The sequence below is a fragment of the Phocaeicola vulgatus ATCC 8482 genome, assembly GCF_000012825.1.
In the GTDB taxonomy this organism is placed as follows: Bacteria; Bacteroidota; Bacteroidia; order Bacteroidales; family Bacteroidaceae; genus Phocaeicola; species Phocaeicola vulgatus.
The window spans coordinates 692,057-749,727 of sequence record NC_009614.1; the positions used below are offsets into that span (position 1 = coordinate 692,057).

Genomic DNA, 57,671 nt, shown 5'->3' on the forward strand with positions numbered 1-57,671 from the left:
CAGTGTAAGTTCCTGTTCTCCACCACGGCGATCCAGACGCCCCAACAGTTTCCCGTCGGCAAAAACCTGTGTCCAGTCATGCTGTTCGGTGATTTTCAGAACGGTTCCCGCTTTCACATCTTCCGGCAAATGGGTACGGTACAGGATACTTCCCCAGCCTTGGTCAAATTTCTCCATCGGCTGGATTTCCTCTGTCTGCTTCGGTTCGGACAGATTGTCAACCAACGGAGCTATTTGAGTGAATTTAATGGCAGGGATTTCCATAACCGGTAAAGCTTCAGGAACTTTAGGCAATGTCTGTCCTTCGTCCAAGTAGTCCTTCAACATATCACGTAAAGCAAAATACTTGTCGGTGGTCCAGCCTGCTTCGCTGATAGGAGCGTCATAGTCATAGCTGCTGCACATAGCCGAGTAAGCCGGATTATTGGCACCACCCCACCAGCCAAAGGTCGTTCCTCCGTGGGTCATGTACAAACTGAAAGAAATACCTTTGTCCATCATCTCTTTCAGGCCATCCACCATGATTTGTCCGTCACGGGTTTCGTGCTTGCGCCCCCAGTGATCAAACCATCCGCTCCAGAACTCGCTGCACATCAACGGAGCGTCGGGACGTACTTCTTTCAGTTTGGCAAACTGCTTGTCGATATCAGCTCCCGTACCAAAATTTATAGTCCAAAGCAAATCATCCAAACCATTATTCAGGAAATTAGAACTCCAGTCACATTGGAACAAAGGCACTTCAGTAAAGCCTGCGGCACGTACCGTATCACGGATGGCAGACACATAGGGCTTGTCCGTGCCATACGAACCATATTCGTTTTCCACCTGCACCATGATGATGTTACCACCACGGGTAATCTGCAAATCCTGCAACTGCTTGCCCACTTCATGCATAAAGGCTCCCACGTGCTGCATATAGAAAGGATCGAGAGTACGAAGCTGCACGCTGTCGTTCTTCAGCAGCCACCAAGGCAGCCCACCCATTTCCCATTCCGCACATACATACGGACCGGGACGCACAATGACGTACATACCATGCTTCTGAGCCAATTTACAGAAAGCTGCAATATCTTTATTACCTGTAAAATCATACTTACCGGGAGTTTCCTCATGCAAATTCCAAAAGACATACAGACAAAGCGTATTCATGCCCAATGCTTTACACATTTCAATACGATGTTCCCAGTATTCACGGGGAATACGCGGATAATGCACCTCTGCCGCTTTGACCACGAACGGTTTCCCATTCAGCAGAAAGGTATTCTTACCCGCTTCGAATGTCCCGGGCTTATTGCCGGCACATCCTGCCAGCAGCAGGACCGCCAGCAACAAAGTCAGTAATTTCTTCATGTTTATTTATCTATTGTTATTTTTCATTCTTGTTTATCCGGATTACCGTAAATGAATAAGCCGGCAATTCATACCCGAATTTCTCGCTTACCTCCATTGTACCGGATACAGGACGAACCTGTTGGTCTGTCGGTTTTCCTGCCAAAACCGTCTTTACGGCAGTGGTGTTCATTCCTTCCAAAGACGGGAGCTCCACTTGCGCATTCACCGCTACCGGCAGCAGATTCACCAGTTTCACGATCATATCTCCTGTCTTTCCGTCGCGGACTACCGACACACCTATCCGTTTCTTCACCGCATCTTGTACATTATCCAAAGTCACGGAAGAAGCGATGTATTCACTGCCCGCATTTTGTCCGTACATCTGCTGCGCATAGTAACCTACGGTGGGTTTTACCTCCGTATTATTGAAATAAATCAAATCCGGATTCCACTGGGTATGTCCCTCCTTAGCCAGTAACGGAGCGTAAGAAGTCATGGTCACCACATCGGCATTACGCTCCACGGAAGTCAGGTACAAGGCCTCGGCCAAAGCTGTTTCTATATTGTTGGGACGTCCCGGCAAATGAGCCGCATACTCTCCCAAATACACTTTCGCCTTGTTACGGTCATAACGGTCATAGAAATCCTGATTGTTGATAAACCATCCCGGGGTGTTATAATAATGTTCATCCACCATCGGAATACCCATCTTAGTGGCGAATTTCCAGCCTTCCTCATAATCACTGCCCTCATAGAACGGGCCTACCGTTCCGATAACGGTCACTTCGGGATATTTCTCCTTCACCGCATTGAAAATCATGGTGAAACGTTCTTCAAAGATATCGGTAATCAAATCCTCGTTACCAATACCGATGTACTTCAGATTGAAAGGTTTGGGATGTCCGGCTTGCGCACGCTTCTTTCCCCACACGGTCTTCTTCGCATCTCCATTCGCATATTCTATCAAATCCAGTACATCCTGCACGTACTGCGGCATTTCCTCCATCGGGATTCCGCCTTGCTGACCGCCGCAACCCAGTTCGCCTACCGAGTGATGACTGCAAGTACCCGAATTCTGACAAGGCACTCCGGCTGCCACTACAGGAACAGGTTCGGCCCCCATATCCTCGCAGAACAAAAAATATTCATGATATCCCAGACCGCGGGTCTGATGATACCCCCACAAATTGCGCAGAGGCTTGCGTTCCTCCAACGCTCCTATAGAGCCTTTCCAATCATAAATATTGTCCACACCATCTCCGTGAGCCACACATCCGCCGGGGAAACGGACAAAACGGGGATGAAGGTCCGCCAAAGTCTGTGTCAAATCGGCGCGCAGCCCGTTCTTCCTGCCTTTAAATGTATTCTGTGGGAAAAGAGAAACCATATCCAAGGCATACTTCCCAGCCATCTGCGGACAAACGGACAACACGGCATCCGCAGCATCCGCCGTTGCCGTCAGTACAGCCTTTTGTTTTTTCCACTCTGTAGATGAAACCCGAATAGCAGCCTGCGCAATTTCCTTGCCATCTTTGGTAGTCAGCCTCACAAGCACTTTTCCACCTTTCGTATCATCCAGCACTTTGGAAAACACAGAGAAGTCATACTTCTCACCTTTTTTCACGGCAATACCGTCAAAACCGTTATTCACCAAGGCAGCACCCGGGCGGTGTACCTCTAACACTGCATAGTGAGCATTGTTAGCATGGATGGGACTGTCCTCACTGACAGACAGTTCCGCATCAGTACCCTGTATACTCCACGCATACGTGCTGTTCCAGTTCTTATCTCTTGCACCGTCTTTGGCAGAATATTCAAAATCACGGTTCTGAACCAGCTCCGCATAAAGTCCACCATCGGCTCCATAATTGATATCCTCAAAGAAAATACCTATCAGATGCTCGCTAATGGGCTTCACCCGTCCGGTATCCACCCGGATGGTGGCAGCGACCGGTTTCAGTCCGGCAAAGCGGACGGCATCCTGTTCGGTACGCTCATTATTCTGTATATCGCGGAATTTCTTATGCTCAGCAAAACGAATCAACTGTTCTATATCCGCATAAGGTACTTTCTGCATATAACCGTTCAAGGTATCTTTATCAAGGACAATCTGCCGGGCAGTGACCAGTCGGGGCACGGCAGGCTTCTCCGCATTGACATATTGTTGGGGAGCCCACTTCAACAAGTCGGAAGAATGGGAAGTACCCCATACTTTTCCGCTGGGGGTAAGCTGCCACCGGCAATACCAACGTCCATCTTCCGCTTTTTCCAGAAGAGGTTTAATCATTCTCTTTTCCGCCCCCCAACGCCCGAAATCACATTTCAGATAGGCAAAGCCGTCGGATACACTCAGCCACTTGTCGCCATCGGGGCTCCATGCGAATTTCAGTCCGCTGCGTCCCTCGTCTTCCGGATGGGCGTAAGAGAAGATGTAGACCGAATCGGGCTCATTATATACTTTTTCCACGGCAGCACAGACGGATTGGCCTGCTGCCAATGAGGCGATTGCCAGAGATAATAAGGTCTTTTTCATGGTATATGCTTTATTGTCATGTTTCTTTTATAACGTGGGAACAACCTTCCTGATGGTTCCGTCCGGATTAAATTCCATACGGTCTATACATACTTCACGATGCACGCCAGGACCCTTCTCACGATCTATAAAGTTCTTATTAATACGATGATATACAATGTACCACTCATCCGTACCCGGAATTTGTAGGACTGCATTGTGCGCAGGTCCATAGATTTCCTTTGCAGGATCCTGAATCAGTACCACCGGTTTCTTAGCAACCTTTATAGGACCTAGCGGAGATTTCGACGTACCGTATGCCACATGATAGTTGGGCGAACCGGTATCATCCACCGACCACATAAAGTAGTAAAGACCATTACGATAGAACACATATGCCGCTTCACGGAAAGCGTAATCTTTCAGACTTCCTCCTTTCGGTGTCAATACGGTCAAGGTATTCTTTTTGATGGAAACCATATCCTCATTCAGTTCGGCGCCCGCCATATAACCATTGCCCCAGTACAGATAGGATTTTCCCGAAACCGGATCGGTAAACACATCCACATCAATCTGCTGTCCGTGGCCCACGGGAGATTCAGTAATAATGGGATGTCCCAAGTCTTTGAACGGACCAATGGGTGAATCGGCTACCGCCACCCCAATCTGCTTGCCGCCTCCGGCTACAGGATTACCACTGAAATAGAAGAAATATTTATACTTTCCATCCACCATTTTCTCTTCAATGCACGGAGCCCATGCGTTTCCATCCGCCCATGCCACCTGATCGGATTTCAAATCAAGCATCACCCCTTCATCTTTCCAGTCCTTCAGATTATCCGAAGAGAAGACACTGAAATACCATCCGCCCCATCCGGGCTGTCCGTCGGTGGTGGAATAGATATAATATTTTTTAGTCTGATGAGAATACAATATCTCGGGGTCAGCATGGAAACCTTGCAGCACGGGATTGTTGGGAATCGTCATATTGCCCATTTCCTTTGAAGGCCATTTGTCGGTGATGCGCTTCAACTCGGCACGGGTAATGGGGATGATAGTTCCGTGACGCGGATGAAAATTCATCTTCACCTCACTGTCTATCACTTTAAAGTTTTTCAAATCGGTCGTTTCAGTAAACTGGTATTTACCTTTCATATAGACATCATACATCAAGATGTATTTATTCTGACCTATCAGTTTGAAAGTTCCCGCACCTTCCACCGCTTCCGGGGTCTGCTGCTTGTAGTCGGGTTCTTCCTCCCATTGTCCCGAAGTCAGTGAACGGGTAGTTGCTACCCGGATGCCGTTTCCATGTCCTTCAGTTTTATAAAACAGGTGGTAGATTCCATCTTTATATACGATATCACCGTCTATGCAAGATTTCTTGTTTTCAGAGATGAAAAGCGGTTTCGGTTCACCTTCCAGGTCGGTAAATTCTTTATTGGCATAAGCATAATAAATCACATCTGCCCCATCACCATATTTCATTGACCAATAGACCAAGTATTTTCCGGCTTCCGCATCGAAGATAGTCTGAGGAGCCCATACCCGTTTCAGTTTTTCCTGTCCGGCATAACGTTTCTGCATATTGATGACAGAATGGTTCCAGTTCACCAAGTCTGTAGATTTCAGCAACACCATGGCACGATTGGAATCCCATCCATTGTCAGAAACCATATCGGTAACCACCATATAGAATGTCTTTCCGTCTTCGCAACGCAGGATATGCGGATCGCGCACACCACCGGTAGAACTGATGATTTTGGAATCAATGACAGGTTTGTTGTCATTCAGTGCCCAATAGGTATATCCGTCCGTACTTACCGCATAGCATACGGCTTCCTCGCTGATGTGGTTACCTGTAAAATAGGTAAAGAGATAAGCTATGTAATCTTTTTCGGCTACATTGTTTTGACTATTGGCAGATTGCTGTGCTCCTGCCAGCCAGGGCACAAGACAAGCCAAAAAGAAAGTAAGGATTTTGTGTTTCATAATAATTAGTTCAAAAATTGTTTGATGCAAAGATAGAAAATACAATCCTAACGATGGGTATATAAATCTTTCAAAAGAGGGACTTTATTCGGTCAAATGGGGGAAAATAGAAGTTTTACATCTTTTTTATCCATTGTAAGAATCCACCGATCCCTACAATGGATATCAATTTAACGAGGATTATTCCTTGTGATCATTTTGTATAAAATGTATTTAGAGAATGGGGCTGCAACGTCACCTCCAAATATTTTCCCGCCAGTTTTACACTCAAATTCTGTTGTTTGCCATTAAAATTCCCCGCCACTACCAAATACTGATTCTCAGGAGTCAGGAATATAATGACTGGTTGGTTATCCTCCCCCTTTGCCTTGTATTGTAAGATTTTTGATCCTGGAGCCACCATTTTGCTATAATGCTTTACTGCATAATACTCCGGGGTATAAACAAACGTACGCTTTTCCGAATCCACACGAATCAACGCATTCTGTTTCCATCCCCACGGACTTTCACCTTTATCGGTCAAAATACAATTCCAAAAATTATATTCACAACATCCATTCCCTAAATAATGATTTATCAACTCAAATGTATGTTCTGCTGCCTTCCAATCAAAACTACCCCAACCGCATTCGCTTTCCGAACAGATATATTCCCATTCGGGATGCTGTTTTCTTATGGAAGGAAGTATTTCACGTCCTTCCCATTGAAATCCCATACCACGAATACAATTACATAAAGCCGTATCAGCAAGAATTGTTTCTACATGATCTTGGCGATTCGTATTAAAAGTACCTAAATAAAGCTTCACCTCAGGATGCATTTGCCTCAAAGTAGGAGCTAAATATTCTTTATTGAAACGAATCGTACCGGTGGCAGTCCAGGCACAACCAGGATAAGGAGTGTAACTGTACGCTTCATTCTGATACATTACCATATCAATGGGAATTCCTTGTTCTTTATAGGCATCTATAAACCGACAAAAATAATCTGCATAAGTCTGCAAATAACGTGGATCTTGAATCATAAAGTCAGTTGTCGCAAGTTGGCGAGGAAAAACTCCATCACGGGCACCGGTCAACTTCATTTCATTCTCATCAACCTGACCGCCTGTAGCACCATATAATAAATAATTCTGTTTCTCTGACAAACTATTAAACGGACTACTTAAAACCGGATAATCTCCATTTATTTTCATCCAGCTTGGAGGACACCAAGGTGATATCCAAAATGTAAGATTCGGATTATATTTTTGTGCAGCACGTATGAAAGGAATAATAGTCTGTTTATCACGATTAATATTAAAATATCTCAATTCAAAGTCACCCTCCACTTCGTCACAACTATACCAAGAACGAGCGTAATCATTGGCTCCCATCGAAATTCGTCCACGCGTAATCCGTAAATCACCTTGCGGAGAAAATATATTATACAATATTTCATCTTGTTCAGTACGAGTTAATAACCCAAGAGCATCCCAACAAAGTTCATTGAAAGTAGTTCCCCAATTCTTGAAAGCAACACCGTTCTCTGTTCCATCTACCTGTAAAACAGGATTTTGTTCTGATTTTGACTGCAACTTCACTTTTGATTTTTGCCATACATTGCCTTCGGTACTACTAATCCAAGTCACAGACTGTGCATTTACAATCGTCGCAACAGTCAGTAACAGACCGATACAAAATAAGAATTTATTTTTTTTCATACTATTAATGTTCTAATTATTTAAATACAAAAATTATTCAACAATTCGACAACAAGATGTAGATATACATACAAGTTATCGGATAAAAATGAGATTATCAATTTTTTAATTAACAGATGGATAACCTGGATTCTGCTTCAAGTTTGGATTCGTATTCAATGTAGTACGTGAAAGAGGTATCCACATCGTATGATTATCTGGATCCGGTTCTTTATCCCACCAAGTTCCCGAATTAAAAATCCCGAACCTGCATAAAGTCTGTCTACGTAAACCTTCTCCTAAAAATTCCCGTCCCCATTCATCCAATAATTCCTGTTCTGTCAATGCACTCCCATTCTCAGGATACAAACTAGAAGAACCTGCTGGATAATAACGCTTCCGTACATAATTCAGTAATTTTTCCGCTTCTGCCTTTCTACCCTGATAAAAACGAATTTCTGCCAAATAATAATAAATTTCCGCTAAACGGATCAAAGCATAATCCGATTCTATTTTACCTGCATCATCCGAACGATAAATAGGATATTTTATCAAACACCAACCTGAATTCTGATCTCCGTAAGCCATAGCCGATTTTGGAGTTTGGGTTCCACTAGAAGGATTGGGAGAGAAACTAGCAGGATCTGTATCGCGGAAAATACCTACTTGATCACGAATGTAAAGTTTGTAAGCTCCATTGTCCGAAGTAACATATTCCGTTCCATTTGCCGTTTCATAAGGTAGGTCGCCATACAAAAACATTCCTTCGCGTTTGCTATTTCCTAAATTTTTATACTTTTTCAGACGCACATCATCAGGATATTTCATAAACTTACGGACCGGTTTTCCATTTTCAAAGGAATATTCATTTCCATTTAAATCTAATCCTGGCTGTAATGCATATTTGGGGTTACAATTCCCCCAATCTGTAAAACCGAAATATTTCGAAGAGAGGAACGGAGCAACCTGCCAAAACATTTCATAATCATAAAGCCAATGCATACCACCAAACGAGGATGGATAACCAAACAATAATTCATTAGACTTATCGTTATCCCAATCAAACGGCGCATCCCACCTATTATCTATATCATAGAAACCGTATTCACCATCTATAATTTTTTCACAGTATTTTTCAGCTTCGACCGTCTTGTCCTCATCAATCCACCAACTGGCGTTCATATACAACCTTACCAATAAGGCAGCACAAGCTCCCAGGGTCCATTGACCCTGCTTTAAGCCATTTCCATTATTACTTTCTTTTTTTTGTAACGCAGGCAATGATTCCAACAGCTCTTGTTCAATAAAAGCAAAAGTTTCTTTTGGCTCTGATTGTGCCGGCAACTCTGTAGTTGGATAATCCGTAACAATTGGTATATTATGTACTAAATCGAATATAGACATATACATCCACGCACGTAAAACACGTGTTTGAGAAATAAAATCATCAAACTCTTGCTGTGAAAAGCCAAACTTTGCAGGATTCAGCTTACTTATATCAGAAATACTGGCATTACACTGAATGATCCCTCTGTAAGTATCTTCCCAAATTGCATTAACATACCAATCATCAACAGTCCAAGTATGATAATGATAACGGAAATATTCACCGCCATTATACCAATGTTCCTCTCTTTGCACAGTCATATAATGGTCGGCAGAAAGTTCGCCAAACCAATACATCGCCCTACAACACAACCAATATCCGTGTCCGAAAGGACGTACAAACGCCTGAAGAACATTCTCCTTGGTTTGATAGAATCCATCCTGAGGTACAATATCATAAGTAGTTTCCGACAAATCCGTACATCCCACTGATGCCAACATTCCTAATCCCAGAAATATATTTTTTAATTTAAACGTTTTCATAAAGTAATAAATTTAGAAGTTAAGTTGAATACCAAACAAGAATTGACGTGAAGACGGATAATATCCATTCTTACTGTAAGGTAGACCGGGTTCCATACCATTTACACAATATGCATCCTTATCTAGTCCTCTGTGATATCCGCTAATAGTGAACAAATTACGTCCTGTAATATAGAAACGTGCCTTTTCAACCCACTTATTATTTATATTCCAAGTATACCCCAATGTAGCGACATCCAACTTCATAAAATCACCATTATGTACAAAATAACTGCTATGCACATTTTTTCCTGTAGTAATTTTCCTATTTTCCTTGTAAGCGGACTCCAGCACATTCGTATTCGGAGCTGCATCCTGCAAGCCATAATACAAATCATGGACATCATAGATCTGATAACCCAAATTACCTCGGAAATACAAATTCAAATCTAAATTTTTGCATCGGAAAGTATGAGTCACAGACATTGTAAACTTAGGCAATCCATTACCTACCACCCGTTTATCCTCATCCGTACCTTTATCTATAGGAATCACTTCACCATCTTTAGAGTAAATCAACCAACCTCCGTTATCATCCAAACCCGCATACTGGAATGTGTAAAAATTACCAATGCGTTCTCCTTCTTCAATACGTTGCAATACCCCTGGATTTCCTGGGTACAAGGGAAAATTACTCATCCAATAATACTTAGGACCTTCATAAAACTGATTTGAGAATGAAACAAACTTATTATTTGAAGTAGAGCCCACAAAACTAATTGTATAATTAAAATTTTTGCTCTTTACCGCATTCCAATCTAATTCGATTTCAACACCTGTATTTTTCATTGTACCTACATTAACAAATGATTGCGAAGCACCATTAGGTGGCAATGCAACATCATAAACTCCCAATAGATCCTGTTGTTTCCGACTATAATAATTTACACTACCATTCAAACGATAATTAAACAGACTGAAGTCTATTCCTACATTCCAATTTTTACCTTTTTCCCATTTCAAATTAGGATTAGCATTGGAACTGAATCCCCAACCCTTAATATATGTTCCATTATAATAAATCAAATCATACGCCTGCATCAGGGCCAATGACTTATAACTATCAAATTCCTGATTACCTGTCACTCCGAAATCACCTCTCAATTTCAAATCACTAATCCATTGGATATTTTTTATAAAATCCTCCTCACTGATTCTCCAACCAGCAGAAACGGCTGGAAACGATCCCCATTTGTTACTAACACCAAATTTGGAAGAGCCTTCATGACGAAGAGAAAATGTAGCAAAATATTTATCTCTAAAATTATAACTCAGACGACCAAAGAAAGCAATTAATTTGGAATCATTCCTGTAAGACCCCATACCTAGGCGTCCCTCCACTTCACTATTGTAAGTTCCAGCACCCAAGTTGTCAGGTCCTAACAAATCTGAAGCAAAGTTCTTATTCTCAGCATTCAATCCGTCATTTACAAAGTATTGATAAGAATATCCTCCCATAAACTTTACATGATGGTTACCAGTGTCATAACCGTAATTTACCAACCATTCCAAAGATTCTTGTTTATTCTTGTCATATTTACGGCTAGCTTCTCCCTGAAATCCACTTTTGTCTTCTATGGTAGAAATCGAAGGACGAAACCAACTGTAATCGGTTTCTATAATCTGCTGAGCCAATGTAATTTGTGTACTTAAATAATGATTCTTATCTCTACACAACAGCGGAAACAAATTCAACTTAAACGTACCATCCCAACTTAAGATAGTACGCTCACCACCACTTTTCTCCAACTTCAAGATTTCAACCGGATTATTGGTGGAATAAGTAGTTATCTGAGTATATTTACCCGGTTGCTCCGGGTCCATCACTGGAATAGTGGGATTTATCAACAATGCAGAACGAAAAGTATCATAATCTGCATCCTGATACTTCACTGTGCGCGGAGCCACATTCAGAATGACATTGTACAAGTCACTTTTTCCTGTATGATTTAATGACAAACGGGCCCCTACCTGCTGCCTTTCCGAACGCAAGTCTATACCATCTGTATTTTTATAATCCACTGTTGCTTTATAATTAGTCTTAGTATTACCACCCATAACCTGCAAAGTATGACTATGAGATACAGCCACTTTAGTCAGTTCATCAAACCAATCAGTATCAGCGCCATAATCATCTCCCCGTTTCTGTTCTCTAAAATCTGTAGCCGACAATACATTCAACTCTCTGACAGGTGTAGTTATATTCACAAATCCCGAATACGAAGTATGAATTTTTCCATCCATAGTACCTTTTTTGGTAGTAACTACAATCACCCCATTCGATCCACGGGTTCCATAAATGGCCGAAGCTGCCCCATCTTTCAAGACATCAATAGATCCAATATCATTTTCATTCAAATTATCAAGACTACCGCCTGGTATACCGTCAATTACAATCAGCGGACCCAATCCGGCTGAACGCGAGGATACTCCACGTACCTGAATACTGGGTGAAGAATTAGGATCAGAAGGAGTAGAATTCTCTACTGCAAGACCTGAGACCTTTCCCTGAATCTGCATGGCAGGATTACCACTCCCAATCTGCAACATATCCTTACCTGATATGTGGGAAACTGCACTAGTCAGTTCCTTCTTTGAAATGGAACCATAACCTATTACTACCACTTCATCCAACAGCTCCACATCTTCTTTCATCATAATACGAAGTAACTTTGTATCCTTCAATCTTATCTCCTGTGAAGCATAGCCTATATAGCTTACTACTATTACATCTCCTTGCTCAGCGGACAGCGAGAATCTTCCGTTTATATCTGTCACCGTGCCTTGCATATCTCCTTTCAGCATCACAGTAACACCAATCAGCGGTTCGCCCAAAACATCGGTCACTACTCCCGTTACCCCCTGTTGCTGCGCTGCCAATGCAACATCACGAGTAAGGATGATATGATTTCCCTCCATTTTATAACCGATGGAAGAGCCGGTCAGCAATATAGGCAGCACCTCGGACACAGGTTTACCATTCACCTGTATGGTTTTACGCATCTTCACGTTCACATCTTCCTTATATATAAAAAGATAGTCCGTTTGAGACTCTATCTCATTCAATATAGATTCCAACGGGGCATCGCTTCTATTGATAGTTACCCTCGCATTCTGTGAGTGACTATTTTCGGCCATCAGGCTGAACAGGCAGAAGAACAATAAGAATATTGATATTCGCATAATTCTAAATAATTGTTTTAAATCCGGATTTTCAAGATAATAAAGATCCGGCAAAGGAATGTTTTTCATATCTTTGCAAATGGTTATTAATACGATTTATTAAAAATAATTGTGTTAGTCGGGTCGGTGGGTGGTGCAAACACCCATCGGCTCTTTAGTTGTTTTTCATTAGGATTGCTTCATAGGCTGATTTTCCATTTTAGAAGGTTAATACATTTCTTACTTTATATGAATGACGTCATTATCCCGATTTCTTTGATAAGTAAAGGCTACATCGTTTTGCAGAACACGCAGCGCATAGTCCAATCCATCAGAAATCCTGAATTTTCCAGTTAATGCAACCTTTGCTATTTCCTTTTTATCCATCTGTATGCTCAGATCATAATATTTCTCCAAATCTTTTATAATATCAGCAAAAGGTTTATTTCTAAAACAATATAACCCCTCTTTCCAACGATATACATTATAATCATCAATTTTACTCACCACCAATCGGCCGTCTATCAAAGTCGTTTTCTGATTGGGTACCAAGACGACGGAATTTTTGTCATCGTGAGGTAATTTTACCTTTACTTTGCCCTCCATCAAAGACGTTTCGAATATTTTTCGTGCTGAATAAGCTTCCACATTAAATTTTGTTCCCAATACTTCTACATCCAATGTACTTGTATGTACCACAAACGGACTCTTTTCATTATGAACCACCTCAAAGTAAGCCTCTCCATCTAATATCACCTCCCGTTTGCCTGTCATAAAAGAAACAGGATATTGCATTTTAGTTCCGGCATTCAGCCAAACGTTTGAACCATCAGGCAAATCGAGGTTCACACGCTGACCGGCCGGCACGGTAATGGTCTGCATCGCTAAATACATATCTTCATTATCTTTACCTATTGAAAATAATACAGCCGTCACACTCACCGTTATCACTATTACAGAAGCTATTTTCAGGAATTCCCTAATAAAATAGTTCCTCCTGTTCCTCATTCTCTGTATATCAGTCCGTCGGGAATGACCTGCAAGAATCATGGCATTAAACAGTTTGCGTTCCCTACGCAACAGCCCGGCATTCTCCTCAGAAGCATCAGCCCATTCTTTAACCACTTTCATATCTTCTAAAGAAGCATGACCTTCAAAAAAACGGTATAACAAATCCTTATCCATAAATACTTTTGTTTTACGTATTTATAGTAATAGCGGATGGGAAAGAACATTCCCTAGTGAAAAACTGTTTTTTTTAATGCAAATAGAAAAAAAGTAAGGATACCGGCAGATAATCCTTCAATGCAAGACGTAACGTCCTGGTAGCTTTCGATATATGAAATTCCACTCCCTTAGTTGTAATATCCAATAGTTCTGCTATTTCTTTATGGGATTTATTTTCATTACGACTCATCACAAAGATTTTCCGAGTCTGTTCGGGCAAAGCATCCAGTATCCTATCAACAATCTCCTGTATTTCCTTTGTAAAAACCTCATAGGGCTCGAAATCTTCCAAAGTCATGATTCTGCCCGACAATTCCCATGCATAGATTCGGGCTATTTCGTCAGAAGCATCCTGATAAACTTGTTGATGGCGCAAATAGTCAATACACTTATGCTTTATCGTGGTCAAGACATAAGCCGGAATATTAGTATCAGCAGACAAACGATCTTTGTTCTCCCAATAGTACATCATTGATTCCACAACAAAATCTTCGGCAACAGCTTCATCATGCACATAAGTACAGGCAAAGTGGACAAAACGTTGCTGGTAGTCTATAAAGAATTTATTAAATGCATTCAAATCAATGCTCATTGCCTATCAAACCGTATTAAATAAAAGGAGAATAATGGTACAAATATACACTTTTACTTTTAAAAGCAAATGAAAGCTACCTCAAATTTTATGCCTCCAACAACGATAGTAATCCACCAAACAAAGAAAATATTCCTCCAAAGTTTCCCCGCCTTAAATAAAAGCAGTAACTTTATCCAATAATATACTAACATTAGGAAATAATGAACAACCCAGAACTACAGCGTGCCTGGCAAATAATAGAGAATACTGGCACCCATCTCTTCCTCACCGGAAAAGCAGGAACCGGAAAAACAACCTTCCTACACAATCTGAAGAAAGAATCTCCCAAACGCACAGTCATAGTCGCCCCCACCGGAATAGCTGCCATCAATGCGGGAGGCGTTACCATCCACTCCTTTTTCCAACTGCCATTTGCACCTTTCATCCCCGATACCACGTTCAATACCGAACAAAAACATTTCCGGTTCAGCAAAGAAAAAATTAACATCATCCGAAGCATGGATCTGCTGATCATTGATGAAATAAGTATGGTGAGGGCAGATCTGCTGGATGCCATCGACTCCGTACTCCGCCGGTATCGGGACCGATACAAACCCTTTGGAGGCGTACAATTGCTGATGATTGGTGACCTGCAACAGCTTGCCCCCGTAGTGAAAGAAACGGAATGGAATATGCTGAGTCACTATTATGATACCTCCTATTTCTTCGGAAGCCGCGCCTTGAAAGAAACCACCTACGCCACCATCGAACTGAAACAAGTCTACCGCCAGAACGACCCCTATTTCCTTTCCTTGCTGAACAAAGTCCGGGAGAATAAAGCCGACGAACAGACACTCGCAGAATTGAACCAAAGATATATTCCCAATTTCCATCCTGTCAAAGAAAAAGGATATATCCAACTCACCACTCACAATTACCAAGCACAACAGATTAATGATCACGAGCTTTCACTCATCAAAGAACCGGTTTTCAGTTACAAGGCAGAAGTCACCGGAATTTTTCCTGAATATTCTTATCCTACAGATGAAACATTGATGCTGAAAAAAGGAGCGCAAATCATGTTCGTCAAAAATGACCCTTCCCCGGAAAAACGTTATTACAATGGTATGATTGGCGAAATCACTTCTATAGATGAGGATGGATTTACCGTCCGCACCAAAGAAAAGAATGAAAAAATCATTGTCCAACCCGAGGAATGGACAAACAGCAAATATGTGCTAAATGAAGAAACAAAGGAAATAACCGAGGAACAAGAAGGAGTCTTCAAGCAATACCCTGTAAAACTGGCATGGGGCATCACTATTCATAAAAGCCAAGGACTGACTTTTGAACACGCCATTATTGACGCCCGCTCCGCTTTCGCCCACGGACAGGCATACGTTGCCCTGAGCCGATGCAAAACATTGGAAGGGATGGTTCTCAGTTCCCCACTTTCCGTCAACGCCATTATCAACGATACAATAATCGATGACTATAATCAGTATATAGAAACACATACCCCCAATGAAGAATTACTCCATGCCATGCAACAAACTTATTTTCTCAATCTCGTTAGCGAGCTATTCGATTTCTCACCGATAGCCCGTTCATTCAATGAGCAAGCCCGACTGATTGACGAACATTTCTACAAGCTCTTCCCTCAGTTACTGGCAGAATATAAAAAGCAGATACAAATATTTACTACTGAGATAGTGGATGTATCCTATCGTTTTCACAAACAATATGAACGTCTGGTAACACAATCTACTGATTATAATACGAATAACGACCTACAAATACGCATCATAAAAGGAGCCGCCTATTTTGAACAAAAACTACGCCCTTTCCATAAACTGGCTGAAGCGACCAATCTTCCCACGGACAATAAAGAACTAAGAAAGAAAACGAACAACACCTTGGAAGAGTTCTTAAACACTTTGACACAGAAACTTTCCTTGCTACAATATGTAGAAGATAATGGTTTTCACGCCAGTGACTATCTACGTAAAAAAGCGTATATCCTTTTAAGCGAAACCGATAATAAAAACTCCTCAGGTACAACGGCACACGACAGAAAAGAGCGCACCCCCAGAGAACGCGTATCCAGAGAACGGAAGAGAATTGAAGTTCCCAACGACATACTCCATCCAGAACTTTATCGGAAAATCACCGAATGGCGTGGAACTAAAGCAAAAGAAACCGGTATGCCGGCCTATGTCATTATCCAGCAAAAAGCTCTGTTGGGAATGGTCAATCTATTGCCTAATGATGCAGAATCATTGGAAGCTGTCCCTTATTTCGGACGTAAGGGGGTAGAGAATTATGGTTTGGAACTTCTGGGAATTATCCGGAATTATATGAAAGAACAAAATCTGCAACGCCCTGAAATAAGAACCGTATTTGTTCCCCGGGAAAATAAAAAAAAATAAAGAAGACACCAAAAAGGTCAGTTTCAGATTATTTAAAGAAGGGATGAAGGTAAAGGAAATCGCTGAATTCCGGGAATTGACTACCGGTACCATCAGCAACCACCTTTTACACTATGTCCGGACCGGAGATATCAAACTACAAGAATTAGTCGACCAAGAAAAAATAAATTATATTACAGCTCATCTCCAGAAATTCTCCTCTCTGCCACAAGGAGTGAAGGAAATAAAAGAAAAGTTAGGCGAATATACTTCTTACGATGAAATACGTTTTGTCTTTGAAGCATATAAAAAACATATACCGGCATAAATTTCACTCATATTGAAGTTGCAAAAAGTAAGTGCACTTCATGAAACAAGTAAGTATACTTAAAATGACGAAGTAAGTACACTTACTTGTTTTGCTACATAAAAGTGACTATCCGGATGAGAAAGATGATAAGGAGATTTGTGAATAGATGAAATAATAGTGAATGGTTAACAAGAAAAAGGAGGGGAAAGGAAGAGTCTTTCATAAACCGATTAGGAAAAATGATCCTTGAAACTGATATTTAACATCTTTATCTCATTGAATCATGTTATTTGTTTTTTTGAGCAATATGCGATATTCCATTTATAAGGAACGTACAAAATAACATGCATTCTCTCTTAAAATCGCCACCATGAGTGTTTCATAGCCTGTAATTTATTAAGAATAACAAAAAAAAATAAAAGAAAAGATAGCGTTATATTCTTATAAAATAATACATTTGCAGCAACTGAAATAGAAAGGGAATAAGATCCCTAAACCAAACTATTTACTAATTTAACCTTATTAATCTATGCAATTCTACCAGAAAAGAAGGGAAAATTGTGTAAAGACACACGTAATTTTGAAAAAAGCCTCTTTTTATGCGTGTCTTACACTATTTGCCGGAATGGCTTTCCCAATGCCTTTGTGGGCTTCGCAGTCAACTGCCATCGTGCAACAGCATGTCAAACAAATTACGGGTATCGTAAATGATACAAGCGGAGCTCCTGTAATCGGTGCCAATGTAGTAGAAGTGGGAAGCACCAACGGTACTATTACAGATGTGGATGGCAAATTCACATTAAATGTATCCGTAGGGGCTAAACTGAAAGTTTCGTATATCGGTTACAACGACCAACAAATTACCGTAGGCAACAGCAACAGTTACACCATTATCTTGAAAGAAGATACAGAATCTTTAGATGAAGTGGTAGTAGTAGGATACGGTACTCAAAAAAAAGTAAATCTGACAGGTTCTGTGGCAACCATCTCATCCGATAAGCTAGTCAACCGCACCAGTGCCAATGTCACCAACATGCTGGCAGGACAAATGCCAGGTGTCACCATTATCCAAAATACCGGCCAGCCGGGAGCTGATGCCGGAGTACTGCGTGTGCGTGGTCTAGGAACTATGGGAGATGCCAGTGCCATGGTTGTGGTGGATGGTGTAGAATCTACCATGAGCAGCGTGGACCCCAACGATATTGAAAACATCTCTATATTAAAAGATGCAGCCGCCTCAGCCATTTATGGTGTACGTGCTGCCAATGGCGTTATCCTTATCACAACCAAAAAGGGAACCAAAGGACGTACCATTGTATCATACGATGGATATGTAGGCTGGCAAAGTGCCTCACGTATGCCCAAATTTTTGGATTCTTACAATTATGCAGTGCTGATGAATGAAGCTTACACCAATGACGGTTTGAAAGGTCCGTATGACGAAACAGCCCTACAAAAGTTCAAAGACGGAAGTGATCCCGACTTTTATCCCAATTCCGACTGGCTGGGTACGCTATTAAGTGAAAACGGCCTGTTCAACAACCATCACTTGAGTATCAAAGGCGGTGGAGACAAAGTAACTTACTCGCTGGCATTCAACTATCATGATAAAGACGGATTGATAGTCAATACCAACTACAACAAGTTCAATGTACGTGCCAACATTGACGCTCAGATAAACAGTCGTCTGAAACTGACTACAAATATGGCGGTATACCGCAGTAATATGACTGCTCCGGCGGCAGGTATCAGCAACCTGATGCACTATGCTTTCCGTGAGACTCCGGTTACTCCCATCCAATTGAGCAACGGCAACTATGCTTTATTCAAAAACGAGCACAACTCCGTAGCCTATGCACGTGAAGGAGGAACCTACAAAGAGATAAACAGCAATTTCCAAGGTAACGTAGGAATGGAACTGGACATCATAGACGGACTGAAACTGAGAGGAGTCGCCGCCTCGACTTTCAACCTGACCGACAATCCCACCCACGTAAATACCATGACATTCTATCAGGCAGGTTCAGACACACCGGTAAAGAAAACCACTAACTCCATCACAGAATATGACATCAAAAGTATGGAACTGAACTTGCAAGCTTATCTGGACTATAATAAAACCTTCGGCAAACACACAATAGGAGCCTTATTAGGTTACTCACAAATTTATAAACAGACACGCTATCTGCAAGCTTACCGTAAGAACCTGCCCAACTCCAACTCACTGGACCAGATCAACGCCGGTGAAGTGACAGGACAGACAACATACGGTACAGAAATAGAATACGCCCTCCGCTCAGCTTTCGGACGCGTGAATTATTCATACGATGACCGCTATCTGCTAGAAGCCAACCTGCGTTATGACGGCACTTCACGCTTCCCCAAGAACAACCGCTTCGGCGCATTCCCCTCTTTCTCCATCGGATGGAGAATATCGGAAGAAGAGTTCTTCAAAGCCGATTGGGTGGATAATTTGAAACTACGTGCATCATGGGGATTGCTAGGTAATCAGGAAACCGTAAACTCGGACAACAGTTCTAACTATTATCCGTATCAGAACACCTATCTGTTCGGTTATGACTATAGTTTCGGCAACACTTTGACTCCGGGTATTTCCATTTCCAACCCGATGGCTAACCAAGATATTACGTGGGAGAAAACCGATCAATGGAACGTAGGTGTGGACGCCGCTTTTTTGGGCAATAAACTGACATTGGGCGCAGACTGGTTCCGCAAGGAAACACGGGACATATTACTGCAACTTCCAGTTCCCAACATGATGGGAGTCAGCGCTCCGATGCAAAATGCCGGCGTAGTGCGTAATACCGGTATCGAACTGCAACTGGGACATAACAACCGTATCAATGATTGGAGCTATTCTATCGGAGCCAATTTCAGCTATGTAACTACCAAAATCATGGATTTGAAAGGCGGTGACACACCGGGGCAATCCGTAGGCGACCCACTGTGGGCATATTACGGCTACGTATGCGACGGCATCTTCCAAAACGAAGAAGAGATCAAGAATCATCCTACACAGAGCATGGGTACTCCGGTTCCGGGTGACTTAAAATACCGTGACCTGAACGGAGACAAAGTAGTAGACAGCAAAGACCGGCAAGTATTGGGTTCTTACTTCCCGAAAATCAACTTCGGTCTGAATCTTTCAGTTCAATATAAAGACTTCGACCTAAGTGCACTGCTGCAAGGTGCAGCTGATGTAAAGAGTGCTCCTGTAGCCGAAATCAGATATGCCTTCTACAATGGCGGTAAAGTAACGGAACAGCATCTGGACCGTTGGACTCCGGAAAACCCGAATGCCACTTATCCCCGATTATCCATGAGTGACTCCAAAAACCGCGTGACTTCCAGTTTCTGGATGCAGGATGCCTCTTATGCCAAGCTGAGAAACCTGCAAGTAGGTTACAGCCTGCCCAAACAGCTGATATCCAAATACGGAATCAGCCGTTTGAGAGTGTATTGCAGTATCGACAATCTCTTTATGATTTCCGGCTTCGACGGTGTAGACCCCGAAGCCATCAGCGGCAACTATTATCCATTGACCCGAAATTATTCCTTCGGTCTGAATGTAACATTCTAAACACTGACAACTATGAGACTAAAATATAACTTTATAGGATTAATATTGGCATGCGGCCTTGGTCTGAGCTCTTGCAATGACAGTTTTCTGGACAGAAATCCTAAAGACCAATTATCCGATGCATCTTTCTGGAAAAACGCAGAAGATGCCCAGAAATTTGCAACCGGAATTTTTCTGTATCTGATAGAACCGGAAAACCATACTATCATGACAGACTGCTACACAGATAATGCTATTCCTGTACATGTCACAGCCGAACAGGGACAGTTGTCTGCTGGTACGGCAACTTCCAGCAACCCACATTTCCTACAATTATGGAAAAATGCCTATCAATGCATCCGCAGATGCCTGGTATTTTACGAGCATATAGGCGATGTGCCGATGGATGAAAAAGAAAAAGCGCAACTGACAGCCGAAGTACAGTTTCTCGAAGCTTTCTCATACGCTAACATATTAAAATATATGGGTGGCGCCTCCCTGCTGGATCATCCGTTGGAACTGAACGAGAAACTTCCTTCACGCAGTTCTGAAGAGGAGACTTATAATCATATAGTAGGATTATTGGATAAAGCAGCAGCCAGCTTGCCCGATATCCGCAGCAACAGTGACCACGGAAAACCGAGTGCCGGAGCCTGCTACGCACTGAAAGCCAGAGTTGCTTTCTACGCACACAAATATGATGTGGCGGAAGCTGCCGCACGCAAAGTAATGGGCATGAATGTGTATGGACTGTATGATAACTATGGTGACTTGTTCCAACCTGTAGCAGAGTTATGTAACGAAATCATCTTTGATCGCGAATATCTGGAAAACCCGAAAAACTCTAATGAAGGCAGTTATATAGGACAGTTCTTCGCTCCCGTCATGATGGGAGGATGGGAAGCTTTATCACCTACTCAAGACTTGATAGACTCCTATCCATGCAAAGATGGCAAATCAATCAAAGAGTCTCCTTTCTATAATCCGGAAGACCCGTTTGCCGACCGTGACCCCCGTCTAGGCTTCTCAGTACTGTGGAACGGGTCACAAATAGCAGGAAAGACTTTCAACCTGAACAATATGGGAGATGGCAGCCATACCCGTACAGGATATAGCATGAAAAAGTATATCAATCCGGACAATGACGGTATCAATAATTATGACTGGACCAACTTTATCTATATCCGCTATGCAGAAGTGCTGCTGACCTTCGCCGAGGCTCGTAACGAAAATCTGTCTGCTCCGGATACGGAAGTATATGATGCGGTCAATCAAATCCGTCAGCGTCCCAGCGTAAATCTTCCTCCTCTGCCTTCCGGCTTGTCCAAAGATCAAATGCGCGAAGCTATCCGTTTGGAACGTCGTTTGGAATTTGCTTTCGAGGGAATGCACCTGTTTGATACCCGTAGCTATAAAACAACTGAAAAGGATGTTACTAAACCAGTATACGGGGTAAATGCAAAAGGAGAAAGCATTTTTATTGAAACCCGCAAGTTCAATACCAACCGTGACTATCTGTGGGCTATCCCCTTGGAAGAGGTAGACCTGGCTCAGGGTGCACTGAAACAGAATCCGGGTTGGGATTAACCCGGTCATTTATTTGGAGGGACAGACTCATAAAGCTGTCCTTCCAACTCTTTCTACACATCTCTTTTCATTGAAAGCAAAAGTAATTACCTTTCCTCTCGAAAAAAGATAAAGCACTTTCAAGGAATATATGGTTTTCCCACCACCAATTTATCTCCGGAAAAATCGACTTCAAACAAGCGAGGAGTACGAATATAACGTCCGTTTACATCCTTATGACTATGTACAGACATCAACCATTTACCGTCCAAGGTCTGAAACAACATCCCATGACCGAAATTGGGAGGAGTAATCGGGTCTTTCTCCTGTATCCATGGTCCATCCAAGGTTCCGCTTTCAGAATAAGCCACTCCCTGAGTGTACACATTATAAATCCAACTAGTCCAAATCATACCGAGTCTACCTGTTCCTGTACGGAATAGATACGGACCGTCAGTGACTTTATTCGGTTTGTCCTTGCCATCCGCATCTTTTTCACGGCTCCACGGCGATTCGCTGGCACGGAACAGCAATTTCCCTTCGCCTATGGTTCCACTTAAGTCAGGCTTCAGTTCTATTTTCTCTATCGTACCGTCCAAGGCTTGCAACCATTCATAACAATATACCATATAAGGCTTTCCGTCCTTATCCACCCAGAAAGTCCCATCCAAGGTTAGTTTATCAGCAGGCAGGTAAGTGGAATCCTTCATCGGAACGTAAGGTCCGTCCGGGTTATCGCTCACCAAAACATGACTGGCACGGCGCTCTATTACATTCCCTTGTACCGTATCAATCTTCACCGCCTGATTGGTGAAAGTGGCAAAATAATAATACTTGCCCTTATACGGATGTAACTCGGCAGCCCAAATCATTGGTTTCGGTCCCATCCACGAACCGGAATCAGTCTTTGCCACATGAAACGGTCCTTCCCAAAGTTTCAAATCCTTGCTTTTCCAAAGCATACCGCCGGTTCCGGTCATATAATACATAGCCGTCTTCCTGTCTGCCAAAATGCAAGGGTCACTCAGTACAATAGAATCCAAAGGCACTTCCTTCCGTCTTTCCTGCTGACGTTCTTGGCAAGCAGACACCAGCCACGAAAGAGAAAAACCTAACAACAAAAACAATCCAATCTTTTTCATGCATATTCTATTTTAAGTTTCACAAATTCGACATTACAAATATACGAACCTAGAAAGGTAATGAAAACAGAAAGGCACATTTCCTCACGAAATATGCCTTCAATTCTAACTTAACCTAACCTAAAATTCTATTATCACATCACAGTATGTTAACCTTCTTCCTAAAAACCTATCTTTAATACCTATTATCTCTTTTTACCGATAGCAAAGATAAAAAATCTGATTGACAACCATAGGGGTAAAATCGAGCAAGATGGATGCAATAATCAGTCAAGAACAGACTATTGCACTATTTTCCATCCTTCAGACTATTTTCAACAGGGATTACTGAAAGAAATCCAGTGTCCAGTTGTCCATCCACTCCACGTATGGAATTCCTTCCTTGAATTGAACAGGTAACCAAATGTAACGGGCATCACTGGGATGCTCCGGACGCCAGATATCCGCCATAAATATAAAGGCGTCTTTCTTCCCCCCCACTTTCAGAATATAAGTGCTCTGTCCGCCAAACGTAAGTTCCGACTTAGGTCCCACACAAGGGTTGGGATGCTGAGACCACGGTCCGAAGATGGAAGAAGACGAGAACATACGAGCCTCATTGGGAGCCCAACCGGTACAACCGGAAGTGATCATCCAGTAGGTTCCGTCTTTTTTGAAGATAGCAGGTGCCTCATTGTGTCCTGCCGGAGCCACACGCACATAATTCCCTGTGTGTGAAAGATAGTCATCGCTCAATTCCGCTATTTGGAGTGTGAGGTTTTCTTCGGAAGAGTAAATATGGTAGGCTTTACCATCCTCATCTACATAAAGAGTCATATCGCGAGACATCTGTCCGCCATCCAAATCACGCTTTACTATCAAGCCTTTGTTCACAGCATCCGTCCATTCGGGAGTCCACCATTTTTCATAATTCTTGGCATTCAGAGTATCCAGCACTGCAACAGCCTGTCCGTCCATATCAACAGGCAGCTTACCAGCATTGACACGTCCCGAACGGATGAAACGGTAAGGACCGGCAGGAGTATCACTGACTGCTACCCCGGCACGGGCGGCTGCATAACCTTTTCCTTTCAATTCCAGATGGAACCACATCACAAACTTCCCTGTTTTCGCATTATATATCACTTTAGGACGTTCCAATATACATCCACGCGCTATGTCGCTGCTGTCGTTATCAACAACAGAAAGCGCTACGCCTTCGTTCTTCCAGTCAGTAAGATTCCGAGAAGAATAGCACATTACTCCCACCATGGCACTGCTGGTAGTATCGCATTTATTCTCACCGAACCAATAGTATGTTCCATCATGGTACATTACTCCGCCCCCATGGGCATTGATATGCTCTCCGTTGTTATCAGGCCATATCTCACCTGAACGAATGGGTTGCAACGGTTCATTGCTGCATCCGCAAAAGAAAATCAAAGCTGTGCACAACTCACACAAGCTGTTTCTCAGTTTACTCATCATGAATTATTTTATATAAAATGTTTCTTATTCAGATGGAAGCAAAGCATCGTAAGACATCCCCCAATGTTCTGCCAGGCGTTCCGCTTCCTGGCGGGTAAGATGAATGATTGCCCCATGTTTGGGAGAAGTAAAGTTAGTAGTCCTCATCACTCCTTGGTTAAACTGTCCCAAAGGAGTGAAATGTACGAAGTCGGAAGTTTCACTGAATCCGAAATTATGAACCTTCTGCCCGTACACATCATACATCAACACCCATCTATCCTCACCAATGCGTTTCCACAAGTTCGGAGCTTCGCACGCCGTGGGTTCAGGATCATACCAACGGGCATTATACTCGTAATCACTGTTTACCCTATCCGAAACAGCCTGCTTGATACCGGCGCCCCCATCGTGCGAAACGTAAAACATGTGATATTTATCTTCTATACGGGTAATATCCGCATCGATAGCAGAAATCTTCTCATCGGGATATTGAAAAAGAAGCTGAGGTAAAGTTTCCAACTTATCAAAGTCGTCATTGACATATACATAATAAAGTTTGTTCGCTTCATTCTTAAAGCGCATGGTGAAATACATCATCAACTTTCCTTTTTTATCATCATAGGTCACTTCAGGAGCCCAAGCGCAACCTACCTCACTGTAAGCAGCAGATAATTTGTCAAAGCGCAGATTAGTACGCTTCCAGTGAATCAGATCCCAAGATTTCATCAATACCAGCCCCCGGTTGTTACCCCATCCGTACTCTTTTCCATCGCGTTCCCATTCTGTATCACGATATCCGTCACGCTGCGCATAAATATGCAAATCGGTCATCGACAGATAGAATGCTCCATCCGGACCACGGAAGATATGCGGATCGCGGATACCTTTCTGTTCAGCTATCGTATCTCCGGCTATGACGGGCTTTCCTTCGTTCAAGGCGGTAAAAGTGTAGCCGTCGGGACTGATTGCCATGTGAAGTCCATGGTCCTCGTCTTTGTGGAAGACCATCAGATAGGCGCTCATATCTTTCTCTCGCGGAACTGCATTCCGATAACGGAAGCGGCTGAAACCCGAACTTCCTTTTCCAGCGGAAAACAGACCAACACGCAAAGCATAAAAACCACCATAATTATTGTGATGCAAGGAGGAAACATCCATATCACTGGCAAGGACAGTCCATTCTTCCCCGTCTTTACTCACCTCGACGGACAGACGGTTACCGCAATTGTGCAGTCTGGCAAAGAAATGTTTCCCAATACGATTGGGAAGTTCCGTCTTGTGCTCCGCATTCCGGTAAATATAGAATCTCTTTCCATCGGAAACGACTCCGGCATAAGCCTTTTCATTATAATACAGGATAAGCCCGGCCACATTTCCATTCCCTGTCCGGATTTCCACTTGTGTTTCGTAATTTTTGTCTTCAGCGGTGGTCAACAACACCCGTCCGTCGGCAGGAGTCCGACCTTTGGCCTTCATCCATAAGATATCCTCCTTGAAAGTCAGGGATTTGGGAGCATATTCTTTCCAAAAAGTCCACTGAAGTCCCAATTGAGGACCTTTGAAATCATCGGACAGTTCCAATCCATGTTTGATTTCCTGCTCCGGAGTGACAGGGGTAGCGGCAGATACGGTACGATACCAGCCGTCTTCCGTCCATTCTATCGGTTCAATCAAGGTGGAGCGTCCTAATGTATGATAGCCATTGGCATATGCATGATAAACAATCCACCAGTTGCCGTTCACATCATCTATCAACGTGCCGTGGCCTTTAGACCACCAACTATCCGTTGCACTATATGTATGCACAATGGGATTGTAAGGTGAATTCTCCCAGGGGCCGGTCACACTTTTTGAACGGGCTGATACAACCATGTGGCTGGTTGCGGGTCCTGCGGTTCCTCCTTGAGCAGAAGTGAGATAATAGTAGCCATTGTGTTCATTCAGTTTCGGGGACTCCAGACACATGCATTCCGTATCCCAATGATCAGGATATTTCCATCCGTCATATACTTTCTTCTTCTCCCCAACGGTAGCAAGTCCGTCTTCTGTTAACCGGATCACCTCCCCTTTATCCACATAAAGATAGCGATTTCCCTCCCTATCCACGACATGACCAGGGTCAATTCCTCCTACCTTCAAGTCTACGGGAAGACTCCACGGCCCACGAATATCTTTCGCCCACATCACCCAATTGGTTCCTGCGGCAGGATAATAAATATAATAAGTATCTTTGTATTTCAACAAATCAGGTGCCATGGCAGAGCCTTCATATTGAGGCATGACACGACATAACGGCTCCCAGTTCATTAAATCCTGCGAGTGCCAGATTAAGAATCCGGGAGCGTAATAGAAAGGAGAATGAGTCATGTAGTAATCCTTGCCGTCACGCATAATGGAAGGGTCAGGATAATCACCCGGAAGAATCACTTTAGGATAAGTCTGTGCATTCATCTGCAAAAATGACAAAAGCAATAAAAGAGATAATAAAAGTCGCATCATAGTATTTTATGGGGTTATTCATTACCTGTCATCGAGTTCCAACCCGATACAGCTGTTTTTTATTCCTCAAAAATACATATTCTGCTAATAAAAAAGGGGGTATAATTCGTGCAAAATAGGACAGAAATCAGCCAAAAGCCGCTTTTTATTCTTTCTAAAGAAATAAATCACGTCGGATTTACCAAACTAGAGGAAATAAAATAAGGGCACTCTCTTTAAGAGATATGCCCTTCATGCTCTTTCAATATTTTATATATCTATCTTCTTACTTATATCCGACAGAATCAATAACCCGGATTCTGTTTCAAATCTCCGTCTTTGTTCAATTGAATCTCGGTGAGAGGTATCGGAAGCAGTGTATGGATATTGGCATCAAAACCTGTAATCACCTTATTGCTTGGTGCGGCAGGTTCCATATCCCCATTCAGTTTGATACGTTCGGCCAACGTATTGGTCCGGACTAAAGTCATACGACGGTTCTCCTCACTAATCAATTCACGGGCACGTTCATCCAAAATGAAGTCAATGTCAATCTGATCAGCCGTTACTTTACCAGCACCCGGAGCCACCGCACGATAGTCTTTAAAGGCACGGTCGCGCAACACATTGATGTCATCAGCCGCCCCCTGTGTATTCCCCTGACGGAAACGAGCCTCTGCACGGAGCAAGTAAGTTTCTCCCAAACGCATCACAGGCCAGTCCTTCACTACAGCATAACCAAAATCATCGGTTTCATCATAAGCCCCCCATTTAGTGGGATGAGGATAAAATACGTTCAATGAATCTCCCTCGTGAGGGATGACCTGGTCGCCCGTTTTTAATGTCACATTTCTTATACCTTTGTCTTTATCCACCAAGAACCCTTTAGCATCAATACCAACTTCTTTTGAAAAACCGGGCTTGTTATACCACATTACACGACGGATATTATAATTAGAATTACGGATATCACCTTTCTCATACAATCCGTATTTCACAAAATTGCTGATACGCAAACGGCCATTACCACGACCGCCTATGGAATCCGCATTCACCATACCATCCAGTTTATGGAAAGCAGGAACCCAGTTACGACGTTGTTGCGGATTATCAATTGTACCGCCATTCACATCACGGTTATACTCCATTTCGAAAGTCCAGATAGCCTCCATATTCCCCTGTGAACGACGCTGATTCCCCCAACGGAACATATCATGATAATAATCACCCGGCTCGGCCGCATATTTACCATATCTTGCTGAAATCAGTTCATATTTACCACCTGTTATAATAGGCGTCACCGCATCTTCCGCCTTCTTGAAATAGGAAGCATCACGCATACCCATCCGAAGATAGGCTTCTCCTGCCAACTGTCTTGCCATGTCCTGATTTATACGGCTTTCATTTTTGGCAGCTCCCACTACCGGAAGATTAGACATGGCATAAACCAAGTCAGAATCAATGACTCCATCCACCTCGGCAACCGCATTACGGGTATAATCTGTACGCGGAATACTAGTAGATTCTGTCACTAAAGGTACATCTCCCCATAATGTCACCAACATATTGTATGCATAAGCACGAAAAAACATGGCTTCGGCTGTTGCCGCCGCATCACCGCCTTCAGCTTGTGAAGCGATAATCTGATTCGCACTATTAATGAGCTCATATAATTTTTCCCAAAGGAAACTTACCCCTGCATTCTCTGCATTCAATTCCTGATATCTGTAAAAAGGAACCTCTACCCCCTGAGTGTCACCGGGAGCACCTACATCCGTACCTACCTGCCAGCATCCTACAAATCCCTGCTGACTGGACATTCCCCATATAGCAGCATATTGACGGTGCAGACCTACCAATTTCGCATTTACATCTGATACTTCCGGACCATAACTAGAGTACATTTTCTCATCCAGAAAACTATCGCTGCATGATGTAGTTCCAATAACAAATGCCGATGCAGCAAAAGTTGTTAATAATATATTTCTAAATTTCATAGTTCTTTGTTTTTTAGAATGTTAAATTAACTCCAAATACACAACTCTTAGTCATCGGGTAGTTACTGCTGTCATATACAGTTTCACCTCTTGTACTATCCCATGAACTATTACCACGAGCTACCTGACGAGCTTCAGGATCCCAACCTACCCAATCCGTGAAAGTAAACAGGTTACGTCCGCTCACATAAAGCTGCAAACCACCGATACCCATCTTCTGAATCATGCGCTGTGGGAAAGTATAACTTAATGTGATGTCTTTGATACGTGTATAACTGGCATCACAAGGGAAACCATATCCATGTTTGTTTGAGTTCTTACGCAATGAACGCCATTCGTTACTCTTGTTTTCCGGAGTCCAATAACCTATTTCAGTAGTGGTATTACGACGTCCCATTTCATCACCTGCCATACCGATCAATGAATTGTTCTTTTTCAATCCTTGTGTAGTCTGGATAAAGATACTCAATGTAAAATCCTTATAAGTGAACGTATTCGTCAGACCACCAATCCATTTCGGTGTTGTCTGCCCTTTGATGGTACGGTCATTGTCATCAATCTTGCCATCAGGTACTCCGTCAGGGCCACTGATATCCGCCAACTTCACATCACCAGCTTCTGCAATCGGGTCCCAATTCAAATGGTCGCCACGGGCTATCTCATCTTCCTGCCAGATTCCAACCATTGTATAATCATAAATCACGCCTATCGGATGTCCAAGGAACCAACGGTTACCCAAGTCGTTCTGTCCGTCTCCATAAAGGTCTTTTATCTCATTCTTATTCCATGAAAATACCAAATTGGAACTCCAGGTAAAATCGCCTGAAACAATATTACGGGAATTCAGTGTCAATTCCACACCTTTATTAGCTGTTTCACCCATATTGGAGTACACGGTATTGTAACCAGTTACTTTAGGTAAATTACGTTTCAGAAGCAAATCGTTGGTCTTTGAGAAATAGACATCAATATTACCTGTCAAACGGTTATTCCAAAGTCCGAAGTCCAGACCGACATTGAAACTCTTTGTGGTTTCCCAAGTCAGATCCGCATTCCCCATCAAATCATTGGGCCATAAACCTGCATTCGAAGCTCCGCCTAAAGCCAACATGCCTGAATCCATCTTCACACGTGACTGATATACTCCGATGGCCTCATTACCCGCTTTACCATAAGACGCACGCAGCTTTAATGTGTTCAACCAATTACTGGAAGATTCCATAAATGATTCACGGGCAATATTCCAACCTAAAGCGACAGAAGGGAATACACCGTATTTGTTATTATCACCGAAAACAGAAGAACCGTCCCGACGCACTGTAAATGTAAACAAGTAACGGCTGTCATAAGAATAATTAATTCGTCCCATTTGTGAAACAGTAGTATAAAGGTCGGTATATGAAGCTACGCTAGGTGTTTCCGCACTACCCATGTTATGCCACTGCTGGTCGTCATTAATAAATTTGCTGGCCATAGCTTGCGAACGTTGATATTTCTTACGTGAAGCGGCATACAAAGCTGTCAAATCCAAATGATGCTTTCCTAAATCACGATTATAAGCAAGGATATTCTCTATGGTATAACTTTGTGTTTCTTCATTCTTTATTTCAGCATAACCGGTCTTATTATTCACCGACTTACCTTCATAATTATTATAACGTTTGGGCATATATGCATAACCACCATTGAATTTATAGGTCAATCCTTTAAGAGGAGAAATCAACTTTCCGAAATCAATCTCGGCATAACCGTTTATATTGATATTCCACTGACGACGCTCGGGATTAGTAGTAGTCCACATCAACGGATTGGTAAACAAAGTTTCACTGTACATCGGATTAATGCAATAGCTGCCGTCTTCTTCATACATTTTTGCATAAGGAGACATAGCCTCAGCCATCAGAAAGTTAACACGTCCACCGTCACGGTTATGAGATACTATATAGGAATTAGTTCCCACCTTCATATAATCAGTCACATTCATATCAATATTCGTACGAATAGAGTAACGTTTGTAGTTGAACCCTTTCAACACACCTTTCTGACTCATATAGTCGGCAGAAACGTAATACTTCACATTATCCGCCCCACCGCCGATACTTACGTTATGGTCTTGGATGATACCAGTTTGCGATACAGCATCAATCCAATCATTCTCTATACCATTGGCCTGATTTTCCGCTTCGTATGCATTCTTCACATAATCATTGTACATGGTTTCTCCGGGGTTCTGTGACACATAATCTCTATAACGTTGAGTGATTTGCGCACCATCACAGAAATCTAGTTTATGAGAAAAATCCTCCACTCCGAAATATCCGTTATAACGAATAGTCGGCTTGCCGGAAGTACCACGCTTAGTAGTAATCAAAATAACACCATTCGCACCGTTTGTACCATAAATGGCAGTGGCCGAAGCATCCTTCAAAATTTCCATGGATTCAATATCATTCGGATTGATATCATTCAATGTACCTCCCGACTTGCTGATAGGCACACCGTCCACAACAATATATGGCCCGGAATTAGCATTGATGGAATTCTGACCACGCACCAAAGCATCCGGTGCATCGCCCGGAATGGAAGATGTTTGTGTAATAGTAACACCTGCCGCCGCACCTTGAACAGCTTGTAATACATTCGTCACCGGAAGTTTTCCCAGACGCTCCTTCCCTACTGAAGTAACAGAACCGGTCACATCTGATTTCTTCTGCACACCATAACCGACTACCACCACTTCCTCCAACGTTTCTGTATCCTCTTGCAAAATAATGTTAAGTGATTTTCCCGGAATAACTTTCATCTCTTGATTCTTATATCCTATATAAGAAATAACCAATGTAGCTCCTGGAGCCACATTCAATGTAAAATTACCATCGAAATCAGTAATTGTACCATTGGTAGTACCTTTCTCTAAAATACTGGCACCAATAACCGGTTCCCCTACCGGATCTTTAATCGTACCTGATACGGATTGTTTCTGTTGCTGGACAGTTTGTACGGCAGTTACAATTTCTTCGGCCATCACACTGAACGGCTGAGTCGCAACGAAACCTGTGCAAAGCAATAAGGCTGTCAAAGCCTTTCGATTTTTTAAGAACGAGTTTGATTTCATCGTTTTTCTTTTATTAGATTATTACAAGGTGATTAATTATTCACTTTATCACTAGAAGATTTTTTTCCTAAAAGACATCCTCTTCGATAAAATTGGTTAACTTTATGTCTTCATAAGCATCAAACGGGTTTATTTTTCTTCTGCAAATATAAAAGGTGTTATCAAACACAAATGAATAAAAACCGTTCACGAAACATAGAAAAATCGTTCATAACGAGTTTTTAATAGCCTATTGCCGAATTCTTAACCCTCCGTCAGCATGTCATATCAAAGATTTATGCTAATTTTGCCATACACAAATTAATATCCTCATGAAAAACATATCGTTCATTATTACTTTATTTTTTATCGTCTCACTTTCAAGCCTTGAGAAAATATCAGCGCAGCCCTATACCATTAAACGCCTGGGAATGGAAGACGGACTATCCAGCAACTACACACAAAAAATTATCCAAGACCAAAAAGGATATATCTGGGTAGCGACCTCATCAGGACTCAACCGGTTCGACGGACAAAAATTCATTCTTTATGGACAAGACAATCATAAGACAGAGCAAAACTGGATCAACAGTCTGCTAGCCGACCCCACGAATGATAACGTATGGGTTGGAACTGATCAAGGGCTATTTTATTTTGACTATCCTACCGGAAGCATGATGCCCCATGCCACTCCGCTAAGTCACTTGGACAAAAACATCACGGGGCTGACCGCTGCTACCGACTCCGGTATATGGATTACCCATCATACTGCAGGAGTTATACATTGGTCTGCACAAGACACCACCTGCTATACCCCACAGACGGTACTGGGATTAAAAGGCCCTTTCCAGACAGCTGTCGATGACGGAAACGGTAACCTATACATCGGCCACAGTGACAAAGGGTTGAGTATCATTTCAATAAAAAACAACTTTTGCAAGAACTATCGGCATATCCCCGGAAATCAAAATAGTCTGCCCGACAACAGCGTAAACGTCATTTATAAGGATAAAAGCCATAATATCTGGTTAGGCACCAATAACGGACTAGTACTATTCAACCCTCAAAAAGAAAGTTTCACCACTTTCAGACAGATGGAGGATAATGAACACTCCCTGTTAGGTAACCAAGTAGCCGATATCAAACAAATGAATGACGGCACGTTATGGATTTCCACCTATCTGGGCGGGGTCAGCATCTTCAACCTACTCGAGAATACGTTCACCCCTCCAGCACAAGCCATCTTTACCCGTATCACAGCCAGCAATGACGGACACGGTTTGTCTAGTCCCAATGCACAAAGCATCATACAGGATTCTTTCGGCAACATATGGATAGGCAACTATCGGGGAGGAATTGACTTTATCAGTCATACCCAACCCCTGTTCAATACCATCACTTACAAAACAGAAAAGTATGGTCATAACTGCAACAAACAAGTCTGGGGGCTATGGGCAGACAACAACCGACAAATATGGTTGGGTGGAGAAGGCGAATTAGGTATTTACAAAGAAGGGAAAGAAATAGAAATCATCCCCCTAAACCAATGTCGTCTAAACAAACAAACACATATCAGCGTCATCCATCAGGACAAACATGGCGACTTGTGGCTGGGTACCCACAAACATGGTGTAGCCATCTATCATCCTGACACCAAACGCATAACCTGTATCGGAGATGATAAAGATGGAAGCCTGGACATCCTATGCTTCTACGAAGATACAGACGGAAAAATATGGATAGGTACCCAAAGTGGACTTTATTCCGCCTACAACCGGGAGCTGACACAAGAAGATAAAATTAACAGACTATTGACCAATAAAGGAATAAGAAGCATCCTAAGGGACAAGAACGGCAAACTATGGATAGGAGCCAAAGGATTGTTTCTGTTCGATGACAAAGGACAACTGTTCCAGGAACTGACAACAGAGCAAAGTTTCCCCATACGCTCCGTCAATTATTTGATGGAGGATTCGCGTAAACGAATCTGGGTAGGAACCAATGACGGAATCCTGGTTTTCCGAGATGCCAGCCATCTGGAAGATTATTCCCATTATGGGACGAAAGAAGGACTGCAAAACACCAATGTACGCGCCATACAGGAAGACCATGACGGAACCATCTGGCTCAGTACCAATGCCGGTATTTCACGATTGGACGAAAAGACAAAGACTTTCTACAATTACAACCACTATGACGGAGTACCCATGGGAGACTTTATGGACGGATCTACCTGCATTTCCACTGACGGAATCCTCTATTTCGGTTCACAAGGCGGAGCCTGTTACTTTACTCCCGGTGAAGTCAACTCTATCCGTAAACCGGCACCGGTCACCATCACACAATTTTCTATTTACGACAAACAGACAGAAAGCAAAGATACAGAGCATCCCCTTCCTCTCACCGATGCCAACATACAGCTCCCCTATAATCAAAATACATTCAAGATTTCATTCAATGTACTAGACTATGCCATCAGCTCACAAGTAGAGTTTTCTTACATTCTGGAAGGATTGGAAAACACTTGGTACAACACACAAGGCGAAAAGCAAATCATTTTCAGAAATATTCCACCCGGACATTATACCTTTAAAGTAAAAACACGTTTAAGGAATCAGGAATGGGAAAAGGACGAAGCTACACTGCATATCCGCATCACCCCTCCATTCTGGTTGAGCTGGTATGCTAAACTAATTTACGCCTTGCTGATAATACTGATCATTTACGGAGTGTCACGTTTTTATAAACGCAAACTGGACTTAGAGAGTTCACTGGAAGTGGAGCGCAAGCAAAGTCTGAACAAACAAGAACTGAATGAAGAACGCCTGCGCTTCTACACCAACATCACCCATGAACTGCGTACTCCGCTCACGCTGATTCTAGGTCCATTGGAAGACCTGTTGAGTGATGCCACCCTGTCTCCCAAACACGCCAACAAAATCAGCATCATTCATGATAGCGCCACCCGTCTGCTGAATCTGATAAACCGCATACTGGAATTCCGCAAGACCGAGACCCAGAACCGTAAATTATCTGTGGCCAAGGGAGATCTGGGACAATTGGTACAGGAAGTGGGATTACGTTACAAAGAGCTGAATCCCAATAACAAAGTAAATTATCATATTCATATCGAAACAGAAGATACGGAAATCTTCTATGACGCGGACATGATCACCATCATACTGGACAACCTGATGAGCAATGCTGCCAAATATACTTCCGAGGGAGATATCACCTTATCACTCCGTTCAGTAGAAGAGAACCAGATAAAATACACGGAAATCAGTGTCAGTGATACCGGTCATGGCATTGACGCCGAAGCGTTACCACACATTTTCGATCGCTATTATCAGGCAAAAAGCAAATATCAGGCATCGGGTTCGGGAATCGGGCTCGCTCTGGTCAAAGGTTTGAGTGAGTTACACGAAGGAATCCTGAAAGTAGAAAGCACAGTGGATACGGGAACCACATTCACGCTGCGCCTGCTCACCGAGAATACGTATCCCAACGCTATCCATGCCCAACATGATATGGAAAAGAAGCCGATGGATGCAGAGGAAACCACCATTACCGATACACCAACCGAAAATCATCCCATTGTACTGGTGGTAGAGGACAATGCCGACATACGGGAATACATCCGGAGCTCTTTTACAGATATCTATGAAGTAATCACTGCCAAGGATGGCAAAGAAGGCTGGGAACTGGCACAGGCACGAATTCCCAACATCATTGTCAGTGATATCATGATGCCGGTCATGGACGGTATCGAACTTTGCAAGCGAATAAAAGAGGATATGCGCACCAGCCATATCCCTGTAATCTTACTGACGGCTAAAGATTCTTTACAAGACAAGGAAGAAGGATATGCATCCGGAGCAGATTCCTATCTTACCAAACCGTTCAGTGCCAAGTTACTGCACAGTCGCATCAACAATCTGTTGGAAACCCGTAAGAAAATAGCCTCTTTGCTGGCACTGGCCGATATACAGCCCAAACAGGAAAGTGCCGTGAGTTCGTTAAACAAACTGGATAATGAATTCTTGCAGAAAATCACGCAAATAATCGAAGAGAATCTAGAAATGGAAAAGATGGATATCGCTTTCATTGCCGACAAGATGTGCATGAGTCACTCTACCCTTTACCGCAAGATAAAAGGACTGACAGATATGTCCGCCAACGAATTTATCCGTAAGGTAAAAATGCGCAAGGGAGTGGAACTGCTGATGTCCGGACAATATACTATTTCAGAAATAGCCTATATGATAGGATTCAGCAGTGTGGCCTATTTCCGCCAATGTTTCAAGGACGAATACGGAATGTCGCCTTCGGATTATGTGAAACAAAAACAGTAGACTCCCTGGCGGATTCTGATCATTGCTTGGTATCATCCTGAGCAGTTCTTCTTTAGAGTTTTATATTTCTGCTACCACCCTTCCTGCTGAAATGCCGATGAAAAGTGGTAGCAGTGGAGCAACAATATAAAGCTCGTTTGTTGTAGAACTCTTGGATCAAGTTATAACTGTCACAATCGAATTCAAGTCCAGCCTGAACATTCTGTTTCTATTTTTCTTCCAAAGAAAGCAGTATCCCGATCACTTCCGCATAATTCTTTCTACCGGAAGGAATGTTGTTACCCTTTAAAAACAGGTTATAAATTTTATTCTGCACTTCACCCAACAGGGTACTATAACGCTCATGCCAATACATACGTTTATATTCATAATCCTTCACCACTTCGGGACGGATCGTCTTAATCCATTCACGGAATTCCTCTTCCGTCAACACAGAAGATGCATTGACCAGCACATAGGGCAACAGACCGAAATAGGCACTATAACGCACCGCCGGCCGCTTTGAAGAGCGACAAACCCTGTAAGCCCAATAATTCGCTTCCGCCTCATTACTTACCCCCAACAGGTGAGACAGTTCATGGGCATACGTAAATGGCAATTGTACAGGAAGCAATTCTTCATTCAATTGCGACTCCGCAAAAAAAGGTCCCATATATCCCAATACCCCCACACCCGAATAAAACGGATTGAACCACACTTGCTTGGGATGCTGATAATCCCGGGGAAGAGCCAAACCATACATAGACGGAACCTGCCGGTAAATCTCCTTTATCTCCTGCCGCATCCTTTCAGGGTCCGTTTTCACCTCAGCCGTATAGGACTGATTCAGACTATCTGTATAGGAAGCAAGGAAACGATGGAAAGCCTGTTCATCGTAACCGGCAGGCTCCACCTCCATCCGCCGGTAAATATCGTAACGGAAATAATTCAAGCCCCATCCCAGATAAAACCAGATATAGACCCATGCCAGCAACTCCACTTCCCTGCCCACAATAAATCTCCAGCTTTTCTTCTTCCGGCGTTTAAGAAAAGGATAAATAATCATCCATAAAATGATTACGACCACCAGCGCCTCCTCCAAGGAAAAAGGGAAAACAGAAGCTATAGCGGACAACGCCGCCGACAGCCACGGATAGATATGACGGGCATACCCTTCGGCCATGACGGGAAAAAAACGGCAAAGTACAATGCACAGAAGAAGCAATGCAAGTACTATATATCTCAGAATAGGGAGAAGTTTTGTTTTCATGGATGCAAAGCTACTATCTTTTTGCCATTTTCAGATACAGATGACACAAAGCTTTTATTTTTTAAACACGAACAACGCAGATGATACGGATAAGTATAAAAACAACTTCGTATCATCTGCGGCGTTCGGATTTAAAAGCAATCAGAATAAATCCCAAGTGCGTATATCATCACTCCAGTGATGGTCTTTCGGGAAAGGCTGTCCGCCCCATGCCTTGGCTTGTGTGCAAGGTTGTGCGGCATCTGTCCAGAACGGATGTGCGGCAGGAAGCCCCAGCGGAAGGAACGCCAGTGATGTCATGTAAAGACTGCCGTTATTGGTGTACCAATCCGCCACATTGGGCTGACGGCCTGCAAAACCGATGGTCAGGAAGCCCGCCTCATTGAAGTTCTCGGTGTTGTCATACATCCGGTGCATCACAGAAGTCAGTGCGGCACGCGCCTGTCCGTTGCTCACCCCTTCGGGCAACTGCTGATACCAAGCCATCAGCGCCAAGGGTTGCATAGTGGCCAAACGATAAGGAATGGAACGGCCGAATACCGGGAAAGTACCCTCAGGAGAAATCAAGCGTTCCAGTACAAGACTGAATTTCCTGGCACGTTTCAAGGCGCGGTCATAATATTTTTTATAATGAATACGAGTGTATTTCCCTGCATCCTTCATGCCCTGCAACGTTTCCAGATACATGGGATGGAAGACATAACTGCTATAATAGTCGAAAGCGAAAGAAGGGCCGTCCGCATACCAGCCATCTCCCGTGTACCATTCCTCCACCTTGCGGATAGCCGAATTGATACGGTATTCGTCACATTCCGCTCCTGCCTTTGCCAGGAAACTCTCGATGGTAGAAGAAAACAGCAACCAGTTGGTGTAAGGCGGGTCCACACGGCGCAACTGGGTAAATTCTTCAAAATAACGTTTCTTGGTTGTGTCATCCAAAGGCATCCAAAGCTGGTCGTAAGCACGTAGAAAACTTTCGGCCACGTATGCCGCATCCACCAAGGCCTGTCCGTGTCCTCTCCACAACAGATAGTCGGGATTGGCAGGGTCCACCGCATTGGCATAGCTTTTCAATGCCCATTCACGGAGTTGCTTGCGCATCTGTCCCTCTTCCGTATCATCATCGGGAAGTGTCAGCCAGGGAGCGACACCTGCCATAAGGCGTCCGAAAGTTTCCATATAAGTCACCCCTTTGTTACGTCCATCCCAATTAGGGCTCACCTCTACCAGCATATTCTTTTTCAGATTACCTTCCGCCATATTGCTCAGTACGGGAGCTGCCATCTTATAAAGCAAATTGCACCAGTAGGCGCGATCCTGATTTTCAGGAGCTTCCAGATAACGGACATATTCACAAGCAGCCAACAGAAAAGCACCTACCCCGAAATTAGCTTCAGAATCAGCATCGACTACTTGTCCCGGAATGGCCTTCTCACCAATCGGCTGTACGTAACCAATCTTGCCATTCTTCTGCAAAGCAGTCTTTGTCAAATAGTTCCATGCTTTATCTATCACCGGTTTGTACACAGCCTCATCCAGATAGCCATTATTGATTCCCCAAAGGAAACCGTAAGTAAAGAAAGCCGTTCCGCTGGTTTCCGGTCCCGGAGCATGAGTGGGATCCATCATGCTACGGGTCCAATAGCCTTCCGGTTGCTGGATGGCTGCGACTGCTTCGGCCAGTTTCACATACTTGTTTACGAAAAAAGAACGATGCTCGTAATCAGCGGGAAGATCTTTCAGCACCTTCGCCAGTCCGGCAAGCACCCATCCGTCACCACGTGCCCAAAAGTCCTTCTTTCCGCTGGAAGTCTTGTGTTTAGGATAAACATATTTGGCATCCCGATAATACAGGCCGGTTTCCCGGTCGAGCATGATACTGTCCGAATATACAATATATTCATACAATTTATCCAAATAGAGATGATTACCCGTCACCTTATACAGTTTGGTCATGACAGGCATTACCATATACAGACCGTCGCTCCACCACCAGTAATCATGATTGGGTGTACTCATCTCATACTCCATCACTTCGCGGGCACGGGCTATCTTATAGTTGTCCGGAAGAATAGTATAAAGGTCGATATATGTCTGAAAACAAACCTGATAATCTCCGAACAATACATATTCATCACTCTCACCGTAAGAATATTTCCATTTAGACTTATCCTTTTCCTTGGCTCCCTTCCATTCATTGTGTATAGCCCAGGCTTCAGAATATGCACGGTAGTTTTCATTACCGGTCAGAAAGTATGCCTCCATGTTTCCGGTGTGGTAAGCGGCATTGTCCCAAAACGAACGGACTTCGGGCTTGTTATGCGTTTGCCAATAAGTGTTTACCTTGTCTATAATCCCCCGTACTTCCTTGGCTTCGGAAGAAGGTTTGGCGGCAACCTGCATGGAAAGCAGCAAGGTACCTGCACAAACAAGGGTTTGTTTCAATAATTTGTTCATCATATTAATAATTTATCAATTTGCCAATTTACTAATGTGTTAATGTGCTTGCGCTATATGCCGCATGGTCATTGGCAAATCAGCACATTATTTACAATTCCAACACATAAACCATTTGCGGTTCTGTTTCCACCTGCTTCTCGCCATCTCCCTGTCGGGTATCCTGTACATAAATATGAAGTTGTTTCTTCATTTTCCATAACTCCGTGTCATGACTGGGTTCCCACGCATTTACGGCAAAATCCGTCAGGTCTTTCACGTGCCATTCACCAAACTGTATGTCTTTGGTATAGTACATGGAAACTTTGCTTCCACGCTCCTGGTCACGGAACAGATAGTACACTTCTCCATTGTCCACCACCATCCGGGGACGGGACATGGGAATCATCTTGGTTCCTCCCCCTTTGAGCGAGAAAGGGGCCTTGCGTTCGGAAACCTGTCGGTTGTGCCAGTTCACGCCATCATGCCAAACGATGCGGTATTGGGGAACATCACTATCGGGATTGCGCCAGTAGGTAGCGATGTACGGATGACCTCCGGCATCCGTACTCATACTGGTCTGGTTTATCAGTTCGGCATTCTGAGGAATACGGCAGGCATATTCGGCATTGCCCAGGCGGATAGGAAGCTCATACTTCTGTCCGTTGGTCTTATACCAGGTTCTACCTCCGTCAAAAGAACGGGCGTAGCATAAGTCATGGTTGGTTTCCACATGCCAGGTTTCACGCCACACCCAGGAAAGATGGATGGTTCCTGATTGGTCCACATACAACTGCCAATAGGCATTCCGCTCGTTTTCTCCATCTACAAGGACATCCTGCACACGCTCCCACTTACGGGATTTCACATCATATCGGTTCATTACCATATTTCCTCTTCCGGAAGCGCCCGAGCGATATACAAAAAGCAAACCGCCATCAGCCAACAAATGAAATTCAGGATAGGTCACATCTTCTTCTTCGTTGCCTATCATCGGCTCTTTATCTCCCAAAACAAGTGTATCGGGGGCAATGCTGCGGCAATAGTTCAGTTTATGTCCGTGGTGGTCAAAAGAAAGATGAAGATAGCCGTCGCCGTCCACCATCATACTGATAATGTTATGTGCATCTTTTACATGTCCTTTGTATTGGGTACGGTGCAAAATCCATTCCCCAGTGCCCAGACGGCGTTTGCCTAACATCAGCCATCCTTCAGCGTCATAATAAGAAATGTATTGTGTGTTTCCATGCGTCACAATGGAGTTATTACGGAATACAGTAGTATTTACCGAAGTACTGCTAAAGCCTTTCCCCACTTCAACCAGACGTTGGGCACGAACAGAAAAAGCCACACAGCATAATGCGATTAGTAGAAATAAGTTCCTCATAGCAATTCTATTGATAACATTGCAAAAGTAACTGATTTCTGTAATAACACGGGATAATAATTCGGCAGGAAGGAGTCAGAAAACGGTCAAAACCGATTATTATATCTATTTTAAAGAAAAATTCAGAGAAATAATAAAGAAGAAAGATTCTATGATTACATTTACCATAGAGGCAGACTATGTGAAGGATCATTTCCCAAAGGATCTTTGCCATTCATGTTTCCATGCAGCATATATAGAAATCCCACCTGGGTGGAATGGGCATTTCACCCAGGTGAGAGCGTAGTTCCACCTTTGTGAAATGGCAGTTCCACCCAGGTGGGACAATATACCTATACAGGTGCAAACAGCACATTTAATAGTTACTTTGGACTTTTGACACATTCATCCTCCTACTGTGAATGAAACTGCCAACCGGTTAACTATAATATTTCCTGAAGCTGGCCCAACTTCATACTGTTGGAACCTTTAATCAGAATATAATATCCTTTCGGCTTATATCTTTCCAACGACTCTTTCAATGCAACCACATCTTTAAAATGTTCAAAGGACGGAATCACTTTGCCAAACTCCTCTCCTGCCAAAAGTACCCGGTCAAATTTACATTCATCCAGATAATCCGCAATCTTCTGATGTTCCTCATGACTGGTTTCTCCCAGTTCTTTCATATCACCCAGAATAACCATTTTATGAGCGACATTCATCAACCGGAAATTCTCCAAAGCCGCCATCATACTGGTAGGATTCGCATTGTATGCATCAACTATCAGTTTATTATCCGTGGTTTCTGTCAATTGCGAACGGTTATTATGAGGAACATACGCCTCCAGTGCCTCACAAATCTGCCGGGACGGTACACTGAAGAACCGGCCTACCGTAATGGCGGCCAATGCATTCTTCATGTTATAACTGCCGATAAGGTGGGTATTCACCTCGAACTTCTGTCCCTCGTGTTCCCACTCAAACGAAAGAAACGGAGCACAAGCGCCCAGCTTGCCGCTGATATAAAGTCCCTCTCCTCCTTCCATACCATAACAAATACGGGTAAGGCCCTGAGAGATAGCTGTGAGATACTCATTGTCCTTGTCTATGAAAATAATATGCTTGCCATTGTAACGCAGATGCTCATACAACTCACCTTTAGTCTTGATGACCCCTTCAAAAGACCCGAAGCCTTCCAAATGCGCCTTACCCACATTAGTGATCATACCGTAATCCGGTTCTACAATACGGGTCAGTGCCTTGATTTCACCCGGATGGTTCGCTCCCATCTCGATGACAGCCAGTTCATGCTCGGGAGTCAGCCTCAGCAAAGTCAGAGGAACACCGATATGGTTATTCAAGTTACCCTGTGTATAAAGCACTTCATATCTTTTTTGCAGCACTGAGGCTATCAATTCCTTGGTAGTAGTCTTCCCATTGGTTCCCGTGATGCCGATGATTCGGGTACCCATTTTATGCCGGTGATAATTAGCCAGTTCCTGCAATGCTTTCAAGCAATCGTCTACTAACAAGATACGCGGATGCCCATCGGCGGCATATTCTTTTTCATCTACTACGGCATACTGGCAACCTTTTTCCAGCGCCTGAAGCGCGTATGCATTTCCATTGAATGTTTCCCCTTTCAGAGCTATGAACATAGAGCCCTCAGGGCAGTTACGGCTGTCGGTAGTTACCTTGCCGCATTCCGTAAAACACTTATATAAAGCTGAAATATCCATCTTTCGCTTTGCTTTTAAATTAAGTTGCAACAAAGATAACTGAAAAATAGTTCATGAAATAACAAAAACTCAAGAATTGTGCGTACTTTTGTACGACCTAAATGACAAGCCGTAAACAATGGAAACCAAAACCGTCAAATATATTAATGTTAATGGGAAACTGATGGATCTCTCCCATCCGCAAGTAATGGGAATCCTGAATGTGACACCCGATTCTTTCTATGCCGGCAGCCGGCAGCAAACGGAAAAAGATATTATCAACCGTACCTCCCAAATAATAGAAGAAGGAGCTTCCATCATTGATATAGGTGCCTATTCCTCACGTCCCAATGCCGAGCACATCAGCCCCGAGGAAGAGATGCGCCGTCTGCGTACCGGACTGGAAATCATCAATCGCTATCATCCCGGTTGTGTGGTGTCCGTGGACACTTTCCGTGCGGATGTAGCCCAGATGTGTGTAGAGGAGTACGGAGTGGCAATCATCAATGACATTGCCGCCGGAGAAATGGACCCGCAGATGTTCGACATGATTGCCAGGCTGGGAGTACCTTATATTATTATGCATATGCAAGGCACGCCGCAAAATATGCAAATGAATCCGCATTATGACAATCTGTTGAAAGAAGTCTTTCTCTATTTCTCGGAAAAAGTACAGAAATTACGCGACTTAGGAGTAAAAGATATTATTCTGGATCCTGGTTTCGGTTTCGGAAAAACAGTGGAACATAATTACCAGTTGATGAATCATTTGGAAGAATTCAGCCTGTTCGAACTACCGTTACTGGTCGGCATATCACGTAAATCAATGATTTACAAGCTACTAGGCGGAACCCCTGATGATGCCTTGAACGGAACAACAGTGCTGGATACCATTTCCCTACTAAAAGGAGCGGATATTCTCAGAGTGCACGATGTAAAAGCTGCTGTAGAAACCGTGAAGATAGTACAGAAGATGAAAGACTCTGCTGCCTTTTAATTCTTAATTTTCAATTTTTAATTCTAGAAAGATGTTTATTGATTTTAGTATAAAAGACCTCATCGATATCCTGCTGGTAGCCTATCTGCTTTATCAGACTTACCGTCTGATGAAAGATTCGGGTTCTATCAATATCTTCATCGGTATCCTGGTATTTATAGGTATCTGGCTGATTGTATCTCAGGTTTTGGAAATGAAACTGCTAGGGTCTATCTTCGATAAATTAGTCAGTGTAGGTGTCCTAGCCCTGATTATTCTTTTTCAGGATGATATACGCCGGTTCCTTGTCACACTGGGCTCGCATAAACAGTTGGGACGTTTTTTCCGCTTCCTGACGGGAAACAAGCAGGAAAAGACGGAAAAAGCGGATATTATGCCGATTGTACTTGCCTGTATGAGCATGAGCAAAGGGAAGGTGGGGGCACTGATTGTCATCGAAAAAAGTGTACCTCTGAATGACATCATCCGTACAGGAGAAATTATCAACGCCAATGTGAACCAACGACTGATAGAAAATATTTTCTTCAAAAACAGTCCATTACATGACGGAGCCATGATTATCCGCCATAAACGGATAGAAGCAGCCGGTTGTATTCTCCCGGTATCTCACGACTTGAATATCCCTAAAGAATTGGGATTAAGGCATCGGGCTGCCATGGGCGTATCGCAGGAAACAGATGCATTGGCCATTATCGTTTCAGAAGAAACAGGTGGCATATCCGTGGCTTATAAAGGACAATTCCATCTCAGACTGACTGCAGAAGAGCTGGAACGTATTCTGACAAAAGAAGACTAATAACCTATCCGGATTTTTACTCCACTGATTATCAATCTTAAACATAGAAATTCAACCTAGGCAACCAGTAATAAAGATCAATTCAGCATCAAACTCATATAAGGATGCTCCGCTTCCAGTAACAACCGGGTAAAACCATCCAACGTATAAGTGTGATATTTTTTTTCCGGTACTCTCTCACGAAAACAGAAACCATCCCGTACCGTATAATAGCCGTTATTCTCCTGAATCGCTTCATCTCCCTCAATATGTATATAAAGTTCGGATGCCGGATACTTATGGGCGAAAACCTTCAACAACTCCTCTGCACGGATAACTCTTGCCATCCCCAAAAACAAAGTATCGGCAGACGACGGAATGAAATAATCCATACGCTGTACCTTATATATATGGGCCGCTTCATACAATAAAGTATCCTGCACCGCATCCGTATCTGCCAGCAATTCCTTTATATATAATGTATCATCCCCCATTACCGTAAATGCCATCCCCACTATTTTATCCGCTTCCCAGGCAACCAGCAATTTGCCATTACCCAGTCTTAAATCGGCCATAATAACCAGAAAATCTTCTTTAGGATGCTGAATGCAACTCCTGCGTCCATGCATACGGGAATCAAAATAATGATAATGTTCCACACCGGGAAATTCGCATACCTCTATCCGGCAACCGGGCGCAGGGCATAATCTGTCTACCCTTACCTGCTCAACCGCATACCCAAAAACTGGAGCATATCCCGACCTGGCATAATAACCGAACAACCATTCCTCTGCAGGAATCAACGAAGCCAGCAAAACTCCATCTTCATACATACACCGATGTGTTTCCTTCAGTAGGCGTTTCATGGCTCCATGCTTCCTGTAATCCGGATGCGTACAAGCACCCGATATATACGAAGTAGAAATCACCTCATCACAAAAAGTCATAGGATAAGGTATCATCTGCAATGCGGAAATAATCTTTCCGTCTTCACGAATCACCCTGTTCACTTCATCCTTATATCTCATCTTGAAATATAAGTCGGTAAACTCATCGCTATCATTGAAGCAGAGTTTCCATAATGTTTTCACTTCATCCTTTGTGGTCATTGAGCTCTGCTATACATTTCTCGAGTAAAATAACGGGCTGATAAGAAAGTTTTGCTTTGCGCAAACCTTCCAGACCAAGGTCTTCCTCGCGGTTTACATATATATATTGTTCGTCAATATGATTTGCATATTCATAGTTAATCATGGCATACGACCCTTCTATTCCCGTATCCGCCTTTTCAACACAAGTATCCCATGTTTCATGATTGATGGGAGCACCGTATGTAAAAGCGGCAATCTTCCCGTTGACATGAAGCACGCCGCCCGTCAAACCCAACGCCTCCATATGGTTCAAGGCATATGTCATGGACTTACGTTCTGCCCCCAATGCCAATTGTTCCTCGCAGTTATTGGCACGACACCATTCCTCTTCCAGCTTCAAACATTCGGGAACCAGATCTGGAGTCAACGGTTTGTATTCATAATCAGGATACTGCTTCTTGAACTTGTTGATATGATTACGTTTGGCTTGAAACTTCTTTCCTTTCAAGGTTGCCAGGTCAGTACGCAAGTAGATATAATCAAAGTAATCCCGGTCTTCTGTAAAAGTGAAACGTCCGGGCATCGCCGCCTCTATGTCCGCTTTCATCCCCACGCATACCCCCAGCATACGCAATTTTGCCCCCATCTCTTCAGCATCCTTTATCAATGCTTCAAGAACTGGTTTCACATCTCCAGTTCCGACGGGCATCATGTAGGCCAATTCTTCTCCCGCATAGAAACGCAGCAACAGGTAATTATCCATCACGGCATATTTAGTCTGGTACAGGAAAATCCAACTACACAGATTGGCAAACGACAAGTCGCAATTACGACGCAAACTGCCTAAGGTAAAGGACTGTATCAAGTCTTTATCCGCTAAAGTTATATCTTTAAATTCTATCATAAAATATGGGTTGCTTGTTTTCTCACCACAAATCACAGAATCTTCATTTCATTCAAAGTGACAATAGTTATCAGACTGCTGTAAGAATGCTCTGTTACTACTAAATGCGGATAGACTTTTTATAAGCAATGCTCACCCCAATGACCATACCTATTGAAAATCAAATCAATCCTCTATAATCTGTGATGATTTTCTATATATAACAAAGATAACAGCTTTTTTGTTAAATCACACCTAATAATCTAAGAATTGTCGGTGTGAAAATCGCTGTCATAATTCCGTTCAAAGTCAATCCCAGACTAGCGTATGCTCCATATTTCCCACTGATTTCCATTGCTGTAGAAGTACCTACCGCATGAGTAGCCGTACCCATAGAAAGACCTTGCGCAATAGGACTCCCCACATGACCTACCCGAAGTACCTTGAAACCGAACACCGCCCCGAACAGACCGACTACCACCACAACAGCGGCCGTCAAAGACGGAATTCCTCCCGTGGCTTTCGAAACCTCCATAGCGATAGGAGTAGTCACAGATTTAGGAGCCAATGAACAAATAATCTCCGGAGTGGCTCCCAGCAATTTGGCAATGACCACCACGGCCACCAATCCCACCAAACAACCTGCCAACTGTGAAATGACAATAGGAAGCAACTGTTTCTTTATCATCTCCAACTGCAAATAAAGTGGCACGCCCAACGCTACCACCGCTGGTTTCAACCAAAATTCAATCAGGTGACCTCCTTCATTATATGTTTCATAACTGATGCCGGTAAATTTCAAAAACAGAATCAACACGGCAATGGTAAGCAGGATCGGGTTTAACACCACCCATCCAGTCTTTTTCTGCAAGACACGTGACAAAAAAAACACCCCGAAGGTGAATGCCAGCAAAAAGAACTTATTTTCTAAATATTCCATTTGATTTTCTAACTAATTGGTGAACCCATCCTGTTACGACCAGTACCAAAACCGTACTGACCACTGTCGCAATTACTATCGGCCAAAACTGTGCTTCAATGACATCAAAATAAAGCATCAGTGCCACACCGGGCGGAACGAAGAAAAAGCCCAGATTAGCAACCAAGAAATCGGACAGCCCCTGCACCCATTGCAGTTTTATCCAACCCAATTTGAGAAAAAGGGTGAGCAACAGCATTCCTATAATACTGGACGGCAGCTTGATACCCGTCAAAAAAACAATCAATTCACCCAAAGCCAAACAGCCAAATAAAATGGCGCACTGACGAATCATACCTTATAAATTTATTAAATACTTATTGAAAACTGCGCAAAGTTAAGGAAACATCCCGTTTGGTGTTCAATAACATACACTTTTAGCATACTTTAAACCAAAAATAATATTGATTTTGCAATGTAGATATTGCAAAATTAGCTAATTTTGCATCGTGAAAAACAACACTCGTCTTTAGAACGTACATAATTAATATATTATCATGGATTTAATTTCTCAAATCGTTGAGCGCGCGAAAGCAAACAAACAGCGCATTGTTCTTCCGGAAGGAACTGAAGAACGTACTTTAAAAGCTGCCAACCAAATATTGACAGACGGTGTTGCCGACCTTATTTTATTGGGAAACCCCGATGAAATCATGAGCCTGGCTAAACAATGGGGGTTAGGGAACATCGGTAAAGCCACTATTATCGATCCCACAGACCACCCGAAAAAAGAAGAGTATGCACAATTGCTGTGCGAACTCCGCAAGAAAAAAGGTATGACCATCGAAGAGGCCCGCAAACTGGTTGTCGATCCGCTGTATCTAGGATGTCTCATTATCAAGGCTGGTGATGCCGACGGACAGTTGGCCGGCGCACGCAACACAACAGGTAACGTACTTCGTCCCGCTTTACAGATTATCAAGACTACTCCGGGTATCACTTGCGTATCCGGTGCCATGCTGTTGCTGACTCATGCTCCCGAATACGGAAATAACGGTGTAATCGTAATGGGTGACGTTGCTGTAACCCCGGTACCGGATGCCAACCAACTGGCTCAAATTGCAGTTTGTACCGCTCAGACCGCCAAAGCTGTTGCCGGAATTGATCCTCGCGTAGCTATGTTAAGTTTTTCAACCAAGGGTTCTGCCAAACATGAAGTGGTAGATAAAGTGGTGGAAGCTTTGGCAATCGCTAAGGAAATGGCTCCCGATTTGAAGATTGACGGTGAACTGCAAGCTGATGCAGCTTTGGTTCCGCACATCGGTGCAAGCAAAGCCCCGGGATCAGAAATTGCAGGTAAGGCAAACGTATTGGTTGTTCCTTGTCTGGAAGTAGGTAATATTTCTTATAAATTAGTAGAACGTCTGGGACACGCTACCGCTATCGGCCCGATCCTGCAAGGTATCGCTCGTCCGGTGAATGACCTGTCACGCGGTTGCTCTATCGACGATGTTTATAAGATGATTGCCATTACTGCCAATCAAGCAATTGCCGCTAAAGAAAACAAATAATCATTCTCCAAAAAACAACAACATCATGAAAATATTAGTGCTCAATTGCGGTAGTTCTTCTATTAAATATAAATTATTTGATATGACTACCAAAGAAGTCCTGGCACAGGGCGGTATAGAAAAAATAGGCTTGGTAGGCTCTTTCCTGAAACTGACTTTGCCCAACGGTGAAAAGAAAATATTAGAAAAAGACATCCCAGAACATACCGCAGGTATCGAGTTCATTCTGAATACATTGGTGAGCCCGGAATATGGCGCAATCAAGTCATTGGATGAAATCAACGCAGTAGGTCACCGTATGGTACATGGCGGAGAACGTTTCAGCGAATCCGTATTGCTGAATAAAGAAGTACTGGATGCTTTTATCGCTTGCAACGATTTAGCCCCGCTTCATAACCCGGCTAACCTGAAAGGTGTGAATGCTGTTTCTGCCATTCTGCCCAACGTTCCCCAAGTAGGTGTATTTGATACGGCATTCCATCAAACAATGCCCGACTATGCATATATGTATGCCATTCCATACGAACTGTATGAAAAATACGGTGTGCGCCGTTATGGCTTCCATGGAACTTCTCATCGCTATGTTTCACAACGTGTATGCGAATTCCTTGGCGTTGATCCGAAAGGAAAGAAAATTATCACTTGCCACATCGGTAACGGTGGTTCCATTTCAGCTATCAAAGATGGTAAATGTATAGACACCAGTATGGGGCTGACCCCATTGGAAGGTCTTGTAATGGGAACTCGTAGTGGTGACATCGATGCAGGCGCCGTTACTTTCATCATGGAAAAAGAAGGATTAAATGCAACCGGCGTATCCAACTTACTAAACAAGAAGAGTGGTGTATTAGGCGTTTCAGGTGTATCCAGCGATATGCGCGAACTGGAAGCCGCTGTTGCCGCCGGAAATCCGAAAGCTATTTTGGCTGAAAAGATGTATTTCTACCGCATCAAGAAATATATTGGTGCATACGCTGCCGCTCTAGGTGGTGTAGACATCATCCTGTTCACTGGCGGTGTAGGTGAAAATCAAGCCAATTGCCGTTCTGAAGTTTGTGAAGGTTTGGAATTCATGGGTGTGAAGATTGACCTTGAAAAGAACAAGGTTCGTGGAGAAGAAGCTATTATTTCTGCCGATGACTCCAAAGTGACAGTAGCTGTTATCCCAACTGATGAAGAGCTGATGATTGCCAGCGATACTCTGGCTATTCTGAATAAGTAATTTTATTGTTTGGTTAAATATATAAATTATAGAAGGCTGCTACGCGTGATGCATAGTAGCCTTTTTTAGGAATATTGACTTTCTCCCTCAACATACTGCTCAAGGAACATATTTTCACCATCAAATACAGCATACGAAAAATCTTGTATCCAGTCACCAAGAATCAACATACGTGAAGTACGGCTCAGCATCAAGTCTAGCATAATGTGGCGATGACCATAAATAAAATAATTGATATCCGGATGGTCTTTAAGGTAATTTTTAGTAAACAAGACCAACGGTTCCTTATCCTCTCCCATATACTCGGGTTCCTTACCGCCTTCACGCTTCAGACGGCTATGCTTGGCCCATTCCAAGCCAAGTTCTATGCTCCAACGGGGATGTATGGTAGAAAACAGCGTTTGTAAAGTGGTACTATGAAACATGGAACGCAACAATTTGAACTTGGCATCTTTATCTCCCAATCCGTCCCCATGCGCCAAGAAAAACTCCTTCCCATAAATCTCACAGGTCAACGGCTGACGATGAATAGTTACCCCGCACTCTTTTTCCAAATAATCACCACACCAGATGTCATGATTACCGATAAAGAAATGCACCTCCACTCCCAAATCGGTCAACTCGGAAATCTTCCCCAAGAAACGAGTATAGCCTTTCGGCACTACCAGTTTGAACTCGTACCAAAAGTCGAATATATCTCCCAACAGGTACACTGCTGCAGCATTATGTTTTATACTATCCAGAAAATTCACCAAACGGCGCTCCTGTGTCCGCCCGTGTGCTATGGCACGAGAACCTAAATGTGCATCGGAAAGGAAATATACGTTCTTCATAATCTTACTAAATTAAATACCTCATAAATTAAAAATCCGAGAATAGAGAATTAAAAAACAACACCTTGTCCAATAACTTAGACATATTGGCAATTCTTATTTTCCAATTTTAATTCTCAACTTTCAATTTATCAGAGGAAACCCAATTCCAATTTAGCTTCTTCACTCATCATATCTTTATCCCATTCGGGTTCAAAAACCAAGTTCACGACCGATGAAGTAACTCCTTCCACAGAGTCGACTTTCTGACGGACATCCTCCATAATAAAATCAGCAGCAGGACAATTGGGGGCAGTCAATGTCATATCTAACACTACTTCTCCATCATCTTGCAAATCAATTTTATATATCAAGCCTAAATCGTATATATTCACCGGAATCTCGGGATCATATACGGTTTTCAACATGGCTATAATCTTCTCTTCTGTTTTTAAACGGGTATCTGCATCCATATCTCTCGTTGTTTTAATTGCAAATTTAATGATTTTCTATATTTTTCCTTCATCAGCATAGCTATAAAATTTGCCATCCGTTAAAATAACATGATCTATCAGTCTTATGTTCATTACTTTTGCCGCCTTGTCAAGATGTTCCGTCAACCGATCATCCTCTGTACTAGGTCGCATACTGCCGGAAGGATGGTTGTGACAAAGTGCCATGGCAACGGCCCGTTTCAACAATGCTTCCCTCAATACACAACGGACATCTACCGCTGTAGAGACCAGGCCTCCGGAACTTATCTTTATACAGTCAATTACTTTGGAAGCTTGATTCAACAACAAGACCCAGCATTCCTCTGTAGGCAAATCACACATCAACGGATAAAAATATTGATAAACATCACGGGAGCTGAGAATGACCTTACGTTCTTTTCCTTCTTCCTCCTTTCGGCGCTTTCCCAATTCGGAAGCCGCCAAAATGGTGATAGCTTTGGCAGGACCTATTCCTTTATAGTGACACAGTTCATCTACGGTAGTTTTGCCCAATTCATTCAAACTATTATGATAATCACTCAACACTTTACGCATTAACTCCACAGCAGAATCCTCCGTATTTCCCGAACCTATCAGAATAGCAAGCAACTCAGCATCCGAAAGTGTCCCCACTCCATGCAACATCATCTTTTCACGAGGACGATCTTCTTCCGCCCATTGGTTTATGGTTAGTTTTTCTGCCATCTTTCTTTATTTTTCCCCGCCATAAAGACGCATAAAAAGTCCATCACTTTTAATACCTCTTCATGGTAAAATTCTATTTATAAAAATTCTTCTCAAATGCGGCAAATTCGTTTTTCCCCAACACACAGCGTTTCCACCAGGCCCGCAGGAAACCAGTTCCATAGCCAATCAACTGAATAAAAGAAGCAAGGATGGATAATAATCCTATTTTGAAACTTTTATTTCGCAATGTGGAGTCTACACAAATGATAAGAGCAAAAAGCAGCAGCAAAGACAAACTCCAGCTACAAACCAACGAACATAACAACAGGAATACAATTCCTATAGTAAAAAGTGCCGGTAACAAATGTACAACTTTCAATGATTCAGGATACTTTTTATACAGATTGATACGGGCAATACCCGAATTATGCACTTGCTTGAAAAACTTCTTCAAATCGGTACGACGCTTGTGCCACACCCATGCTTCAGGGAACAACCGACAAGCATATCCCCCTTGAAAGATACGGATACTGAAATCAATATCTTCTCCAAAACGCATCTTAGAAAATCCTCCCAACGCTTTATATACCTCAGCCCGTACCCCCATATTAAAACTACGGGGATAGAATTTATCCATTTTTTTCTTCCCTCCACGGATACCTCCGGTAGTAAAAAACGAAGTCATGGCATAATTTATTGCTTTCTGTATATTGGTAAACGAATCATGAGCACGGTCAGGACCACCAAAAGCATCTGCCTTCTGCCGTTGAAGCTCTGACTCGACAGCCGCCAAATACCCTTCAGGCAAAATGCAATCAGAATCCAATATGATAAGATATTCTCCATGCCCCCGTTCCGCTCCATAATTGCGGGTCTGCCCGGGACCGGAATTGGATTTGAAATAATAACATATATCCAACCGGTCAGCGTAATTATCTACCACTTCCTTGCACGGAACAGATGAACCATCCTCCACTATCAGGACTTCAAAATTCTTATTTGTCTGCCTTGTAAGACTGTTCAATAACTCATCCACCTCTTCAGGACGATTATAAACCGGTATAATAAAAGAATATCTCATTGCTTTATTTTGATTTTATCCATCACAGAGAAGTACAAAGAAACATAAAAAAGGCGGAGCTTGCAACAAGTTCCGCCTTTTTATATGCATATATAAATAGATTATGCTTTCACACGGCCTACATATGAACCGTCACGAGTATCAATTTCAATTGTTTCACCTTCATTAATGAATAAAGGAACACGCACGGTAGCACCCGATTCCACTGTAGCAGGTTTCAACGTATTGGTAGCCGTATCCCCTTTCAGACCCGGTTCGGTATAAGTAATTTTCATCTGCACTTTTACCGGAACATCAGCAAACAATACTGTTTCTGTAGAAGCATCAGAAACCACATCCACCACCATTCCTTCCAACAGGAAGTCTACTCCGTTAATCAAGTCATGAGCAATAGGAATTTGGTCGAATGTTTCCTGATTCATAAAAATATAGTCTGCACCTTCCATATACAAATATTGGTGTGGACGACGTTCCACACGTACATCTTCCAATTTTTCACCGATGTTGAAACGACGTTCCAAAACGTAACCATTAACCACATCTTTCAATTTAGTACGCATGAATGTGTTACCTTTTCCCGGTTTTACATGCAGGAAGTCAATACAGAAATACAATTTGCCGTCCATACGGATAGCTGTTCCGATTTTAATGTCTTGAGCATTAATCATACTTTTCTTCGCTTATATTTGATTATTATTTCAGATTATATTCACTTATAGCTGTGATTTCGAGTGCAAAAGTAATGTAAATCAAGAAAAAACGCAAAAAGAAATCACTAAAAATGAGTTATCTCTTTGTTTATTTCAAAAAAGTCACTAATTTTGCAGCCCGTTACTCATGGTGAATAATAACATAAAATAAGTATATACAATGAAAAGAACGTTCCAACCCTCTAACAGAAAGAGAAAAAACAAACATGGATTCCGTGAAAGAATGGCAACTGCTAACGGTCGTCGCGTATTAGCCAGCCGTCGTGCAAAAGGTCGTAAGAAATTAACTGTATCTGATGAATACAACGGAAAATAATTCATCTGACCGGAAAAAATAAAAGGAGTGAAGTCGTAGAGACTTTGCTCCTTTTATTTTTCCAACTAAGCCGAACAGCCATGAAAAAGTAACTTAACTTAAATGATCAAATAAGTCAACTGAAACGACCAGGTAAGTTGACTTGCTTGTTCCATACAGTCGGCTTACTGAAAACAGTCTATTTATTTCTCCTTTCTCTTGCCCACTCCATCACATTAGCCGGAGCGCGTTCCGCCAGATATTCCTTCTTCATAAAATCCATATAGGGTGCTACGTGGTCAAAGAATTGATAATATCCCTTACACAAGTAATTCAATCCCGGTTCACCGTCTTTACTTAACATAAAACGATTCTTCGGACATTCCCCATGACAGGCAAACTCATAAGAACAGTTCAGGCACTGCTGTGGCAGACTATTGTGCTTCATCACACCAAAAGTTTCCTGTTCTTTACCATACATCATCTCCACCAAAGTCTTCTGATAAATATTTCCCAATTTATACTCAGGAAAGACAAAATGATCGCAAGCATACACATCACCGTTGAATTCCATCACGGCTGCATGTCCACAATATTTAGCTAATGAACAAACGCCTGGCTGCTGTCCCACCCAATTGGCCAGCGTAGAATCAAACAACTGAATATAGTAATTGCCCACGTCATTCAGTACCCATTCGTCGAAAATAGTACAAAGGAAATTCCCCCACTGCTCGGGAGTAATGGAGAAAGGAGCCAGTTCACCGTCTTTTTGCTTTAATGAAGAAAGCCGAAGACCGTCCGCACGGCTAGACAGTCGCTCGACAATGGGAGTAAACTGTATATAATGACAATCAAGTTCGTCACGAAAGAAACGATAGAAGTCCAACGGATAATCTGCATTATAGTCATTGACCACTGCCATGGCATTCCATTCCACTCCATGCTTTTTCAACAGGTTAATCCCTTTCATTACCTTATAGAAAGAAGGTTGTCCCATCTTGTTCTTCCGGTATTCATCGTGAAATTCCTGAGGACCGTCTATAGAAATGCCTACCAAAAAATTATTCTCACGAAAGAATTCACACCATTCATCTGTCAGCAATGTGCCATTTGTCTGAATGCAATTATCAATGGTTCTACCACCTGCATATTTTTTCTGAAGTTCCAAGGCTTTCTTATAAAAAACTAAAGGACGCATCAAAGTTTCTCCCCCATGCCAGGTAAACAAAACTTGCGGCATGGTTTGCGACTGAATATATTCTTTAATAAATTTCTCCAGTAATTCATCGCTCATCACATGACGCGGCTGTTCCTCATATAACTTGGATTTTTCCAAATAGTAACAATAATCACAGGCCAGATTACAAACCGCACCTACAGGTTTGGTCATTATATATAGCGGCTTTGCAAAAGGAGTTATGGTTGCTTCTTTCATTTGTTTTTCATTTAATTCCTAGTATAAAGAATACAAAGATAAAGCTATTTTTCAATATTCGTTCTTACAGTAACAGGTTTATGCTACCCTCTACCCCCAAAAGGACATTCTTCTTGCCACCCAATCTGTTTCAAATATAAGAGTTCCACCTTGCTTCAAACTCTTGAAACAAAATGAAACTCTGACCCTCTATTCAAAATATCACTTGAAAACGTGTCTGAAACGCACTTAATGACTGATTTTCAAATCCCACTCTATCCGTTATCTTAGTATAAGAGTACCGGAATCTCCATATCATATACTTATTGATATAATAATTGACAGTAAAAGAGACATCGTTCAAACGCCCGCCATAAATATGGGACCGGGTATCCGACATATCAGTATAGTTATATCCGAATACGCATTCCAACGAACCAGAGTCCGGAGTGGCAATACCACAATCCGTATGTGAATATCTATAATTACCACCTATCAGCAAACCTCTCAGTATTCCATACATACCACTCGCTTTATAATTCTTAAAATCCTTTTTCCGATTCACTTGAAGATAATAATATTGTGCTTCCAATGCCACAGGACCATATCCTGCTATCATCTCCGGTGTAAATTTTATCAGGTTCTTTGCATCCGGAATCAAGGCATTCACAGCTCTGACTTTTGCAATACGCGTCGGGAAATTAGCCCCCAAGTCAAAGCTAGTATGGTTAAGTGTAGGTTCGCTATTGTATCTAGGTGTTTCGTAAGCACCGGAAATACCCAACTGAAACAATCTCCCTGTATCATGTAAAGGACGATAGACCAAGCGGCTCATAGCACCATAACCCATTTTACCCAATTCATTGGATTTCTTCTTAAGAGCCTCGCTCTCCACATGAACACTAGCTGTACCGAAAAAATCATTTTTGTCATACACAAACATAGCCCCCATCAGCCGGCTGTTGAAAAAAGCCTCATTACTTGCCGGCTCCTCCATGGTTACTTTCATAGACGAACTAGTAGAACTTTGAAGCCCGAACTGATGTACAAAATTCCCTACACGTAATAACGCATGTGAGGAAAATTGTCTTTCTACAAATATGTCTTTTAAACTGACCTTTCCATACGCATAGCCTATATCCACTTTCGCTTTATATTTTCCATAGGTTGCTTTTACACCT

The 57,671-nt window shown here is 42.7% G+C and carries 36 protein-coding genes and 1 pseudogene (2 of these 37 running past the window's edge); 9 read left to right on the forward strand and 28 right to left on the reverse strand.

The features are described from left to right. The 8 genes from BVU_RS02535 to BVU_RS02570 form a co-directional block, all read right to left on the reverse strand. Positions 1–1,350: the 5' portion of a beta-galactosidase gene (locus BVU_RS02535; RefSeq protein WP_011964771.1), read on the reverse strand. The gene continues 999 nt to the left of window position 1, outside the view; 1,350 of the gene's 2,349 nt are visible here — the first part of the coding sequence; its start codon is at positions 1,348–1,350; its stop codon lies beyond the left edge, outside the window. A 16-nt stretch (positions 1,351–1,366) separates the two neighbouring features. Then, a complete protein-coding gene (locus BVU_RS02540) occupies positions 1,367–3,865 on the reverse strand; it encodes an alpha-L-arabinofuranosidase C-terminal domain-containing protein (protein ID WP_011964772.1) in 2,499 nt (832 codons plus the stop codon). A gap of 27 nt (positions 3,866–3,892) precedes the next feature. Then, positions 3,893–5,836, reverse strand: a complete 1,944-nt coding sequence (locus BVU_RS02545) for a family 43 glycosylhydrolase (RefSeq protein WP_011964773.1) — start codon at positions 5,834–5,836, stop codon at positions 3,893–3,895. 193 nt (positions 5,837–6,029) lie between these two features. Next, entirely contained in the window at positions 6,030–7,538 is a 1,509-nt protein-coding gene (locus BVU_RS02550; protein ID WP_005840744.1) for a glycoside hydrolase family 30 protein, read from the reverse strand. Between the two features lie 105 nt (positions 7,539–7,643). Next, a complete protein-coding gene (locus BVU_RS02555) occupies positions 7,644–9,386 on the reverse strand; it encodes a RagB/SusD family nutrient uptake outer membrane protein (protein ID WP_011964774.1) in 1,743 nt (580 codons plus the stop codon). Between the two features lie 12 nt (positions 9,387–9,398). Then, a complete protein-coding gene (locus BVU_RS02560) occupies positions 9,399–12,677 on the reverse strand; it encodes a SusC/RagA family TonB-linked outer membrane protein (RefSeq protein WP_011964775.1) in 3,279 nt (1,092 codons plus the stop codon). A 150-nt stretch (positions 12,678–12,827) separates the two neighbouring features. Beyond that, a complete protein-coding gene (locus BVU_RS02565; RefSeq protein ID WP_005840736.1) occupies positions 12,828–13,772 on the reverse strand; it encodes a FecR family protein in 945 nt (314 codons plus the stop codon). Positions 13,773–13,845: 73 nt separating this feature from the next. Further along, a complete protein-coding gene (locus BVU_RS02570; RefSeq protein WP_011964776.1) occupies positions 13,846–14,406 on the reverse strand; it encodes an RNA polymerase sigma-70 factor in 561 nt (186 codons plus the stop codon). A gap of 203 nt (positions 14,407–14,609) precedes the next feature. On the opposite strand from BVU_RS02570, the pseudogene BVU_RS02575 reads away from it, so the two are divergent. The 3 genes and pseudogenes from BVU_RS02575 (at position 14,610) to BVU_RS02585 (ending at position 22,273) form a co-directional block, all read left to right on the forward strand. Continuing rightward, positions 14,610–17,124, forward strand: a pseudogene (locus tag BVU_RS02575) (helix-turn-helix domain-containing protein). 511 nt (positions 17,125–17,635) lie between these two features. Next, positions 17,636–20,707 carry a SusC/RagA family TonB-linked outer membrane protein gene (locus BVU_RS02580; RefSeq protein WP_041174394.1) on the forward strand — a complete coding sequence of 1,024 codons (3,072 nt, stop codon included), beginning with the start codon at positions 17,636–17,638 and terminating at the stop codon, positions 20,705–20,707. A gap of 12 nt (positions 20,708–20,719) precedes the next feature. After that, entirely contained in the window at positions 20,720–22,273 is a 1,554-nt protein-coding gene (locus BVU_RS02585; protein ID WP_011964779.1) for a RagB/SusD family nutrient uptake outer membrane protein, read from the forward strand. A 119-nt stretch (positions 22,274–22,392) separates the two neighbouring features. Here BVU_RS02585 and BVU_RS02590 read toward each other — a convergent pair whose 3' ends face one another. The 5 genes from BVU_RS02590 to BVU_RS02610 form a co-directional block, all read right to left on the reverse strand. Next, entirely contained in the window at positions 22,393–23,394 is a 1,002-nt protein-coding gene (locus BVU_RS02590; protein WP_011964780.1) for a glycoside hydrolase family 43 protein, read from the reverse strand. Between the two features lie 324 nt (positions 23,395–23,718). After that, positions 23,719–24,861: a glycoside hydrolase family 43 protein gene (locus BVU_RS02595; RefSeq protein WP_011964781.1), complete on the reverse strand. Its 1,143-nt coding sequence runs from the start codon at positions 24,859–24,861 to the stop codon at positions 23,719–23,721. A gap of 24 nt (positions 24,862–24,885) precedes the next feature. Next, positions 24,886–27,342, reverse strand: coding sequence for a family 43 glycosylhydrolase (locus tag BVU_RS02600; RefSeq protein ID WP_011964782.1), 2,457 nt, complete (start codon positions 27,340–27,342; stop codon positions 24,886–24,888). A gap of 284 nt (positions 27,343–27,626) precedes the next feature. Further along, the gene (locus BVU_RS02605) at positions 27,627–29,318 is read right to left on the reverse strand and encodes a RagB/SusD family nutrient uptake outer membrane protein (protein WP_011964783.1); all 1,692 of its coding nucleotides are present in this window, start codon (positions 29,316–29,318) and stop codon (positions 27,627–27,629) included. Positions 29,319–29,331: 13 nt separating this feature from the next. Next, positions 29,332–32,433 (reverse strand): SusC/RagA family TonB-linked outer membrane protein, encoded by a 3,102-nt coding sequence (locus BVU_RS02610; RefSeq protein ID WP_011964784.1) that lies wholly within the window; start codon positions 32,431–32,433, stop codon positions 29,332–29,334. A gap of 311 nt (positions 32,434–32,744) precedes the next feature. Here BVU_RS02610 and BVU_RS02615 point away from each other — a divergent pair, with 311 nt between their 5' ends. Next, on the forward strand, positions 32,745–36,767 hold the full coding sequence (locus tag BVU_RS02615; RefSeq protein WP_011964785.1) for a hybrid sensor histidine kinase/response regulator transcription factor: 4,023 nt from the start codon (positions 32,745–32,747) through the stop codon (positions 36,765–36,767). Between the two features lie 208 nt (positions 36,768–36,975). Here BVU_RS02615 and BVU_RS02620 read toward each other — a convergent pair whose 3' ends face one another. The 4 genes from BVU_RS02620 to BVU_RS02635 all read right to left on the reverse strand — a co-directional run bounded on the left by BVU_RS02620 (position 36,976) and on the right by BVU_RS02635 (position 43,560). After that, a complete protein-coding gene (locus BVU_RS02620) occupies positions 36,976–38,016 on the reverse strand; it encodes a DUF3810 domain-containing protein (RefSeq protein ID WP_005840707.1) in 1,041 nt (346 codons plus the stop codon). A gap of 141 nt (positions 38,017–38,157) precedes the next feature. After that, complete coding sequence (locus BVU_RS02625) at positions 38,158–40,473, reverse strand: DUF2264 domain-containing protein (RefSeq protein WP_032938105.1); 2,316 nt, start codon at positions 40,471–40,473, stop codon at positions 38,158–38,160. Positions 40,474–40,564: 91 nt separating this feature from the next. After that, positions 40,565–41,839, reverse strand: a complete 1,275-nt coding sequence (locus BVU_RS02630; RefSeq protein ID WP_005840703.1) for a BNR repeat-containing protein — start codon at positions 41,837–41,839, stop codon at positions 40,565–40,567. 422 nt (positions 41,840–42,261) lie between these two features. After that, positions 42,262–43,560, reverse strand: coding sequence for a UDP-N-acetylmuramoyl-tripeptide--D-alanyl-D-alanine ligase (locus tag BVU_RS02635; protein WP_005840702.1), 1,299 nt, complete (start codon positions 43,558–43,560; stop codon positions 42,262–42,264). Positions 43,561–43,678: 118 nt separating this feature from the next. Between BVU_RS02635 and folP the strand changes: the two genes are divergently transcribed. Then, on the forward strand, positions 43,679–44,536 hold the full coding sequence (gene folP, locus BVU_RS02640) for a dihydropteroate synthase (RefSeq protein WP_005840700.1): 858 nt from the start codon (positions 43,679–43,681) through the stop codon (positions 44,534–44,536). Positions 44,537–44,567: 31 nt separating this feature from the next. Next, complete coding sequence (cdaA, locus tag BVU_RS02645) at positions 44,568–45,332, forward strand: diadenylate cyclase CdaA (RefSeq protein WP_005840698.1); 765 nt, start codon at positions 44,568–44,570, stop codon at positions 45,330–45,332. 77 nt (positions 45,333–45,409) lie between these two features. On the opposite strand, the gene BVU_RS02650 is transcribed toward cdaA, so the two are convergent. From BVU_RS02650 to BVU_RS02665, 4 genes are all read right to left on the reverse strand, one after another. Continuing rightward, positions 45,410–46,420 carry a GNAT family N-acetyltransferase gene (locus tag BVU_RS02650; protein ID WP_005850864.1) on the reverse strand — a complete coding sequence of 337 codons (1,011 nt, stop codon included), beginning with the start codon at positions 46,418–46,420 and terminating at the stop codon, positions 45,410–45,412. After that, on the reverse strand, positions 46,404–47,306 hold the full coding sequence (locus BVU_RS02655) for a DUF2156 domain-containing protein (protein ID WP_008667451.1): 903 nt from the start codon (positions 47,304–47,306) through the stop codon (positions 46,404–46,406). The genes BVU_RS02650 and BVU_RS02655 overlap by 17 nt, the downstream gene beginning before the upstream one ends. A 223-nt stretch (positions 47,307–47,529) precedes the next feature. Then, positions 47,530–48,225, reverse strand: coding sequence for an LrgB family protein (locus BVU_RS02660; RefSeq protein WP_005840694.1), 696 nt, complete (start codon positions 48,223–48,225; stop codon positions 47,530–47,532). Continuing rightward, positions 48,206–48,559: a CidA/LrgA family protein gene (locus BVU_RS02665; RefSeq protein WP_005840692.1), complete on the reverse strand. Its 354-nt coding sequence runs from the start codon at positions 48,557–48,559 to the stop codon at positions 48,206–48,208. The genes BVU_RS02660 and BVU_RS02665 overlap by 20 nt, the downstream gene beginning before the upstream one ends. Positions 48,560–48,761: 202 nt before the next feature. Here BVU_RS02665 and pta point away from each other — a divergent pair, with 202 nt between their 5' ends. Both pta and BVU_RS02675 read left to right on the forward strand, forming a co-directional pair. Next, positions 48,762–49,775 (forward strand): phosphate acetyltransferase, encoded by a 1,014-nt coding sequence (gene pta / locus BVU_RS02670; RefSeq protein WP_005840690.1) that lies wholly within the window; start codon positions 48,762–48,764, stop codon positions 49,773–49,775. 25 nt (positions 49,776–49,800) lie between these two features. Continuing rightward, entirely contained in the window at positions 49,801–50,997 is a 1,197-nt protein-coding gene (locus tag BVU_RS02675; RefSeq protein ID WP_005840688.1) for an acetate kinase, read from the forward strand. Positions 50,998–51,062: 65 nt separating this feature from the next. Here the strand turns inward: BVU_RS02675 and BVU_RS02680 are convergent, their stop codons facing one another. The 5 genes from BVU_RS02680 to efp all read right to left on the reverse strand — a co-directional run bounded on the left by BVU_RS02680 (position 51,063) and on the right by efp (position 54,739). Then, complete coding sequence (locus tag BVU_RS02680; protein ID WP_005840686.1) at positions 51,063–51,830, reverse strand: UDP-2,3-diacylglucosamine diphosphatase; 768 nt, start codon at positions 51,828–51,830, stop codon at positions 51,063–51,065. A gap of 131 nt (positions 51,831–51,961) precedes the next feature. After that, positions 51,962–52,282, reverse strand: coding sequence for an iron-sulfur cluster assembly protein (locus BVU_RS02685; RefSeq protein WP_005840684.1), 321 nt, complete (start codon positions 52,280–52,282; stop codon positions 51,962–51,964). A gap of 36 nt (positions 52,283–52,318) precedes the next feature. Next, a complete protein-coding gene (gene radC, locus BVU_RS02690) occupies positions 52,319–53,008 on the reverse strand; it encodes a RadC family protein (RefSeq protein WP_011964786.1) in 690 nt (229 codons plus the stop codon). 73 nt (positions 53,009–53,081) lie between these two features. Then, complete coding sequence (locus tag BVU_RS02695) at positions 53,082–54,071, reverse strand: glycosyltransferase (protein WP_008667461.1); 990 nt, start codon at positions 54,069–54,071, stop codon at positions 53,082–53,084. Positions 54,072–54,172: 101 nt separating this feature from the next. Continuing rightward, positions 54,173–54,739 (reverse strand): elongation factor P, encoded by a 567-nt coding sequence (gene efp, locus BVU_RS02700; protein ID WP_005840678.1) that lies wholly within the window; start codon positions 54,737–54,739, stop codon positions 54,173–54,175. 202 nt (positions 54,740–54,941) lie between these two features. Here efp and rpmH point away from each other — a divergent pair, with 202 nt between their 5' ends. After that, the gene (gene rpmH / locus BVU_RS21215) at positions 54,942–55,097 is read left to right on the forward strand and encodes a 50S ribosomal protein L34 (protein WP_005840676.1); all 156 of its coding nucleotides are present in this window, start codon (positions 54,942–54,944) and stop codon (positions 55,095–55,097) included. A 178-nt stretch (positions 55,098–55,275) separates the two neighbouring features. Here rpmH and BVU_RS02705 read toward each other — a convergent pair whose 3' ends face one another. Together BVU_RS02705 and BVU_RS02710 are read right to left on the reverse strand one after the other, a co-directional pair. Next, positions 55,276–56,511 (reverse strand): anaerobic sulfatase-maturation protein, encoded by a 1,236-nt coding sequence (locus BVU_RS02705; protein WP_005850852.1) that lies wholly within the window; start codon positions 56,509–56,511, stop codon positions 55,276–55,278. 193 nt (positions 56,512–56,704) lie between these two features. Then, on the reverse strand, positions 56,705–57,671 hold the 3' portion of the coding sequence (locus BVU_RS02710) for an OprO/OprP family phosphate-selective porin (RefSeq protein WP_011964787.1). The gene runs 179 nt beyond the window's last position; the window shows 967 of its 1,146 coding nt (coding positions 180–1,146); the start codon falls outside the window, past its right edge; the stop codon is at positions 56,705–56,707.

Bases quoted from the DNA above. Each gene is read 5' to 3' on its own strand.
- BVU_RS02605 (WP_011964783.1), bottom strand. From the start codon at position 29,318: ATGAAATTTAGAAATATATTATTAACAACTTTTGCTGCATCGGCATTT.
- pta (WP_005840690.1), top strand. From the start codon at position 48,762: ATGGATTTAATTTCTCAAATCGTTGAGCGCGCGAAAGCAAACAAACAG.
- BVU_RS02695 (WP_008667461.1), bottom strand. From the start codon at position 54,071: ATGAGATATTCTTTTATTATACCGGTTTATAATCGTCCTGAAGAGGTG.
- BVU_RS02665 (WP_005840692.1), bottom strand. From the start codon at position 48,559: ATGATTCGTCAGTGCGCCATTTTATTTGGCTGTTTGGCTTTGGGTGAA.
- BVU_RS02655 (WP_008667451.1), bottom strand. From the start codon at position 47,306: ATGATAGAATTTAAAGATATAACTTTAGCGGATAAAGACTTGATACAG.
- BVU_RS02705 (WP_005850852.1), bottom strand. From the start codon at position 56,511: ATGAAAGAAGCAACCATAACTCCTTTTGCAAAGCCGCTATATATAATG.
- BVU_RS02650 (WP_005850864.1), bottom strand. From the start codon at position 46,420: ATGACCACAAAGGATGAAGTGAAAACATTATGGAAACTCTGCTTCAAT.
- BVU_RS02595 (WP_011964781.1), bottom strand. From the start codon at position 24,861: ATGATGAGTAAACTGAGAAACAGCTTGTGTGAGTTGTGCACAGCTTTG.
- efp (WP_005840678.1), bottom strand. From the start codon at position 54,739: ATGATTAATGCTCAAGACATTAAAATCGGAACAGCTATCCGTATGGAC.
- BVU_RS02550 (WP_005840744.1), bottom strand. From the start codon at position 7,538: ATGAAAAAAAATAAATTCTTATTTTGTATCGGTCTGTTACTGACTGTT.
- BVU_RS02570 (WP_011964776.1), bottom strand. From the start codon at position 14,406: ATGAGCATTGATTTGAATGCATTTAATAAATTCTTTATAGACTACCAG.
- BVU_RS02600 (WP_011964782.1), bottom strand. From the start codon at position 27,342: ATGATGCGACTTTTATTATCTCTTTTATTGCTTTTGTCATTTTTGCAG.
- BVU_RS02565 (WP_005840736.1), bottom strand. From the start codon at position 13,772: ATGGATAAGGATTTGTTATACCGTTTTTTTGAAGGTCATGCTTCTTTA.
- cdaA (WP_005840698.1), top strand. From the start codon at position 44,568: ATGTTTATTGATTTTAGTATAAAAGACCTCATCGATATCCTGCTGGTA.
- BVU_RS02620 (WP_005840707.1), bottom strand. From the start codon at position 38,016: ATGAAAACAAAACTTCTCCCTATTCTGAGATATATAGTACTTGCATTG.
- BVU_RS02635 (WP_005840702.1), bottom strand. From the start codon at position 43,560: ATGGATATTTCAGCTTTATATAAGTGTTTTACGGAATGCGGCAAGGTA.
- BVU_RS02560 (WP_011964775.1), bottom strand. From the start codon at position 12,677: ATGAAAAACATTCCTTTGCCGGATCTTTATTATCTTGAAAATCCGGAT.
- BVU_RS02675 (WP_005840688.1), top strand. From the start codon at position 49,801: ATGAAAATATTAGTGCTCAATTGCGGTAGTTCTTCTATTAAATATAAA.
- folP (WP_005840700.1), top strand. From the start codon at position 43,679: ATGGAAACCAAAACCGTCAAATATATTAATGTTAATGGGAAACTGATG.
- rpmH (WP_005840676.1), top strand. From the start codon at position 54,942: ATGAAAAGAACGTTCCAACCCTCTAACAGAAAGAGAAAAAACAAACAT.
- BVU_RS02585 (WP_011964779.1), top strand. From the start codon at position 20,720: ATGAGACTAAAATATAACTTTATAGGATTAATATTGGCATGCGGCCTT.
- radC (WP_011964786.1), bottom strand. From the start codon at position 53,008: ATGGCAGAAAAACTAACCATAAACCAATGGGCGGAAGAAGATCGTCCT.
- BVU_RS02545 (WP_011964773.1), bottom strand. From the start codon at position 5,836: ATGAAACACAAAATCCTTACTTTCTTTTTGGCTTGTCTTGTGCCCTGG.
- BVU_RS02590 (WP_011964780.1), bottom strand. From the start codon at position 23,394: ATGAAAAAGATTGGATTGTTTTTGTTGTTAGGTTTTTCTCTTTCGTGG.
- BVU_RS02625 (WP_032938105.1), bottom strand. From the start codon at position 40,473: ATGAACAAATTATTGAAACAAACCCTTGTTTGTGCAGGTACCTTGCTG.
- BVU_RS02680 (WP_005840686.1), bottom strand. From the start codon at position 51,830: ATGAAGAACGTATATTTCCTTTCCGATGCACATTTAGGTTCTCGTGCC.
- BVU_RS02685 (WP_005840684.1), bottom strand. From the start codon at position 52,282: ATGGATGCAGATACCCGTTTAAAAACAGAAGAGAAGATTATAGCCATG.
- BVU_RS02610 (WP_011964784.1), bottom strand. From the start codon at position 32,433: ATGAAATCAAACTCGTTCTTAAAAAATCGAAAGGCTTTGACAGCCTTA.
- BVU_RS02540 (WP_011964772.1), bottom strand. From the start codon at position 3,865: ATGAAAAAGACCTTATTATCTCTGGCAATCGCCTCATTGGCAGCAGGC.
- BVU_RS02630 (WP_005840703.1), bottom strand. From the start codon at position 41,839: ATGAGGAACTTATTTCTACTAATCGCATTATGCTGTGTGGCTTTTTCT.
- BVU_RS02555 (WP_011964774.1), bottom strand. From the start codon at position 9,386: ATGAAAACGTTTAAATTAAAAAATATATTTCTGGGATTAGGAATGTTG.
- BVU_RS02615 (WP_011964785.1), top strand. From the start codon at position 32,745: ATGAAAAACATATCGTTCATTATTACTTTATTTTTTATCGTCTCACTT.
- BVU_RS02660 (WP_005840694.1), bottom strand. From the start codon at position 48,225: ATGGAATATTTAGAAAATAAGTTCTTTTTGCTGGCATTCACCTTCGGG.
- BVU_RS02580 (WP_041174394.1), top strand. From the start codon at position 17,636: ATGCAATTCTACCAGAAAAGAAGGGAAAATTGTGTAAAGACACACGTA.